The organism is Ruegeria aquimaris (assembly GCF_025751555.1).
GTDB lineage: Bacteria > Pseudomonadota > Alphaproteobacteria > Rhodobacterales > Rhodobacteraceae > Ruegeria_B > Ruegeria_B aquimaris.
In genome coordinates this window covers 167,911-223,035 of the sequence record NZ_JAOWLB010000002.1, presented here as the reverse complement: position 1 = coordinate 223,035, position 55,125 = coordinate 167,911, and the positions used below count along the sequence as shown (strand labels likewise).

General features: G+C 64.6%; 55 protein-coding genes (1 of these 55 only partly in view). 27 read left to right on the top strand and 28 right to left on the bottom strand.

From position 1 onward, the window contains the following. Together OE747_RS03940 and OE747_RS03935 are read right to left on the bottom strand one after the other, a co-directional pair. A protein-coding gene (locus OE747_RS03940) for a sensor histidine kinase (RefSeq protein ID WP_263827300.1) crosses the window boundary here: on the bottom strand, nt 1-940 show its 5' portion. It extends 443 nt beyond the left edge of the window; only the first 940 of its 1,383 coding nucleotides appear in the window; the start codon lies at nt 938-940; its stop codon lies beyond the left edge, outside the window. Further along, complete coding sequence (locus tag OE747_RS03935) at nt 937-1,602, bottom strand: response regulator transcription factor (RefSeq protein ID WP_263827299.1); 666 nt, start codon at nt 1,600-1,602, stop codon at nt 937-939. Before OE747_RS03935 ends, OE747_RS03940 begins: the two co-directional genes overlap by 4 nt. 107 nt (nt 1,603-1,709) lie before the next feature. Between OE747_RS03935 and OE747_RS03930 the strand changes: the two genes are divergently transcribed. The 3 genes from OE747_RS03930 to OE747_RS03920 all read left to right on the top strand — a co-directional run bounded on the left by OE747_RS03930 (nt 1,710) and on the right by OE747_RS03920 (nt 5,003). Beyond that, the gene (locus tag OE747_RS03930) at nt 1,710-2,690 is read left to right on the top strand and encodes a tripartite tricarboxylate transporter substrate binding protein (RefSeq protein ID WP_263827298.1); all 981 of its coding nucleotides are present in this window, start codon (nt 1,710-1,712) and stop codon (nt 2,688-2,690) included. 299 nt (nt 2,691-2,989) lie between these two features. After that, nucleotides 2,990-3,484 (top strand): tripartite tricarboxylate transporter TctB family protein, encoded by a 495-nt coding sequence (locus OE747_RS03925; RefSeq protein ID WP_263827297.1) that lies wholly within the window; start codon nt 2,990-2,992, stop codon nt 3,482-3,484. A gap of 1 nt (nt 3,485) precedes the next feature. After that, nucleotides 3,486-5,003: a tripartite tricarboxylate transporter permease gene (locus OE747_RS03920; RefSeq protein ID WP_263827296.1), complete on the top strand. Its 1,518-nt coding sequence runs from the start codon at nt 3,486-3,488 to the stop codon at nt 5,001-5,003. Nucleotides 5,004-5,033: 30 nt separating this feature from the next. Here the strand turns inward: OE747_RS03920 and OE747_RS03915 are convergent, their stop codons facing one another. Continuing rightward, nucleotides 5,034-6,371: a FliI/YscN family ATPase gene (locus tag OE747_RS03915; RefSeq protein WP_263827295.1), complete on the bottom strand. Its 1,338-nt coding sequence runs from the start codon at nt 6,369-6,371 to the stop codon at nt 5,034-5,036. Nucleotides 6,372-6,458: 87 nt separating this feature from the next. Here OE747_RS03915 and OE747_RS03910 point away from each other — a divergent pair, with 87 nt between their 5' ends. Genes OE747_RS03910 through OE747_RS03870 form a run of 9 tightly spaced genes read left to right on the top strand, consistent with a single transcriptional unit; the run spans nt 6,459 to nt 11,051 of the window. Next, nucleotides 6,459-6,848 (top strand): FlgB family protein, encoded by a 390-nt coding sequence (locus tag OE747_RS03910; RefSeq protein ID WP_263827294.1) that lies wholly within the window; start codon nt 6,459-6,461, stop codon nt 6,846-6,848. 12 nt (nt 6,849-6,860) lie between these two features. Then, nucleotides 6,861-7,253 (top strand): flagellar basal body rod protein FlgC, encoded by a 393-nt coding sequence (flgC, locus tag OE747_RS03905; protein ID WP_263827293.1) that lies wholly within the window; start codon nt 6,861-6,863, stop codon nt 7,251-7,253. Between the two features lie 26 nt (nt 7,254-7,279). Next, the gene (gene fliE / locus OE747_RS03900; protein ID WP_263386632.1) at nt 7,280-7,570 is read left to right on the top strand and encodes a flagellar hook-basal body complex protein FliE; all 291 of its coding nucleotides are present in this window, start codon (nt 7,280-7,282) and stop codon (nt 7,568-7,570) included. A 3-nt stretch (nt 7,571-7,573) separates the two neighbouring features. After that, nucleotides 7,574-7,846 carry a flagellar biosynthetic protein FliQ gene (locus OE747_RS03895; RefSeq protein ID WP_263827292.1) on the top strand — a complete coding sequence of 91 codons (273 nt, stop codon included), beginning with the start codon at nt 7,574-7,576 and terminating at the stop codon, nt 7,844-7,846. Next, nucleotides 7,846-8,559, top strand: a complete 714-nt coding sequence (locus tag OE747_RS03890) for a flagellar hook-basal body complex protein (protein ID WP_263827291.1) — start codon at nt 7,846-7,848, stop codon at nt 8,557-8,559. Before OE747_RS03895 ends, OE747_RS03890 begins: the two co-directional genes overlap by 1 nt. 21 nt (nt 8,560-8,580) lie before the next feature. Then, nucleotides 8,581-9,366, top strand: coding sequence for a flagellar basal-body rod protein FlgG (gene flgG / locus OE747_RS03885; RefSeq protein ID WP_263827290.1), 786 nt, complete (start codon nt 8,581-8,583; stop codon nt 9,364-9,366). Then, nucleotides 9,366-9,782, top strand: coding sequence for a flagellar basal body P-ring formation chaperone FlgA (gene flgA / locus OE747_RS03880; RefSeq protein ID WP_263827289.1), 417 nt, complete (start codon nt 9,366-9,368; stop codon nt 9,780-9,782). Before flgG ends, flgA begins: the two co-directional genes overlap by 1 nt. Then, nucleotides 9,782-10,519: a flagellar basal body L-ring protein FlgH gene (flgH, locus tag OE747_RS03875; RefSeq protein ID WP_263827288.1), complete on the top strand. Its 738-nt coding sequence runs from the start codon at nt 9,782-9,784 to the stop codon at nt 10,517-10,519. The genes flgA and flgH overlap by 1 nt, the downstream gene beginning before the upstream one ends. Before the next feature lie 10 nt (nt 10,520-10,529). After that, nucleotides 10,530-11,051, top strand: coding sequence for a flagellar basal body-associated FliL family protein (locus OE747_RS03870; protein WP_263827287.1), 522 nt, complete (start codon nt 10,530-10,532; stop codon nt 11,049-11,051). Nucleotides 11,052-11,080: 29 nt separating this feature from the next. Here OE747_RS03870 and OE747_RS03865 read toward each other — a convergent pair whose 3' ends face one another. From OE747_RS03865 to OE747_RS03840, 6 genes are read right to left on the bottom strand one after another with little or no spacing between them, the layout of a single operon-like run. Further along, nucleotides 11,081-11,479: a hypothetical protein gene (locus OE747_RS03865; RefSeq protein ID WP_263827286.1), complete on the bottom strand. Its 399-nt coding sequence runs from the start codon at nt 11,477-11,479 to the stop codon at nt 11,081-11,083. A 20-nt stretch (nt 11,480-11,499) separates the two neighbouring features. After that, nucleotides 11,500-12,588 carry a flagellar type III secretion system protein FlhB gene (flhB, locus tag OE747_RS03860; protein WP_263827285.1) on the bottom strand — a complete coding sequence of 363 codons (1,089 nt, stop codon included), beginning with the start codon at nt 12,586-12,588 and terminating at the stop codon, nt 11,500-11,502. Next, a complete protein-coding gene (locus OE747_RS03855; RefSeq protein ID WP_263827284.1) occupies nt 12,585-13,358 on the bottom strand; it encodes a flagellar biosynthetic protein FliR in 774 nt (257 codons plus the stop codon). Before OE747_RS03855 ends, flhB begins: the two co-directional genes overlap by 4 nt. After that, on the bottom strand, nt 13,355-15,427 hold the full coding sequence (gene flhA / locus OE747_RS03850) for a flagellar biosynthesis protein FlhA (protein ID WP_404818291.1): 2,073 nt from the start codon (nt 15,425-15,427) through the stop codon (nt 13,355-13,357). The genes OE747_RS03855 and flhA overlap by 4 nt, the downstream gene beginning before the upstream one ends. 25 nt (nt 15,428-15,452) lie before the next feature. Further along, a complete protein-coding gene (locus OE747_RS03845) occupies nt 15,453-16,169 on the bottom strand; it encodes a transglycosylase SLT domain-containing protein (RefSeq protein WP_318527292.1) in 717 nt (238 codons plus the stop codon). Between the two features lie 60 nt (nt 16,170-16,229). Further along, nucleotides 16,230-16,853, bottom strand: coding sequence for a TetR/AcrR family transcriptional regulator (locus tag OE747_RS03840; protein ID WP_263827282.1), 624 nt, complete (start codon nt 16,851-16,853; stop codon nt 16,230-16,232). 104 nt (nt 16,854-16,957) lie between these two features. Between OE747_RS03840 and OE747_RS03835 the strand changes: the two genes are divergently transcribed. The 4 genes from OE747_RS03835 to OE747_RS03820 are packed head-to-tail and all read left to right on the top strand — an operon-like array spanning nt 16,958 to nt 23,290. Continuing rightward, nucleotides 16,958-18,526, top strand: coding sequence for a trimethylamine methyltransferase family protein (locus OE747_RS03835; protein ID WP_263827281.1), 1,569 nt, complete (start codon nt 16,958-16,960; stop codon nt 18,524-18,526). A 9-nt stretch (nt 18,527-18,535) separates the two neighbouring features. Then, nucleotides 18,536-20,581, top strand: coding sequence for an NADH:flavin oxidoreductase (locus OE747_RS03830; RefSeq protein ID WP_263827280.1), 2,046 nt, complete (start codon nt 18,536-18,538; stop codon nt 20,579-20,581). 1 nt (nt 20,582) lies between these two features. Beyond that, nucleotides 20,583-21,314: an NAD(P)-binding domain-containing protein gene (locus OE747_RS03825; RefSeq protein ID WP_263827279.1), complete on the top strand. Its 732-nt coding sequence runs from the start codon at nt 20,583-20,585 to the stop codon at nt 21,312-21,314. Beyond that, nucleotides 21,311-23,290 carry an oxidoreductase gene (locus tag OE747_RS03820; protein ID WP_263827278.1) on the top strand — a complete coding sequence of 660 codons (1,980 nt, stop codon included), beginning with the start codon at nt 21,311-21,313 and terminating at the stop codon, nt 23,288-23,290. Before OE747_RS03825 ends, OE747_RS03820 begins: the two co-directional genes overlap by 4 nt. A 9-nt stretch (nt 23,291-23,299) precedes the next feature. Here OE747_RS03820 and OE747_RS03815 read toward each other — a convergent pair whose 3' ends face one another. From OE747_RS03815 to OE747_RS03785, 7 genes are all read right to left on the bottom strand, one after another. After that, nucleotides 23,300-24,424, bottom strand: a complete 1,125-nt coding sequence (locus OE747_RS03815; protein ID WP_263827277.1) for an LptF/LptG family permease — start codon at nt 24,422-24,424, stop codon at nt 23,300-23,302. An 86-nt stretch (nt 24,425-24,510) separates the two neighbouring features. After that, nucleotides 24,511-25,935 (bottom strand): amidase, encoded by a 1,425-nt coding sequence (locus OE747_RS03810; RefSeq protein WP_263827276.1) that lies wholly within the window; start codon nt 25,933-25,935, stop codon nt 24,511-24,513. 11 nt (nt 25,936-25,946) lie between these two features. Next, on the bottom strand, nt 25,947-27,158 hold the full coding sequence (locus OE747_RS03805) for a serine hydrolase domain-containing protein (protein ID WP_263827275.1): 1,212 nt from the start codon (nt 27,156-27,158) through the stop codon (nt 25,947-25,949). 68 nt (nt 27,159-27,226) lie between these two features. Next, on the bottom strand, nt 27,227-28,249 hold the full coding sequence (locus OE747_RS03800; protein ID WP_263827274.1) for an ABC transporter substrate-binding protein: 1,023 nt from the start codon (nt 28,247-28,249) through the stop codon (nt 27,227-27,229). Nucleotides 28,250-28,313: 64 nt separating this feature from the next. Next, entirely contained in the window at nt 28,314-29,138 is an 825-nt protein-coding gene (locus OE747_RS03795; RefSeq protein WP_263827273.1) for an ABC transporter permease, read from the bottom strand. Then, the gene (locus tag OE747_RS03790; protein ID WP_263827272.1) at nt 29,131-30,063 is read right to left on the bottom strand and encodes an ABC transporter permease; all 933 of its coding nucleotides are present in this window, start codon (nt 30,061-30,063) and stop codon (nt 29,131-29,133) included. The genes OE747_RS03795 and OE747_RS03790 overlap by 8 nt, the downstream gene beginning before the upstream one ends. Nucleotides 30,064-30,067: 4 nt before the next feature. Then, nucleotides 30,068-31,129 carry an ABC transporter ATP-binding protein gene (locus OE747_RS03785; RefSeq protein WP_263827271.1) on the bottom strand — a complete coding sequence of 354 codons (1,062 nt, stop codon included), beginning with the start codon at nt 31,127-31,129 and terminating at the stop codon, nt 30,068-30,070. A gap of 118 nt (nt 31,130-31,247) precedes the next feature. Between OE747_RS03785 and OE747_RS03780 the strand changes: the two genes are divergently transcribed. Both OE747_RS03780 and OE747_RS03775 read left to right on the top strand, forming a co-directional pair. Further along, a complete protein-coding gene (locus tag OE747_RS03780) occupies nt 31,248-31,961 on the top strand; it encodes a TetR/AcrR family transcriptional regulator (protein WP_263827270.1) in 714 nt (237 codons plus the stop codon). After that, nucleotides 31,958-33,622, top strand: coding sequence for an amidohydrolase (locus OE747_RS03775; RefSeq protein WP_263827269.1), 1,665 nt, complete (start codon nt 31,958-31,960; stop codon nt 33,620-33,622). Before OE747_RS03780 ends, OE747_RS03775 begins: the two co-directional genes overlap by 4 nt. Nucleotides 33,623-33,624: 2 nt before the next feature. On the opposite strand, the gene OE747_RS03770 is transcribed toward OE747_RS03775, so the two are convergent. Continuing rightward, nucleotides 33,625-34,341 (bottom strand): type 1 glutamine amidotransferase, encoded by a 717-nt coding sequence (locus OE747_RS03770; RefSeq protein ID WP_263827268.1) that lies wholly within the window; start codon nt 34,339-34,341, stop codon nt 33,625-33,627. Between the two features lie 119 nt (nt 34,342-34,460). Here OE747_RS03770 and smpB point away from each other — a divergent pair, with 119 nt between their 5' ends. Further along, nucleotides 34,461-34,937, top strand: coding sequence for an SsrA-binding protein SmpB (smpB, locus tag OE747_RS03765; protein WP_263827267.1), 477 nt, complete (start codon nt 34,461-34,463; stop codon nt 34,935-34,937). Nucleotides 34,938-35,086: 149 nt separating this feature from the next. On the opposite strand, the gene OE747_RS03760 is transcribed toward smpB, so the two are convergent. The 4 genes from OE747_RS03760 to OE747_RS03745 form a co-directional block, all read right to left on the bottom strand. Next, entirely contained in the window at nt 35,087-36,955 is a 1,869-nt protein-coding gene (locus OE747_RS03760) for an adenylate/guanylate cyclase domain-containing protein (RefSeq protein WP_263827266.1), read from the bottom strand. A gap of 71 nt (nt 36,956-37,026) precedes the next feature. Beyond that, on the bottom strand, nt 37,027-37,377 hold the full coding sequence (locus OE747_RS03755; RefSeq protein ID WP_164130813.1) for a DUF2794 domain-containing protein: 351 nt from the start codon (nt 37,375-37,377) through the stop codon (nt 37,027-37,029). A 30-nt stretch (nt 37,378-37,407) separates the two neighbouring features. Beyond that, the gene (locus OE747_RS03750; RefSeq protein ID WP_263827265.1) at nt 37,408-37,896 is read right to left on the bottom strand and encodes a hypothetical protein; all 489 of its coding nucleotides are present in this window, start codon (nt 37,894-37,896) and stop codon (nt 37,408-37,410) included. Continuing rightward, on the bottom strand, nt 37,881-38,576 hold the full coding sequence (locus tag OE747_RS03745; RefSeq protein WP_263827264.1) for an ArsR/SmtB family transcription factor: 696 nt from the start codon (nt 38,574-38,576) through the stop codon (nt 37,881-37,883). Before OE747_RS03745 ends, OE747_RS03750 begins: the two co-directional genes overlap by 16 nt. A 226-nt stretch (nt 38,577-38,802) precedes the next feature. On the opposite strand from OE747_RS03745, the gene OE747_RS03740 reads away from it, so the two are divergent. Next, nucleotides 38,803-39,255 carry a c-type cytochrome gene (locus OE747_RS03740; protein ID WP_263827263.1) on the top strand — a complete coding sequence of 151 codons (453 nt, stop codon included), beginning with the start codon at nt 38,803-38,805 and terminating at the stop codon, nt 39,253-39,255. 55 nt (nt 39,256-39,310) lie between these two features. Here the strand turns inward: OE747_RS03740 and OE747_RS03735 are convergent, their stop codons facing one another. Together OE747_RS03735 and OE747_RS03730 are read right to left on the bottom strand one after the other, a co-directional pair. Further along, nucleotides 39,311-40,174 (bottom strand): DMT family transporter, encoded by an 864-nt coding sequence (locus tag OE747_RS03735; protein ID WP_263827262.1) that lies wholly within the window; start codon nt 40,172-40,174, stop codon nt 39,311-39,313. A gap of 3 nt (nt 40,175-40,177) precedes the next feature. After that, nucleotides 40,178-40,963 carry a phosphodiesterase gene (locus OE747_RS03730; protein WP_263827261.1) on the bottom strand — a complete coding sequence of 262 codons (786 nt, stop codon included), beginning with the start codon at nt 40,961-40,963 and terminating at the stop codon, nt 40,178-40,180. A gap of 314 nt (nt 40,964-41,277) precedes the next feature. On the opposite strand from OE747_RS03730, the gene gpmI reads away from it, so the two are divergent. The 3 genes from gpmI to OE747_RS03715 are packed head-to-tail and all read left to right on the top strand — an operon-like array spanning nt 41,278 to nt 45,266. Further along, on the top strand, nt 41,278-42,795 hold the full coding sequence (gene gpmI, locus OE747_RS03725) for a 2,3-bisphosphoglycerate-independent phosphoglycerate mutase (RefSeq protein WP_263827260.1): 1,518 nt from the start codon (nt 41,278-41,280) through the stop codon (nt 42,793-42,795). Beyond that, nucleotides 42,792-43,928, top strand: a complete 1,137-nt coding sequence (locus OE747_RS03720; protein WP_263827259.1) for a murein hydrolase activator EnvC family protein — start codon at nt 42,792-42,794, stop codon at nt 43,926-43,928. Before gpmI ends, OE747_RS03720 begins: the two co-directional genes overlap by 4 nt. A gap of 6 nt (nt 43,929-43,934) precedes the next feature. Further along, on the top strand, nt 43,935-45,266 hold the full coding sequence (locus OE747_RS03715) for a S41 family peptidase (RefSeq protein ID WP_263827258.1): 1,332 nt from the start codon (nt 43,935-43,937) through the stop codon (nt 45,264-45,266). 75 nt (nt 45,267-45,341) lie between these two features. Here OE747_RS03715 and OE747_RS03710 read toward each other — a convergent pair whose 3' ends face one another. Then, complete coding sequence (locus tag OE747_RS03710) at nt 45,342-45,719, bottom strand: hypothetical protein (RefSeq protein WP_263827257.1); 378 nt, start codon at nt 45,717-45,719, stop codon at nt 45,342-45,344. A 16-nt stretch (nt 45,720-45,735) separates the two neighbouring features. Continuing rightward, nucleotides 45,736-46,497, bottom strand: a complete 762-nt coding sequence (locus OE747_RS03705; protein WP_263827256.1) for a DUF6478 family protein — start codon at nt 46,495-46,497, stop codon at nt 45,736-45,738. 272 nt (nt 46,498-46,769) lie between these two features. Between OE747_RS03705 and OE747_RS03700 the strand changes: the two genes are divergently transcribed. From OE747_RS03700 to OE747_RS03685, 4 genes are read left to right on the top strand one after another with little or no spacing between them, the layout of a single operon-like run. After that, entirely contained in the window at nt 46,770-49,886 is a 3,117-nt protein-coding gene (locus tag OE747_RS03700) for an ABC transporter transmembrane domain-containing protein (protein WP_263827255.1), read from the top strand. After that, nucleotides 49,879-50,769: a CPBP family intramembrane glutamic endopeptidase gene (locus OE747_RS03695; RefSeq protein WP_263827254.1), complete on the top strand. Its 891-nt coding sequence runs from the start codon at nt 49,879-49,881 to the stop codon at nt 50,767-50,769. Before OE747_RS03700 ends, OE747_RS03695 begins: the two co-directional genes overlap by 8 nt. A 58-nt stretch (nt 50,770-50,827) precedes the next feature. Next, a complete protein-coding gene (gene accD, locus OE747_RS03690) occupies nt 50,828-51,787 on the top strand; it encodes an acetyl-CoA carboxylase, carboxyltransferase subunit beta (protein WP_263827253.1) in 960 nt (319 codons plus the stop codon). Further along, entirely contained in the window at nt 51,784-53,058 is a 1,275-nt protein-coding gene (locus OE747_RS03685) for a bifunctional folylpolyglutamate synthase/dihydrofolate synthase (RefSeq protein WP_263827252.1), read from the top strand. The genes accD and OE747_RS03685 overlap by 4 nt, the downstream gene beginning before the upstream one ends. Before the next feature lie 91 nt (nt 53,059-53,149). Here the strand turns inward: OE747_RS03685 and OE747_RS03680 are convergent, their stop codons facing one another. The 3 genes from OE747_RS03680 to OE747_RS03670 all read right to left on the bottom strand — a co-directional run bounded on the left by OE747_RS03680 (nt 53,150) and on the right by OE747_RS03670 (nt 55,078). Continuing rightward, the gene (locus OE747_RS03680) at nt 53,150-53,341 is read right to left on the bottom strand and encodes a hypothetical protein (RefSeq protein ID WP_263827251.1); all 192 of its coding nucleotides are present in this window, start codon (nt 53,339-53,341) and stop codon (nt 53,150-53,152) included. A gap of 45 nt (nt 53,342-53,386) precedes the next feature. Further along, nucleotides 53,387-53,566 carry a hypothetical protein gene (locus OE747_RS03675; protein ID WP_263827250.1) on the bottom strand — a complete coding sequence of 60 codons (180 nt, stop codon included), beginning with the start codon at nt 53,564-53,566 and terminating at the stop codon, nt 53,387-53,389. Between the two features lie 489 nt (nt 53,567-54,055). Next, a complete protein-coding gene (locus tag OE747_RS03670; protein WP_263386676.1) occupies nt 54,056-55,078 on the bottom strand; it encodes an aspartate-semialdehyde dehydrogenase in 1,023 nt (340 codons plus the stop codon). Between the last annotated feature and the right edge of the window lie 47 nt (nt 55,079-55,125).

Here is a 55,125-nt window from a genome sequence, read left to right as displayed (position 1 = left end):
CCGGGCTGCGCTCCAGACTGTCGACCCGGAAGCTGACCATGGCATGGTCCAGCAATTGTCCGGCGGCGCGCGAGCTCTCGTCGATGGCGCGGATCATCTCGCGCAGGGCGGTACGGTTTTCCGGCCGCTCAACGCGGTGCAGCGTGTTCTCGGCCTGGCTGCGCACCGTGGCCAGCGGCGTACGCACGCGATGCGCGGCCTCGGCGATGAAATCCTCGGACCGGGACAGCGACAGGCGCAGCCGCTCGATGAAACTGTTGAGGGAAGAGACAAGCGGCGCCATTTCCGAGGGCACCGGGCGGGTCACCGGGCGCAGATCCTTGGGCCCGCGACGCGCCACCATTCCGGCAAGATCGCGCAGCGGCCGGATCGAGGATTGCGCCGCCCAGACCGCCAGCAGAACCGCGACCACGAAAAACCCTGCCCCCAGCAACAGCGCGGTGCGCGACAGGGCGTTCAGCCGCTCGACCTGGCCGGTGCGTGTCTGCGCCACCGAAATGGCAAGATGGGTTGGCACACCGTTCCGCGACAACCGCCGCACTGCTGTTGCCATGCGCACGCTTTCCCCCTTGAAATCCAGTGTCTGGAACAGCGGGTCATCATCGCCTGGCAGCGGCTCGGGCAACGGCAGATCGGCATAGCCGGTCAGGGTCTCTTGCCCCAGCACCACCCGATAGAACACCCGGTCGTCGCTGACATTGCTGAGCATCGACAGCGCGGCATAGGGCAGATCTACGGTCACCTCGCCCGAGCGGACCGAGACCGCGTCCATGATCGAGGTGGCCGAGGCCAGCAGGATACGGTCATGGGTTTCTTCGGCCAGGTCGCGGGTAAAGGTCTGGACGATGACAAAGAGCAGCGCGGCAAGGATTGCCGCACTGCCGACCAGTTGCAGGGTCAGCCGCCGCCGGATCGAGCCGCTGAGGTGGACGCCGCTCATGCCAGCTGTATCCGGTAGCCCAGGCCGCGGACGGTGACGATCTCGACCCCGGAACCGGCGATCTTCTTCCGCAGCCTGCCGACATAGACCTCGATGGCGTTTTCCGAGACATCCTCGTCATAGGAAAACAGCCGGTCGACCAATCGTGCCTTGGAGAAGATCTGGTCGGGGGCGGCAAGGAACGTTTCGAGCAGGCGCAGCTCCTTGTTGCGCAGCGCGACCGGCTGATCCGCCACTTCGAGCGTACCGGCCAGCGGGTCGAAGGTGAGCGCGCCCAGCCGCTTCTGATTCGACGACCTGCCGCCACGACGGCGCAGAATGGCCCGGCAGCGAGCTTCGAGTTCGGAAAAATCAAAGGGTTTTGTCAGATAGTCGTCGGCGCCCAGATCCAGCACGCCAACCCGGTCCGATACTTCGGACCGCGCGGTCAGCACGATCACAGGCGTTTCGTTCTGACCGTCGCGATGCGCCTTGAGAAAGCTGCGGCCGTCGCCGTCCGGTAACATAATATCCAGCAAAATCAGATCGTAATCCGTTGTGATCACAAATGATTCGGCAGTGTCGATATCGGCGGCATGATCGGCGACATGCCCGTCCAGACGCAGCCGGTCAAGGATGGCCGCCGCCAGGCTCTGATTGTCTTCGACCAGCAGAAATCGCATCCGTCCCCCTCCTCTGCGACCTTGCCCGCGACAGGTTGGTGTCAGCTTGGCATGGCTTTCCTTTCACATGGGCGACCGAAACTCGCTTTGTCAAACGGGAGGACAAGATGACGAAACTGAACCTGACCCGCCGGGTCATGATGGCCGCCGCGTCGGCGGCATTTGCCTTTTCCACGCCGGCTCTCGCCGAACCGGTGGTCGACAGCATCCATTTCCTCGTCCCCGGCGGCGCTGGTGGCGGCTGGGACGGCACAGCGCGCGGCACCGGAGAGGCCCTGACCGCAGCGGGTCTGGTCGGTACCGCCAGCTATGAAAACATGTCCGGCGGCGGCGGCGGCAAGGCAATCGGCTACCTGATCGAAAACGCCGCCTCGAACCACGGCACGCTGATGGTCAACTCGACCCCGATCATCATCCGCTCGCTGACCGGCGTCTTTCCGCAGAACTTCCGTGACCTGACGCTGGTCGCCGGAACCATCGGCGACTACGCCGCCATCGTGGTGGGCAAGGACAGCCCGGTGAACTCGATGAGCGACCTGCTCGCCGCCTATGACGCCGACCCGAGCGGCACCGCCATCGGTGGCGGTTCGGTACCCGGTGGCATGGATCACCTGGTGGCCGCGATGGTGATGGAGGCCGCGGGCAAGGACGCGCTGGCGGTGAAATACATCCCCTATGACGCGGGCGGCAAGGCGATGGCGGCGCTGCTCTCGGGCGAGATCGCGGCGCTCAGCACCGGTTTCTCCGAAGCGATCGACCTGGCCAATGCAGGCGAGGTCAAGATCATCGGCGTCACCTCGGATGACCGGGTCGCCGCCTATCCCGACGCGGCAACGATGAAGGAGCAGGGGATCGACACCACCTTTGTCAACTGGCGCGGTTTCTTTGGCGCCCCTGGCCTGCCAGAGGACCGGCTTGCCGCCTATCAGGACGTGATTGCCAAGATGTACAATACCCCCGAATGGGAAGCGGTGCGCGCCCGCAACGGTTGGGTCAACATCCACAACAGCGGCGACGATTTCCGCGCCTTCCTGGAAAAGCAGGAACAGCAGATCGGCGACCTGATGCGCAAGCTGGGGTTCCTGTAATCCAAAGGTGCGGCTGTGCCGCGCTCGTTTGTGATGTGCGAGGGTTCCACCCTCGCGCTCCCGGGATATTTGAAGCAAGAGGAAGGGGAGAGCGCCCGGCCCTCCCCTCCGCCGAAGAAGCATAACCTTCCCCTTGCACGGTCATCGGCTTCCCAGCCTGTACCGTGAACCAAGCCTGCGGGATCAAGGTTAATATCATCTTTCCTCTTGCTGAAAATATCCCGGGGGAGTCGCCCGGCACGGGCGGCGGGGGCAGCGCCCCCATCACGGCCTCAACCCAACACACCCCGGAGGATCTTATGGCACTCGACCGCTGGATCGCGCTGGTCATCCTGATGATCTGCCTTGCCTATGGCTATGCCGCCTTCTTCACCATGGACGCGGGCCTTGCCCCGTTCATGAAACGCAACCCGATCTGGCCCAGCACCTTTCCCAAGATCCTGTCGGTCCTGTCGGTTCTGACCGCCTTGTCGATCCTGCTGGGGCTGGAGAAGGGCGCGGCCGATCCCAAGCCGATGGACATCAACTATCGCCGTCTGACCGATTACAAGCTGGGGCAGGCCCTAGCGCTGCTGGGCCTGATGGTGGCCTATGCGCTGCTGCTCCGGCCGCTGGGTTTCCTGCTCTCGACGATTGGGTTCCTGAGCGTCGGCGCCGTGATCCTGGGCGAGCGGCGGTTCCATATCCTGCTGCCGGTGGCCGCGGCTGCTGCGGGCATCGTGTGGTACCTGGTGCAGGTCGTGCTGGGGATCTTCCTCAGCCCCTGGCCGGTTTTCCTGACCAACGGAGGCTGACATGCTCGAAGGTATCCTGATCGGTCTGGGCACCGCCTTTTCGATCACAAACATCCTCATGGTCATTGGCGGCTGCCTGATCGGCACGTTCATCGGCATGTTGCCGGGGCTGGGGCCGATGTCGATCATCGCCATCATGATCCCGGTCGCCATCTCCATCGGCGACCCGTCGGCGGCGCTGATCCTGCTGGCAGGCGTCTATTACGGTGCGATCTTTGGCGGATCGACCTCGTCGATCCTGATCAACGCGCCCGGCGTCGCCTCGACCGTGGCGACCAGTTTCGACGGTTATCCGCTGGCGCGGCAGGGCAAGGCCGGCAAGGCGCTGACCGTGGCCGCGATCTCCAGCTTTTGCGGTGGCACCATCGGGGCGATCCTGCTCATGGTGTTCGCGCCCGCGCTGGCCTCGGTCGCGCTGCTGTTTCATTCGGCCGAGTATTTCGCGCTGATGGTGGTGGGGCTCAGCGCCATTGCCGCCTTTGCCGGATCCGGTCAGGTGGGCAAGGCACTGTTGATGACGCTGTTGGGTCTGATCATGGCCACGGTGGGCGAGGGCGCGCTGTTCAACATGCCGCGTTTCACCATGGGCATTATGGACCTGCAATCGGGCTTTGGTTTCATCACCCTGGCCATGGCCATGTTCGCTTTGCCCGAGGCGATCTATCTCGTGCTCGATCCCTCCCGCTCGGCCCAGGGGGGCGAGGGCGGCGAGATCAAGGACCTGCGCATCACCCGGGACGAGGCGCGCACCATCGCGCCGGTGATCGGACGGCAGTCGATCCAGGGGTTCCTGATCGGCGTGCTGCCGGGCGCGGGCGCGACGATCGCCAGTTTCCTCGGCTATGCGGTCGAGCGCAACATCGCCACCAAGGAAGAGCAGGAGGAATTCGGCAAGGGCTCGCTCAAGGGGCTGGCAGCGCCGGAAACCGCCAATAACGCGGCCTGCACGGGCTCTTTCGTGCCGCTCTTGACGCTGGGTATTCCCGGTTCGGGCACCACGGCGATCCTGTTGGGCGCGCTGATTGCACTGAACGTCACGCCGGGGCCGCGGCTGATGCTGGACGATCCGCAGATCTTTTGGGCGGTGATCATCTCGATGTATCTGGGCAACCTGATCCTGTTGATCCTGAACCTGCCGCTGATCCCCTATATCGCCAAGGTTCTGGCGGTGCCGCGCACCTTCCTGATCCCGTTCATCCTGTTCTTTACCCTGATGGGGGCCTATATCGGCCAGAACAACGCGACCGAGTTGCTGATCCTTGTCGGTCTTGGCGTCTGTGCCACCGTGCTGCGCTTTGCCGATTATCCGCTGGCGCCTCTGCTGATCGGGTTCATCCTGGGCTCGATGCTGGAAAACAACTTTGCCCGCGCATTGCAGCTCTATGACGGGTTGGGGTTCATTCTGGAACGGCCGATGACGCTGGGCCTTCTGGCGCTTGCGGTCATCCTCGTGGTGCTGCCCAGCTATCGCGCCCGCCGCGCGCGGCTCAGGGCCGAGGGTGTGGCGGACGCCGATTGAGACAGACAGGCCCCGGCACGCCGGGGCCTGTCACTTTCTGGGTCCGGATTTGGCCCGGCGCAGGATCAGTTGCAGGCGCGAGAAACTGTGCTCGATCCCCTGCGGGTCGGCCCGGGCCAGAAAACTGTCCAGCTCCGGCCAGAGCCGGACCGCCTGATCCAGCAGCGGATCCGACCCTTCGGCATAAAGCCCGGCCTTGATCATCACCTCGGACTGTTCATAGGCGCCCAACAGGCGCCGCGCCTCGGTGATCAGCTCGTTCTGTTCGGGCGTCGCGGCGGCAGGCAGGCTGCGCGAGACCGAGCGTCCCACGTCGATGGCCGGAAAGCGGCCGCGCTCGGCGATCTCGCGGCTCAGCACGATATGCCCGTCCAGAACGCCGCGCAGGATGTCGGCCACGGGTTCATCCATGTCCGACCCGGCCACCAGCACGCTGAACACGCCGGTAATGTCGCCCTGTTTCGCGGTGCCCGGCCCGGCGCGTTCGCACAGGCCCGTGATCAGCGGTGTCACCGAGGGCGGATAGCCGCGCAGCGCCGGCGCCTCGCCCATGGCGGCCGAGATCTCGCGATGCGCCTCGGCGAAACGGGTGATCGAATCGGCGAGGAACAGCACGTTCAGCCCCTCGTCGCGCAGGGCCTCGGCAACGCTCATCGCGGCCCAGGCGCAGCGGCGGCGCACCAGTGCCGACTGGTCCGAGGTGGCGGCCACCACCACCGAGCGCGCCATGCCGTCGCGACCCAGCGCCTTGTCGACAAACTCGTTCACCTCGCGCCCGCGTTCGCCGATCAGGGCCACCACCACCGCATCCGCCTGCATCGACCGCGCCAGTGACGCCATCAGGCTGGATTTGCCCACGCCCGAGCCCGCGAATAGGCCGACCCGCTGGCCGCGCACGATGGGCAAGAGCGTGTTGAGCGCCGACAGCCCGGTCGCCATCCGGGCGCCCATCGGTTTGCGCTGCACCGCAGGCGGCGGCGCGGCCATCAGATCGCGCGTCTTGCCCCCGCGCAGCAGGGGCCGACCATCGAGCGGCCGACCGAACGGGTCGATGACCCGGCCCAGCCAGTGTCGGCCGGGCGAGAATGCGGGGATCTGGTGCAGCACCACCCGGTTGCCCATCGCCACGCCCTCGGGCGCGCCGTCGGGCAGCATGTTCACGATCCCATCCTCGACCTGCAACACCTCGCCCCACAAGGCGGCGCCAAAATTGCGCTTCAGCTCCAGCCGGTCGCCGATCTGCGCCCGGCTGGAGAGACCTTGGATGCGGATCGCCCCGCGCGCCACACCGGTGACCCGGCCCACATGCCGGACCAGGCTGAGATCGTCGAAAGCCGCCCTCAGGGCGCGCAGATCGGGTGCCGTCATCTGGGGTCTCCTTGCTGTTCCCTGACAACGGTTTCTAAACGAATCGGGGTTAAGCCTTGATTGAAATTGATCGAGGGAGAAGCCCCGATGTTCTCGGACTTGAACGTCTTTAAGATGGCGTACGCCATGGCAACACATGCGGGTCAGCGACAGGCGGTCGTGGCGCGCAACATGGCCAATGCCGACACGCCCGGATACCGCGAACGCGACATCGCGGGCTTTGCCGAAAGCTACGCCGGAACCGATGCAAGGCGCCCTATGACCGCGACGCGCGCCGGTCACCTGAACGGCGCCGGGCCGACGGGCCAGAGTTGGGAAAGCTTCGAAACCGACGCACCCGGCGATCCCAACGGCAACAATGTCAGCATCGAAGACCAGATGCTCAAGGCGGTCGAGGTCAAGCGCCAGCATGACCGCGCGCTGGCGATCTACAAATCCTCGCTGAACATCCTGCGCGTCGGCCTGGGCCGGGCCTAAGGAGATGTCGAGATGAGCGAATTTTCCAAATCCCTTTCCGTTACCGCCAGCGCGCTCACCGCCCAGGCCACCCGCCTGCGGCATGTGTCCGAGAATATCTCGAACGCCGACACGCCGGGGTACCGGCGCAAGACGGTCCCGTTCGAGACCGCCCACGATCGTGACCAGGGCACCGATCTGGTGCGCACCGGCCGGGTAAAGCTCGACCGGCGCGACCTGCCCGACATTTTCGACCCCTCGCATCCGATGGCCGATGACACCGGGCATTACAAAGGGTCGAATGTCGATCTGATGATCGAGATCGCCGACGCCCGCGAGGCCCAGCGCAGCTATGAGGCCAATCTGAAGCTATTCGATCAGGCACGGCAGATGTCATCGGGCCTGATGGATCTTCTCCGCAAGTAACGACTGAAACCAGAAGGACAGCCAGAATGGATATCCGCTCCCTTTCCGCCGCGCAGGCTTATGCCTCGGCGCGCCCCGCCACCCAGGCCGACCCCGCCACGGAAACTGCGTCACAAGGGCTGCGCAACACCTTCCGTGACTTTGCCGCCACCCTGCAACACAGCGAAGATACCGCCAAGGCGGCGATGATCGGCCAGGCCGATCCGCATGCGCTGGTACAGGCGCTGGCACAGTCGGAACTGGCGGTGGAAACCGCGGTCACCGTACGTAACAAGGTGGTCGAGGCCTATCAGGAAATCCTGAGGATGCCGGTCTGAGCCATGATGACCGAGGGTCTGTTCTTTGACACGGTGCGGCAGGGGCTGTGGATCGCGGTAATTACCTCGTTCCCAATCCTCGCGGTCGCGCTGGTCACCGGGGTCGCGGTGGGCCTGTTCCAGGCCCTGACCTCGATCCAGGAAATGACCCTGACCTTTGTGCCGAAACTGGCGGCCATCGTCGCCGTCTTCTGGATCTCGATGGGGTTCATGGCGCAGACGCTGGTCAACTACTTCACCACCACGCTGATACCGCTGATCGCAGGAGGGTTCTGATGGACGCCGCAAGCTATTCGATCCTGTCCCGGCAGACCGGTCTGATGAACGAGACCCGGGTCATCGCCAACAATATCGCCAACGCCGCCACCGCCGGATACCGGCAAGAGGGGCTGGTATTCTCCGAGTTCATTCGCGGCGGGCTGGGCGACACATCCCTGTCGATGGCGCGCGGCCAGGTTCGCAACACCTCGCAGCAGCAGGGGGTGTTGTCCCAGACCAACGGCGATTTCGACCTGGCGATCGAGGGGGATGGGTTTTTCCTGCTCGAGACACCCGGCGGTGACCGTCTGACGCGGGCGGGTACCTTTGTTCCCAATGCGCAGGGGGATCTGGTCAATCCCGATGGCTACCGGTTGATGGATGCCAATGGCGCGTCGATCTTCGTGCCACCGGATATCGACGGGATCAAGGTCGGTGCCGACGGCACCATCAGCGGCGGTGGCCGCCTGCTGGGTCAGATCGGGCTTTACCAGCCGGTGGAGGCCACCGGGCTGATCCGCGAGGGCGGGGTGATGTTCCGCTCCGAGGCGGGAGTGGAGCCGTCCGAGGGCGCGACCATCCTGCAAGGGTTTCTCGAAGGCTCGAACGTGGATGCCATCGACCAGATGACCCGGATGATCGAGATCCAGCGCGCCTATGAACTTGGCCAGAGCTTTCTTGAAACCGAAGACCAACGCATTCGCAACGCCGTCGACACGCTGTTGCGCTGATCCAGACAAGAGGAGCCTGACATGCGCGCCCTGAAAATCGCCGCCACCGGCATGACCGCCCAGCAGATGCGGGTCGAGACCATCTCGAACAACCTCGCGAACATGAACACCACCGGCTACAACGCGCGGCGGGCCGAGTTTGCCGACCTGCATTACCAGCAGGTGTCGCGCGCGGGCACGGTGAACGCCGCTGACGGCACCGTGCTGCCGACCGGCGTGCAACTGGGGCTGGGGGTGCGCCCGGCAGCGGTGACCGTGCACCTGCAACAGGGCGCGCTGTCGGCGACCGGCAACGATCTGGATCTGGCGATCGAAGGGCGCGGCTATCTCGAGGTGACGCTGCCCTCCGGGCAGTCGGCCTATACCCGCGATGGGGCGCTGAAACGCTCGGCCGAGGGGCTGGTGGTCACCTCCGAAGGTTACGCCGTGGCGCCCGAGATCACCATTCCGACCGATGCGCGTTCGCTGTCGATCAATGCCGGGGGCGAGGTCTATGCCTATTTCGACGATACCGCCGAAGGGCAGCTCCTGGGCCAGATCACGCTGGTGAGCTTTGCCAATGCCAAGGGGCTCGAGGCGGTTGGCGGCAACCTGTTCAAGGAAACCGAGGCTTCGGGCAATCCGATTGTCGGCAACCCCGGAGAGGATGGCATGGGCACCTTGCGGCAAGGCTATCTGGAGGACAGTTCCGTCGACGCCGTGCGCGAGGTGACCGAGCTGATCGAGGCGCAGCGCGGCTACGAGATGAATGCCAAGGTGATTTCGGCGGTGGACCAGATGATGAGCGTCACCACTCAGGTGCGCTGATGCGCGCGCTGGCCCTGGCCCTGGCGCTCTGCCTGCCACAGGCGGCGATGGCCGAGATCCTGGTGCCGTCGCGCACCATCCGTGCCAAAGCGATCATCGGTCCCGAGGATCTGGTGCTGAAATCGGTGGAGATGGCCGGGGTCTATGCCGATCCCTCCGAGGTGATCGGGCAAGAGGCACGGGTCGCCCTCTATCCCGGTCGGCCGATCCGGTACGACGATATCGGCCCGCCCGCCATCGTCGACCGCAACGACCTGGTCACGCTCTATTTCGATCGTGGTTCGCTGGTCATCTCGACCGAAGGCCGCGCCCTGGGGCGCGGGGCCGCGGGCGATGTGATCCGGGTCATGAACCTGAGTTCCCGAACCACCGTCAGCGGGCAGATCCGCCCGGACGGCTCCATCGAGGTGAAATGATGCTCCACTCCCGCCCTGTTCCGTGCCTGATCACCCTTGCCCTGATCCTGTCCGCCTGCGGGCGTGCCGACCATCTGGGCAAGGCGCCGAGTTTCACGCCCAATACCGAGTCGCCCGAACAGGTGGCAATGCTCTGGCCCGGTCTGCCGCTCTATACCCAGCCGCAGCGCACCGTCGACCGCGCCTCGCTGTGGAGCGGCGGGCAGAGCTCGCTCTTGGGTGACCAGCGGGCGATGAAAAAGGGCGATATCCTGACCGTGGTGATCGAGATCGACGAAAAGGCCGAGATCTCGAACGACACCAACCGCTCGCGCTCGGGCTCCGAGAGCCTGTCGGTGCCCGGCCTCTTCGGCCTGCCGCAGCGGATCGACGAACACCTGCCCGAAGGCGCCTCGCTGGACGAGGCGGTGGCGGTTGATTCCAGCAGCGCCTCGGGCGGCCGCGGCTCGGTCAAGCGCAAGGAAAAGCTGACCCTGCGGGTCGCGGCCACGGTGGTGGACGTGCTGCCCAACGGGGTCCTGTCGATCTCCGGCTCGCAAGAGCTGCGGGTGAATTTCGAACTGCGCGAACTTCTGGTGTCGGGTTATGTCCGGCCCGAGGACATCTCGCGCCAGAACGAGATCACCTATGACAAGATCGCCTCGGCCCGGGTGTCCTATGGCGGGCGCGGCCAGATAACCGATGTCCAACAACCGCGCTATGGCCAGCAGGTGCTGGACATGGTCCTGCCGTTCTGAGGGGGGCGCAATGCTGGGTAAACTGCTTCCGGTACTGATGCTGGTCTTCGGGGTCGGCGCGGGGGTTGGCGCGGGCATCGCGCTGGGTCCCAAGGGATCCAGTTCCGATGACCAAGCCGAAACCGCAGCCAAGGCGCCAGCCAAGGACGGCCATGACAAGCCGGCGGGCGATCACGCCAGCAACAAAGGCGAGATCGCCGAGGCGAGCGGCAACGAGTATGTCAAGATGAGCAAGCCGTTTGTGGTGCCGCTGGTCAGCAATGACCGGGTTGCCGGGCTGGCTACCGTAACGCTCAGTCTCGAAGTGAGGACCGGGTTTTCGGACAATTTCTTTGCCAAGGAGCCCAAGCTGCGCGACGGGTTCCTGCGGGTGCTGTTCGATCATGCCAATATCGGCGGGTTCGATGGCGCCTTTACCCGGCCCGGCACGCTTGACCCGCTGCGCGTTGCACTGCGGGAATCGGCACAAATGGCCTTTGGCGACCAGATCGTCGAGGTGCTGATCGTGGATATCGCGCGGCAGGATTCCTGACGCCCCCGCGCCGGTGGTTTCCGCCGCGCTCAGACCCCGTCCGGGCTTGTGGCATGATCCGCACACAGGCTGTCCTGGAATCGCTTGCCGCGCGCCTGAAGCGTGTTGTTCCGATGGTGAAGCGCCAGCTCGGCAATCGCCTGTTTGCGCCCAAAGGCCAGCCGCAGCCCGTCCATCATCGACAGCCGTTTCGCCCGCGCGCGTGCCAGGCTCTGGTTCAGAGCCCGGCGCGTACGGGTTTCCCAGGCCTGCCACAGGATATCGGCGCCGACCGACCGGTAGTCGTGATCCGCCGCATCCCTTTCGCGCAAACCGGCCAGTTGTGCGTCAAGCCGGGCAAGTTGTGCCGCAATCCGGGCCTCCTCGGCCATCACCACGCGAATACGCTCGTATTCTCGCAGATAGAGCGCGTCGGCAGCTTGGCTCATGCGGTCAAGCATCTGCCTTTTCATCTGAACTGCCCTCGCGCGCGGCGCCGCATCGCTTCGGCGAAGCGGATCGCCGCAGCAACCGGGCCATAGTGTTCCTCGCCGATCTCCTGGCCGATCTCGACCACCGCATGCAGGGCGCGGGCGGTGGGCGGATCCGAATGGATCGGCACCCCGGCCTCGATCGCGGCGCGCCGGATCGCGGCGGCGGTCTCGTCGACGCCTTTGGCCACGCAGACCGGTGCGGACCCCTTTTGTCGCGACCATTTCAGCGCAACCGCGTAATGCGTCGGGTTCACGATCACCACGTCCGAGCCGGGCACATCGGCGAGCATCTGGTTCATCGCGATCTCCTGTCCGCGCTGGCGGCGCTGGCTTTTGACATGCGGGTCTCCCTCGGCGTCCTTCATCTCGTCCATGATCTCCTTGCGGGACATCATGTTCTTGCGGATGTGCTCGGCGTGCTGCCACAAGAAGTCGACCGCGCCGATCACCAGCGCGACGGCGACCACCAGGAACATGAAGCCGGACAAGAGCCGAGCCATGGTCAGAACCGACTGGCGCGCGTCCATTCCGGCGGTGGCCACGATCTCGGTCAGGTTCATCCGGATATAGAGGCCGAGTGTCACCGAGTAGAGCAGCAGCTTGACGAAACTCTTGCCGAACTCGAACAGGCCTCCGCGTCCGAACTTGTTCTTGGCGTTCGATATTATCGAAATGCGTGACAGTTTCGGCTCCAGCTTGGAGGGTGCCAAGACAAAAGCCCGCTGCGCCACCACCGACAGGATCACCGCTGCTGCGGGGATGACGAAAACCGGTAGCAGCGCGACCGATACCGCCCCGAACAGGCCACCGACCGGTCCGGTCGCGGGACCGTTGAAGATCAGCCGCGACAGCCCGTCGGACTGGTCGATGAGAACCAGCAGCGGGTTGGCCAGCTGCGTCATCCCGGCCGCGCCCAGCCCGGTCAGCGCCAGGGTCATGCCGGCATAGCCCGCCACCATCGACAGGTCGGCCGACCGGGCGACCTCGCCGCGTTCGCGCGCCTTCTGCAACTTGTGCGGCGTCGGTTCGAACGACTTTTCGCTGTCGTCGTCCGGCCCGCTCATGGCCGCGCCCCGACCGGGTCCTGGAAGAACGCCATCAAGGCGTCAAGCCAGACCGACAGGATCACCGGCGTCGCCACCAGAAGCAGCGCCATGCCGCCAAAGGTGATCAGCGGCGCGCCGACAAAGGCGACCATCAGTTGTGGCATCGCCCGGTTGATCGCCCCAAGCGCCAGGTTGTAGATCAGCGACAGGATGACAAAAGGCGCGGCCAGGCCAAAGGCCAGGGCAAACATCCGGCCCACCTGCGCCACGCCCCATTGCGTCAGGCTCGCCGCAGCCGGCAATTCGCCCACCGGGAACAGGGTATAGGACCGGATCAGGAACTCGGCGGCGCGCACATGCAGCCCGGCCATGACCGCCAGGGTCAGGCCCGCCATCATCAGCAGGTGCCCCATCGCCGGTGTCGGCTCGCTGACCGCGCCGCCCAGCAGCTGTGATAGCGAGGTGGCCTGAGCCGCGATCATCCCCGCCACCTGAAGCGCCATGGCAAAGAGCCGGATGCCGAGGCCCATGGCCAGCCCGGCCAGCGCCTCGGTCCCTGCCAGGGCGGCGAACTGCATCGGGTCCGCGACGGCGGGCGCGGCAGGGGTCGCAGGGGCGATGATCAGGGAAAACGCCGCCGCCACTCCGAACCGGACCCGCATCGGGATCGACGATTCTCCAAACGCGGGCAGCACCGAAACCAGGGCCGATACCCGCAGGAATACCGCGAACACCTGCCAGAGCTCGGCAGAGATCAGGGTCAGGAGCTCGGGCGGCAGCGCGATCATGTCGGCACCTGCCCGACCAGCGAGGGCCGCGCCTCGAGCCCGATTTCCTCGAAGGACAGCACCGGGTTCGAGATGCCGCGCGCACGCAGGATGGTGCGCAGGAACCGCCGCCGCCGGGTCGAGGTGACAAGCGCCGCAAAAATCCCCTGGCTCGCGGTCTGGCCCAGGCGCCGCGCGATCCCGTCCGCCAGCTTGTTGAACAGGTCGGGCGGCAGCGCAATATCCATCCCGCCGCCCGCGCCGTCCAGCTGATAGGTGGCAAAGGTCTCTTCCCATTCGGGCGCCAGCTGCACCAGCGGGATCGAGCCGTCGGGTCGTTTCATCTCGGCCACCAGTTGGAAGCCCAGCCGCTGGCGGACATGCTCACAGATCGCCTCGGGCTGGGTGGTGGCGAGCCGCGCTTCGGCCACCGCTTCCAGGATCAGCGGCATGTTGCGGATCGACACCCGTTCGTCCAGCAAGAGCCGCAGCACCGCGTGCAGCGTGTCGATCGGCACCTTGTCGGGGATCAGCTCGTCCAGCAGCTTGCGGTTGGCCTCGGCGCGGCCGGGATCGGACAATTGCGTCATCTCGGACAGTAGCCGGCGCAGCGATTTGAGCGTCAGCAGCCGGGCAAAGTTCTGCTTGATCACCTCCAGCAGATGGGTCGCCAGGATCTCGGGCGGGGCCACGATCGTGGCCCCCGACAGCGCGGCGGTCTCCTGATCCTTGGGCAGGATCCAGCGGGCGGGGGCGCCATAGACCGGCTCGCTCACGTCCTTGCCATCGGGCAGGGCGTCGGGCTGGTCGGTCATCAGCGCCAGGATCAGATCGGGGTGCAGCAGGCCACGGGCCTGCTCGACCCCCTGCACCTTGATCACATAGGTGCCAGAGGGCAGCTCGGCCTGATCGGTCAGCCGGATATCGGGCAGGATCAGCCCGTAGACCGAGGCCACATGAGTGCGCATATTGGCGATCCGGGCGTCCAGCCCGGTGCCGGGGTCCAACGCCATGCCCACCAGGTCGGGGGCGAATTCCAGATGCACGTCGTCGAGATCGAGGATATCGCCAATGCCCTGACGTGCCACCGGCGCCACCTCGGCCCCTGCCCTGGCCGCGCTTTCCGCCGCCGCCCTTTGCTTGCGGTACATCGACCAGGCGGCATAGCCCAGCACTGCGCCGCCCGCGATGAAGGGCAGAAAGGGCAGGCCGGGCACCAGCGCGAACAGCACCATCAGCACCGCCACCGTGGCCAGCGCCGCCGGGTGCCGCCCCAGCTGCGAGAACAGTGCGCTGTCCGTCGCCCCCTGGGTGCCGCCGCGCGCCAGCAAGAGCGCCGAGGCGATCGAGATGATCACGGCTGGGATCTGCGACACCAGCCCGTCGCCGACCGTCAGGATGGCATAGGTCTCGAACGCGGCGCCCACCGGCATGCCATGCACGATGACCCCCATGATCAGCCCCATCACCAGGTTCAGAAGCGTGATCAGCAGCCCGGCGATGGCATCGCCCTTGACGAATTTCGACGCCCCGTCGAGCGAGCCGAAAAACGTGGTCTCCTGCTGTTCCAGTTCGCGCCGGGCCTTGGCCTGCTGGTGGTCGATGGCGCCCGCCGACATGTCGCTGTCGATGGCCAGCTGCTTGCCCGGCATCCCGTCCAGCGCAAAGCGCGCGCCGACTTCGGCCATGCGGGCGGCGCCCTTGGTGATCACCATGAAGTTGACGATCAAGAGCACGCCGAACACCACGAGGCCCAGGAAGATGCTGCCGCTCATCACGAACTGGGCAAACCCCTCGATCACGTCGCCGGCGGCATTGGGCCCGGTATGCCCCTGACCGATGATCAACTTGGTCGAGGAGACATTGAGCGACAGCCGCAGCATCAGCGAGGCGAGCAGGATCGTCGGAAAAGACGAGAAATCGAGCGGCCGCTCGATGAACAGGGTCAGGGTAAAGATCAGGATCGCCAGCGCGAAAGAGGCCGCCAGCCCGATATCCAGCACCCAGGCGGGCATCGGCAGGATCATCATCACGATGATCGCCATCAGCGCCAGCGACAGCAAAACGGTCGGGCTGAACAGCGTTCTCATGTCAATTCTCGGCAAGGCGGCGATCCTAGTTGAACGGGATAAAGGCACGGCCAGCCTGGCCGGTGGCAACCAGCGACCCCAGGCGCGTTGCGCCGGGTGACGCCGGGCCGCCAAGGGCGATCAGCGGCTGCGCCCGCGCTGCCGTCAGCGGCCCGGGCTGCGGTTCGGGGCTGGCATCGTCCATCCGGATCCGTGTTTTCTCGAACCGGGCGGCATAGGCATCGGCCAGCGACGGGGTGCGCGAATGAAACGCGCCCGCCGCCGCGTTCCATGACCCCAGCTCGCCATACAGATCCTTGAGGAAGCGGGCGGCGTAATCGGCGTTGATCTCGGGGTCGAACATCTCGTCGATCGAGCGGAAGGCCTGGCTGTGCCAGCGGTAGTTGATCTGGAAACAGCCCACGTCGAAACTGCGCGCGCCCGATTTGAACCGCTCAAATACATATGTCTGCGCGGCGGTCTGCGAGGGGAACCAGTGACCGACACCCTCCATGTTGACGGTCCAGGGCCAGGGTTCCAGCGCGCCGCCGCTGTTGCGCCCGGTTTCGACCCGGGTGATCGCGCGCATCACGTCGAGCGGCACGTCATGGGCGCGCGCCGCGCGCCGGGCGGCCATGTCGCACAGGCCCGAAATGCCGGGATCGACCGTTGCCGCCGCAGGGGCGGGCAGGGCAAGCAGGCACAAGGCCGCCTGCCGCAGCACGGGCGCAAGAAGGGCATTCAAGGTACGGTCTCTGGGCATTCTGCCTGTCCGGGATTCTTCCTCTCCCCGGACGTTATCGGCAGGTCCGTTTACAACCGGTTAGCGCGGACCGGATTCCGGGTGCCGCGACATGAACCGGTCGATATCCGTCTCTGACGGGGTGACCCCGGTGAACACCTCGACATAGTCGGGCATATTGGCCAGCCGGGTCTCGGGGTTTTCCTCGATCCGCATCGAGATATAGCCGACCTGGGTGTACATCACCGTCATCGCCCGCACATTGGCCTGCTGCGTGGAATAGCCGAACCGCAGGAACATCGCGGCGACCGCGTTCTGCCGCGCCAGATCGGCCCGGTCGAGCCGCGCCTGAAGCCCAGCATCGTTGCGCGCCCAGTTGCGAATCGCCAGGTCCAGCCGGGCATCGAACAATGCGTCGTCCAGCCAGCAATCGAACAGGTTGAACATCGCCTCGACGATGCTCTCGGCAAAGGCCTCGGTCCGGGCCACCAGATTGCCGGTGTTCTTTTCCTCCCAACGGCGCACCATCGCCTCCAGCAGGGCCTCGCGATCCTTGAAATGCCAATAGAATCCGGTGCGCGCGACGCCCAGTTTCTGCGCCAGCGGCATGATCTTGACCGCCTCGACCCCGCTTTCGGTCAACAGGTCATAGGCGGCGGCCAGCCAGGCGGCTTCGGTGCTGGAGGGTTTGGGCGCGATCGTCATGGTGAAAGACCTAACAGTATCGACACCACTGCACAAGTTACTTGACACAAGTGTCGAGTCTCGCACAGATAGATCAGTTTCGCCGTTTATCGCAGGTTCCACCCATGACCGATCAGACTCCCGCCAGGTCGCGGCGCGCGCGCCGCAGCTCCGACAAATCCACCCGTTCGGCCGAGCCGGGACAGAACCTGCACCTGCGGGTGCCCTATATCACCCGCAAGATCCCTGCCTACGATCTGTTGGGCGAGGAGGCGCTGGAGAAGATTGAGGCCACCGCCGACCGTATCCTGGCCGAAATCGGGATCGAGCTGCGCGACGACGAAGAGAGCATGAAGCTCTACAAGAAGGCGGGCGCGCAGGTCTCCGATGTCCGGGCCAACACCTGGAACGTCCGGTTCGAGCCGGGCATGTTGCGCGAGATCCTGAAAACCGCGCCCGCGCGCTTTACCCAGCATGCGCGCAACCCGGCCAACAATGTCGATATCGGTGGCGATGCGATGGTGTTCGCGCCTGCCTATGGCTCGCCCTTCGTGATGGACATGGACAATGGCCGCCGCTACGGCACCATCCAGGACTTCCAGAACCTGATCAAGCTGGGCCAGTCCTCGCCCTGGCTGCACCATTCCGGCGGCACCATCTGCGAGCCGACGGATATCCCGGTGAACAAGCGGCATCTCGACATGGTCTATTCCCACATGCGCTATTCCGACCGCGCCTTTCTGGGTTCGATCACCGCGCCCGAACGCGCCGCCGACAGTATCGAGATGTGCCGGATCCTGTTCGGCGCGGATTTCGTCGACCAAAACTGCGTGATCATGGGCAATTTCAACACCACCTCGCCGCTGGTGATCGACGGCGTCACCGCCTCGGGCATCCGGACCTATGCGGCGGCGGGGCAGGGCTCGATCCACCTGCCGTTTCTCTTGGGGGGCGCCGTGTCGCCGCTGACCATGGCGGGGGCTGTGGCGCAGTGTCTGGCCGAATCCATGGCCTCCTGCGCCATCGCCCAGCTGACCCGCCCCGGCGCGCCGACCATTCTGGCCGGGTTCCTGTCGTCGATGAGCCTGCGCTCAGGCAGCCCCACCTTTGGCACGCCGGAACCGGCGCTGGGTTCGCTGGTTATGGGCCAACTGGCGCGCCGTCTGAACATGCCGCTGCGCTGCGCCGGCAATTTTTCGACCTCCAAGGCGCCCGACGGGCAGGCCATGCAGCAGGCGATGATGTCGATGATGTCGGCGGTGCAGGGCGGCGCGAACTACATCCTGCATTCGGCCGGTTTTGTCGATGGTCTGCTCAGCATGTCCTACGAGAAATTCGTGATGGATACCGACATGTGCGGCGCGCTGCATTCCTATCTGGCCGGGATCGAGGTGAACGAGGATACTCTCGGTTTCGATGCGCTGGCGCAGAACGGCCCGGGCGAGCATATGTTCGGCACCGACCACACCCTGCGCCATTATGAAACCGCCTATTGGGACAGCGGGCTGAACGACGATCAGACCCACGAGACCTGGTTCGAACAGGGCAGCGCCGATTATGCCACCCGTGCCAACAAGCGGTGGAAGGACATCCTGAACACCTACGAGGCACCGGCGATGGACGACGCGACCGACGAGGCGCTGCGCGAGTTCATCGACCGCAAGAAAGCCTCCATGCCCGATGCCTGGTACTGAGGAAAGCCCATGTCCCGCGACCCGCTGCTGCAACCCTATCAGCTGAAACACCTGACCCTGAAAAACCGGATCATGACCACCAGTCATGAACCGGCCTATCCCGAGGACGGCCTGCCAAAGGACCGCTATCGCGCCTATCACGTTGAACGCGCCAAGGCGGGCGTGGCAATGACCATGACCGCCGGGTCCGCCTCGGTCAGTCGTGACAGCCCGCCGGTGTTCAACAACATCCTGGTCTGGCGTGACGAGGTGGTGGGCTGGATGAAGAAACTGGCCGACGAATGCCACGACCACGGCTGCGCGGTGATGATCCAGCTCACGCATCTGGGCCGCCGCACCGGCTGGGACAAGGGCGCCTGGCTGCCTTCGGTCAGCTCGACATCCGACCGGGAACCGGCGCACCGCCGGTTTCCGAAACTGGCCGAGGAGTGGGACATTTCCCGCATCATCGGCGACTTCGCCGATGCTGCCGAAAAGATGAAACTGGCGGGGTTGGACGGGGTCGAGATCATGACCCACGGCCACCTGCTGGATCAGTTCATGTCGCCGCTCAGCAACGAGCTCGATGGCCCTTATGGCAAGGCGACGTTGCAAACCCGGATGCAACTGACGCTCGATATCATCGACGCGGTGCGCAAGCGGGTCGGCGAGGATTTCATCGTCGGCACCCGCTTTGCCCCCGACGAGGCGCAGACGGGCGGCATCACCGAAGAGATGGGCATGCAGATCGCCCATATGTTCAAGGCGACCGGGCAGCTCGACTATCTCAACATCAACCGGGGCCGGATCCACACCGACCCCGCGATGACCGACATGATCCCGGTGCAGGGGATGAAGGCCGCGCCGCATCTCGATTTCGCCGGGCGGGTCCGGGCCGAGGTCGGCATGCCCACCTTCCATGCCTCTAAAATCCCCGATGTCGCCACCGCGCGCCATGCCATTGTCACCGGGCAGCTCGACATGGTGGGCATGACCCGTGCCCATATGGCCGACCCTTATCTGGTGCAAAAGATCGTCGAGGGTCGCGAACACGATATCCGCCCCTGTGTCGGCGCCACTTATTGCCTGGACCGGATCTATCAGGCGGGCGAGGCGCTGTGCATTCACAACCCCGCCACCGGGCGCGAACTGACCATGCCGCATCAGATCCCGGCGGCGGAGACCCGCAAGCGGGTCGTGATCGTGGGCGCCGGTCCGGCAGGGCTGGAAGCCGCGCGTGTCGCCGCCGAGCGCGGCCACCATGTGACCGTGTTCGAGGCCCAGCCCGACCCCGGCGGCCAGATCCGCCTGACCGTGCAGAACCCGCGCCGCCGCGAGATGATCGGCATCGTTGACTGGCGCATGGCGCAATGCGCCGCCCGCGATGTCGAGTTTCACTTCAACACCTGGGCCGAGGCGGCGGATGTGACCGCGCTGAACCCCGATGTGGTGATCGTCGCCACCGGTGGCCTGCCCAACACCAAGCTCTTTGAATCCGGGCGCGAGAACGACCTGCTGGTCAGCACCTGGGACGTGATCTCGGGCGATGTGAAACCGGGGCGCGAGGTGCTGATCTATGACGAAAGCGGCGACCACCCGGGCGTGATGGCGGCCGAGATTGCCGCCAATGCGGGCGCAAAGGTCGAGGTGATGACCCCCGATCGCAGCTTTGCCCCCGATATCATGGGCATGAATCTGGTCCCCTATATGCGCGCGCTTCAGGACAAGGATGTGACCTTTACCGTCACCCGCCGCCTGCTGGACGTGACCCGCGACGGGAACCGGCTGAAGGCGAAAATCGGTACCGATTACAGCAGCTTCAGCAAGGACCAGACCTATGACCAGGTGGTGGTGAACTATGGCACCATGCCGATAGCCGACCTCTATTTCGAATTGCGCCCGCTGTCGCGCAATGGCGGCGAGGTCGACTATCAGTCGCTGATCGACGGGCATCCGCAGAGGATCGAAACCAATCCCGACGGTGCGTTCCAGCTCTTTCGCATCGGTGACGCGGTCAGCGCCCGCAACACCCATGCCGCGATCTATGACGCGCTAAGGCTGATGAAGGATATCTGACATGCGCATCGGGGTGATCGGAACCGGAACCATCGCAACCGCCGTCGTGCACGGCATCGCGGGCGACGGGCATGCGATCACCGTATCCGACCGCAGCGCGGCCAATGCGCAGGCCTTGGCCGCCGCTTACCCCAATGTCCGGGTCGCCTCCAATCAGGCGGTTGTCGAGGAAAGCGATATCGTCATCCTCGGGCTGATGGCGGAGAAAAGCGCCGCGATCCTTGATGCGCTGACCTTTCGCACCGATCAGCAGGTGATCACACTGATGGCGGGCGCCACGCTGGAGGAGGTGGCGCAGATGGTCGCCCCCGCCCGCGCCGCCGCGATCATGATGCCTTTTCCGGGTATCGCACAGGGCGGCTCGCCCATCATGATGCATGGCGATACCGATCTGGTCCGCGCATTGTTTGGGGCGCGCAACCAGGTCTTTGCGCTGAAGGACGCCGCCGAGATGGCGGCCTATCTCTGCGCCCAGGCGGTGCTGTCGCCGGTGGCCCGGATGGTCAGCGATGCGGCGGGCTGGCTGTCCTCCCGCGTCTCGGACCCCGCGCAGGGAGAGGCGTTTCTGCGCGCGCTCGTGGCCTCCAGCGTTGCGGGTACCGACTGCGCCAGCCTGATCGAGGCGCTCAATACGCCGGGCGGCTATAACCAACGCCTGCGCCTGCATATGGAGGGCTCGGGCATGGGCGGCAGCCTGCGTGCGGGGCTTGATAGGCTGGAGAAAGACGCATGAGTTTCAAGCACATCTTCACCCCGGTCCAGCTGCGGCACAAACAGCTGAAAAACCGCATCGTGTTCGGCGCCCATACCACCAACATGGCCCATGACGGCCTGCCGGGCGACCAGCATCTGGCCTATTACGAGGAACGCGCCATGGGGGGCGCCGCGATGATCGTGGTCGAGCCGATGCCGGTCCATGCCGCCGCCGTGCTGACGCGCGGCAATTTCCGTCATTCCAGCGATGACGTGATCCCGCATTTCGCCCGCATCACCCAGGCCTGCAAGGCGCATGGCACGGTGATGATCCAGCAGCTCTATCATGTCGGCGCGCATGGCGACTGGGACAATTCCTGGCACGCCAACTGGTCGCCCTCGGGCGGGCCCAGCTATCACGACAACGATGGCAGCCACGCCATGACCAAAGACGAGATCGAGGAAACCATTCAGGGTTTTGTCGATGCCGCGATCCGCTGCCAGAAGGCGGGGTTCGATGGGGTCGAGGTCTGGGCCGCCTATCACTGCCTTCTCGATCAGTTCTGGACGCCGTTTTCCAACCAGCGCAGCGACCAATGGGGCGGCTCCCTGGAAAACCGCACCCGGCTTTCGCGCGAAATCATGGCGCGCATCCGCGCCGCCTGCGGCCCCGAATTCATCATCGGCCTGTCGGTCAACGACGATTCCGACAAGCCCGTCTGCCTCAGCCATGACGAGATGGTCGAGATCGTGGTGCTGCACGACGCCCAAGGGCTGATGGATTATGTCACCGTCGGTTCGGGCAGCTATTTCGACTTCTACAAGCTCCTGCCCAGCTTCCAGTATGCCGAAAACCTCGGCGCCGATCTGGCCGAGCGGCTGAAACAGGCCAACCTGACCGCGCTGGTCACCGCCGAGGCCAATATCCGTACCCCCGACAACGCCAACACCGTGTTGGGCGCCGGGCGGGCCGATCTGGTGTCGATCGTGCGTGGTCAGATCGCCGACCCGCATCTCGTGGCCAAGGCCGAACGCGGCGCGCCCGACGATATTCGAGGCTGCCTCAGTTGCAACCAGCAATGCTGGGGACGGCGCGGGCGCGATTACTATATCTCCTGCCTGGTGAACCCCTCGGCCGGGCACGAATACCTCTGGGGCGGTGACCGGTTCACGCCCGCGCAGACCCCCCAAACGGTGCTGGTGGTAGGCGGCGGCCCTGCCGGGCTGGAATGCGCCCGGGTGGCTGCCGAACGCGGGCACCGGGTGATCCTGGCCGAGGCCGGACCGGAACTGGGCGGGCAATTCCGGCTCGCCGGGTTGCAACCGCGCCGGGCCCAGATCACCGATCTGATCGGCTGGTACGAACGCCAGCTGCGCCAGCTTCAGGTCGAGATCCGCTACAACACCTATCTGGATGCCCAGGACGTCGCCGCCATCGGTGCCGACCATGTTATACTGGCCACGGGCTCCGCCCCGCCGGAAACGGGGTTCCAGAAGGCGCTGCCGCATGTGGCCCGCCTGCCGGGGATCGAACGCGGACAGGTCTGGTCCATCCAGGACGTGATGACCCGCGCCGCCCGGCTGGGGAACGACATCGTGCTGCTGGACGAGGCAGGCAACTGGCGCGGTATCGGCACCGCCTGGCATCTGGCGGAAAAGGGCCACAAGGTCACCATCGTCACCCCCGACCCGATGATCGGGCGGGAACTGGCGCGCTCGGCTACCGATTTCCCGGCCCGTGCCACGCTGGCGGGGCTGGGCGTGCGCTTTGTCACCGAAAGCGCCCTGACAGGGTGGAGCGACGCAGGCGCCGCGATCCTGTCGCTGCTGACCGGCGAGAGCCAAACCATCGCCGCCGACAGCCTGGTTCTGGCCACCGCCAACACCCCCGAGACCGGTCTGGCGCAGGATCTGCGGGAGAGGGGGATAAAGGCCACCAGCATCGGCGATGCCGCCGCCCCGCGGCTGGCCGCCGCCGCCATTCACGAGGGCCGCAAGACCGGGCTGACCCTCTGACCCGGCGCCTCAGGCCAGCTCGGGCGCCCTGCGCCTCGGCCGGATCGGTCGCCCCGCGATCCTGAGAAACAGCACCGACACCGCGATACCGCTAAGCGCCGGCATATGTTGCAGCCACCACAGGTCCGGGTTCTCGGTCACCGTGGCCGATGCGACACCGCGCAGCCCTTCGATAGCAACCAGCAGCGCAAAGGCACCCAGCAATTGCGGCCACAGGCCAAAGCGCGAGAACGTGCCCAGCATCAGCGTCGAAAACCCGACCATCGCCACCGCCACGCTGATGGCCAGCCAGGACAGCCGCTCGTGCAACTCCTCCACGATATCGCCATGGGAATAGGTATCGGCCCCGGACCCGCCCAGCCGCGCCCGGTTCAGTTCCAGCGTCGGAATACCGCGAATGTCCCGCGCCCGGACCTCGTCGCGCCGGGCCAGCGCCGAGATGTCATAGGTGAAATCGCTGAACACCGTGGTCGACAGCAGCTTGGTCTTGGTGTCCATCCGCAAGGCCGTGCCTTCGACCATCACCAGCGCCACCTGTTCGCCGCTGCGTGCCAGAAAGGCCTTGGAACTGGTATAGGTCACCACCTGTTCCGGCCGCCGCCGGTCCGACAGGTAGACATCGCTCAGTGTGCCGTCGCGGCCGATATTGCCGATATAGACGGTGACACCCTTGACCGGATGCATGAACTGCCCGTCATTCAGCAGTTGCGCTGTCATGTCGCCCGCCACCTCGGCCTGCCGCGCCTCCAGCCGTTGCAGCGAGGCGGGGCGCAGGTAAAGCGTGATCGTGCCCAGCATCACCGCGCAGACCAGCCCGAACAGAACCACCGGACGTGCCAGCCGCATCGGGCTGGTTCCGGTGGCCAGCATCACCGTCAGCTCGCTTTCCCGGTTCAGGCGGTTGGTGACATAGACGGTGGCGGCAAAGGCCGCCATCGGCATCACCGTGCGGATGAGCGAGGGCAGCGACAGCGCGGTGAACTCCAGCGCCACCATGGCAGTCTGGCCGCTGCTGATCAGCTTGTCGAACAGGCTGACCGCCTTGCTGATCCAGAACACGCCGACCAGGACAAAGGCGAAAAACCCGCAGAGCACCAGCAACTGGCGCAGGAAATATCCATCGAATTTCGACATGCGGTCTTTCGCCTTGGCTGTCCGGATGCGGCACCATAAGCCATGGCCGGGGAATACGAAACTCACATTTCCGGGGCAGTTCCCGCTTAGGTCAGTTTCGGCCTGCCCGCCGTATCCGCGAACCAGCCGCCCTGTGCCGCCTCGAATGCCATCGCCGCCTGAAACACCACCTCGTCGCTATAGGTCGGCCCGACGATCTGGATTCCGGTCGGCACCCCGTTTCCGGCAAATCCCGACGGCACCGAGATCACCGGGCAGCGGCTCATCATGTTGAAGGGCGTCGTCATCACCCAGCCCAGCTCGGGCCGCACCGATACCCCTTCGATCTCCAGCCCCTCGGCCGAGGGGTCGAAATCGGCGCGCACGGCGGGCAAAGCGTTGGTCGGACAGATCAGGCAATTGTATCGCTCCAGCAGCGGCCCCAGCTTCTTGTAGCTTTCGCCCGCCACTTGCAGTGATCGCACGAAATCGCGGGCGGTGGAACTCAGCGAGCTTTCCGCGAAGGCCCGGCAATAGGTCGTCATCAGGTCGCCATGGCTCTCCAGCTCTTCGGACAGGGCGCCGCCAAAGATATGGGTCAGATAGGCCCAGCAGGCTTCGGGCACTTCCGCGCCCCAGCCGATCTCGACCTCCTCCACCGTCGCGCCCAGGTCGCGGAACACCTGCGCCGCCGCTTGCGTGTTGCGCCGCACGTCCTCGGACACGGTGAAACTGCCCAGATCCATCGACAGCGCGATCTTCCAGCCGCGAATGTCGGGATAGCTGTCGGGTAGCACCAGCTTGGGCTTGAGGGTCGAGATATCCAGCGGGTTCGGCCCGCTCATCAGGTTCTGAAGCAGGATCGCATCCGACACCGAGCGCGCCAGCGGCCCGGTATGGCAATAGAAATCCAGGTTGAAGGGGATGTCGTCGGGGTTGCGCCCATAGGGCGGCTTGTACCCCACCAGCCCGCAGCAAGAGGCCGGGATGCGGATCGACCCACCGATATCCGACCCGGTGGCCAGCGTCGTCGTGCCCGCCGCCAGCGCTGCCGCCGATCCGCCCGACGACCCGCCGGGGGTGAACTCGGGGTTCCACGGATTGCGCGTCACCCCCCACAGCCGCGACCAGGTGAACCCGGCGCAGGAAAATTCGGGCGTCGCCGTGCGCGCATGCACGATGGCGCCCGAGGCCAGAATCGGCTGGTTCATGGGCGAGGTATGGTCGGCCACAAAATCCTGCATGATCAGCGAGCCGCTCGATGTGGGCTTGCCCGCGATCATGCTCTCGTCCTTGATCGCCACCGCCAGCCCGTCCAGCGGGCCATTCGGCGCGCCCTTGGTCCAGCGCGCCTCGGCGGCACGGGCGAGGTCCATCGCCTCGTCGAAATGGGTATGGGTAAAGGCGTTGACGGTCTCTGCCGTGGCCTCGGCCCGGGCGATCTGCGCCGACAGCAATTCGACCGGCGACAGGCTCTTGTCGGCGAACCGGGCCAGGGCCTCGGTCGCGGTGAGATAGATCAGGTCCGACATGTCTTTCCCTTTCAGCTGAGTGCGGCGGCAATCGCGTCGATGGCCCGGATGGTGTTGGAATGACGCATGTCCGAGATCGACTCGGGCCAGCTTGACAGGCAGGCGACCACCAGCTCGCGCTCGGGATCGACATAGATGAACTGCCCATAGATCCCCAGACTGATATGAACGGGCCGGGCCACGTCGCGAATCCAGAACATGTTGCGATAGCGTCCGTTGGGCATGAACTCGCGGCTCTGGTCGTCGAACCTTCCATGGTCGCCGCCGCGCACATCCTCGACCCAGGCGCCTGGGATCACCTGCCGCCCACCGGCGCGGCCGCCGTCCAGCATGGTCTGGCCGAACCGGGCGCAATCGCGCAGGCTGGCGCAGATGCCGCCATCGGCGAGCGGGGTGCCTTCGCGGTCGACGGTGACATAGGCCTCCGCCTCGGCCCCCATCGGCGCCCACAGCACCTCGGACACCGTCCGGGCAAAGGATTGCCCGCTCACCCGTGCGATCAGCACGCCCAAGAGATCGGTCTCGATCGAGCGATAGCTGAACCGCGCCCCATGCGGGGCCTCGCAATCGGTCAGCGACAGGATCTGTGCCCAGGTGGTCTCGGGGCATTGGGCAGGGTCCGCGCCCGGCGGCATCGGCTTCCACCCCGAGGCATATTCCAGCCGCGCGACATCGCAATCGGGGTCCTCGTAATCCTCGACGAACCGGACGCCGGTGGTCATGTCCAGCACCTGTTGCAGCGTCGCGCCCTTCCAGCCCGTCGCCGCCAGTTCGGGCAGGTATTCCGTCATCGGCGCAGCGGGATCCAGCAGGCCCCGGTCGATCAGGATGCCCGCTGTTGTCGACGCGATGGATTTCGACACCGACATCAGCAGGTGGCGCGTGCCGCGCGTCATCCCGTTGTGATAGCTCTCGTGCAGGATGCGGCCCCGATGCGCCACCAGGAACCCGTCGGCATAATCCGCCAGCAGATCCGCCAGCGTCATCGGCTTGCCGTCGCAGCCGGTGAAGGCGATGCGCGACAGGTCCTGCGGCGCCTCTTCCCAGGTCAGCGCCGCAGGCCCGCGCGGGATCTCTTCGGTCGGCACGCACATGCGGATGTTCTGGAAGCTCCAGCGGTTCCAGGGTGTCCGGTCCCAGTCATGGGGCGGCAGTCGCCAGCCAAGCGGCGCCTTGCCCCGCAGGATCGGTGCCCGCAGGTCGGCGTTGCGATAGGATGTCATTGGTCTCTCCAAAGGCCCGAGCCTTTTGCGAAAGGGCCCGCAACCGGGCCCTTTCCTGTCTCACAACCTTACTTCTGAAGGTCGGTCCAGATCCGGGTATAAAGCGCCTGTGTCTCCGGCGCGCAGGTGCCGTTGAACTTGCCTGCGGATTTCAGCTCTTCGGGGATCACGATCTCGGGGGCGGTTTTCATGTCCTCGGGCATGAACGCCTCGGACCCCGCGATGCCGTTGGCATAGCGCGCGAATTCCGAGATCAGCGCGGCGTTTTCCGGCGCCATGACAAAGTTCTGGAAGGCCTTGGCCTCGTCCATGTTCTTGGCATCTTTCAGCACCGCGACCGAATCCATCCACAGCGGATAGCCTTCCTTGGGATAGCCATAGGCGATCGCCTCGTTCTGCAACCGCATCCGGAAGGTCGAGCCGTTCCAGTTCACGCCCGCCCACAGGTCTTCCTTGGCGAATTTCTCAAGGTTGCCGTAATCCATGCCCAGCCAGTGCTGCTTGGCGTTGAGCAATGTCTCGTGAACCTTCTTCAACACTTCCTTGTCGTCGGTGCAGGGCTCGCCGCCGGCATACATGATCGCCATGACCATCACGTCGCCCATCTCGGGCACCACGTTGATCTTGCCGCGCAGTTCCTCAGGCGGATCCAGGAAGATGGCAGAGGTGTTGATGTCGCCGCTGTAGTACTTGGTGTTCACCACCACGCCGGTGGTGCCCCACTGCCACGGCACAGTGTAATGCCGGCCGGGGTCCCAATCCACATCGACCCACTTGGCGTCCATGTTCTTGAAGTTTTCCATCTGGTCGGGGCGGGTTTCGGCCAACAGCCCCTCGGAAATCCAGATCGGCACATAGGTATGGGTCGGCACCACGACGTCGAACCCGTGGCCGCCCGCCTTGACCTTGGCCAGCGCGGTGTCGTTGCTGTCGTAATCGGTGATCGTCACCTTGATGCCGGTCTCGGCCTCGAATTTCTCGATCAGCTTGGGGTTGGTGTAGTTGCCCCAGTTGTAGATGTTCAGTTCCTTGGCATAGGCGCCCCCGGCCATCAGGGCCAGCGCGGATGCCGCGGCAAGTACGTGTCTCATGGATGTTCTCTCCTTGTTGGTCCGTTGAGTTTGGTTCCGGCTCTGGCGGCCGGTTGAGAGGCGCCTAACCCCGTTTCGAGGTCAGGCGGAAGAACAGCGATACCAGGATCGCGCCCGCCAGCAGGATCACGGTCGAGATCGCGTTGACCTCGGGCGTAACCACCCGGCGTAGCTGTCCCAGCATGAAGGTGGGCAAGGTTTCCTGTCCAGCGGATTTCACGAACTCTGTGATCACCACGTCATCCAGAGAGATGACAAAGGCCAGCATCAGCCCGGCCACGATCCCAGGCCACATCAACGGCAGGGTCACCCGGCGAAAGGTCAGCCAGCGCGAGGCATAGAGATCCTGCGCGGCGGTCTCCAGCGAGGTGTCCATGGTCTCCAGCCGGGCGCGGATCGGCAGATAGGCAAAGGGCACGCAGAACGCGGTATGGGCGACGATCAGGTAGATCATGCTGGTATGCCCGGTCCAGACCTTGATCGCCGCGAACACGATCAACAGCGCCACGGCGGTGACGATCTCGGGCACCATCAGCGGCTGGTTGATCAGCGCATAGATCATCGTCTTGCCCGGGAAATGGCGCGTCCGGGTGGTGGCCAGCGCCGCCATGGTGGCGGCCACCGTCGCCACCGAAGCCGCGACCAGCGCCAGGAACAGCGACCGCACGGCGGCATCCTGTACCGCCTCGTTGGCGGCGGCCTGCTGGTACCAGCGCAGGCTGAACCCCTCCCAGATCGCCATCGAGGTGCCCGCGTTGAACGAAAACGTGACCAGGATGGCGATCGGCGCGTAAAGCGTGATCAGGGTAAAGATCGCCACGACAGCGAAGCCGGGCAGGGTGCGGACCGAATAGCCCTTTTGCGGTTTTTGCGGGCGCGCGTCAGCCATCGGATTGCTCCCTTGAAGTCACCCGGACATACCACATCAGCGCAATCATCACCGCCGCCATCAGCATCAGCGACAGCGCAGCCCCCAGCGGCCAGTTGCGGCCCTGGCCGAACTGCAACTCGATCAGGTTGCCGAACATCAGGTTCTTGCCGCCGCCCAGCACCCGGGGTGTCACATAGGCGCCCAGAGAGGGGATGAAGACCAGGATCGAGCCCGCGATGATCCCCGGCTTGATCAGCGGCAGGATCACCCGGCGGAACGCGGTCCAGCGCCCGGCATAGAGATCATGCGCCGCCTCGACGAGGCGGAAATCCAGCTTGTCCACCGCCGCATAGACCGGCAGCACCATCAGCGGCAGATAGACATAGGTCATGCCGAAACCGATGGCGAAATTGGTGAACATCATCTGGATCGGCGCGTCGATGATCCCCAGCTTCAGCAGGATCAGGTTGATCACCCCTTCCGACCGCAACAGCTCCTGAATGGCGATGGTCCGCACCAACAGGTTGGTCCAGAATGGCACGGTGATCAGGAACAGCCAGAATTCGCGCTTGCCGGGCGGCCTTGTGGCGATGAACCAGGCCGTCGGCACACCAAAGATCAGCGTCAGCACCGTGGTGATCAGCGACAGCGAGAACGACCGCCAGAAGATCGACAGATGCGCATCGGCCCAGATCAGCGTGTCGTCAAAGATATCCCGCTGCACCAGCGTGTTCATCCAGCCTTCCAGCGAGAATTTCCACACGACATTGCCGTAATCGCCCGGCGTCAGAAAGGAATAGACCACCATCACCAATAGCGGCCCCGCCGCCGCCAGCGTGATGATGACGACAGCCGGCAGCGCCAGTATCCAGCGGTTGCGGTTGTCGGCGGCCTGGGCTTCGGCCTCCAGCTCTCCGGGACGATATGTGGCCTGTTCGCTCATGCGCCTAGTCCACCAGCACCGTGACCGCGCCCGGCGCCACCGACAGGCCCACCTGCGCGCCGATCTCCAGCGCGCCGCCCGCGCCGGGTTGGTTCGAGGCCCGCGCCTTGATCGCCTCGCCGGTCGTCAGCTTCAGATGCGCCACCGTCGCCTCGCCCGAGTACACCACGTTCTCCACCGTGGCGGTCAGCGCGGCACCTTTGGTGCCGGTTCCTGCCAGGGTCACATGTTCGGGCCGGATCAGCACGCTGACCTTGCCATCGGCCACGCCCTGCGGCGGCTCGACTGTGAATGTCCCGCCCGCCTCCAGCGTCACCGACCCGGCCGACAACTGCCCGTTCAAAAAGTTCGATTCGCCGATGAAGTTCGCCACGAACCGTTCCGAGGGCCGCTCGTAGATCTCGCGCGGGTTCCCGATTTGCAGGATCCGCCCGCCGCTCATTACCGCGATCCGGTCCGACATGGTTAGCGCCTCTTCCTGGTCATGGGTGACAAAGACAAAGGTGATCCCGGTCTCGCTCTGCAACCGTTTCAGCTCGATCTGCATCTCCTTGCGCAGCTTCAGGTCCAGCGCGCTCAGCGGCTCGTCCAGCAACAGCACCTCGGGGTGCGGCGCCAGCGCCCGTGCCAGCGCTACCCGCTGCTGCTGCCCGCCCGAGATTTCCGAGGTCTTGCGATGCTTCAGCTCTTCCATCCGCACCAGCCGCAACATCTCGTCGACCGTCTTTGCGATCTCGTCCTTGGGCTTGCCCAGCATCTCCAGCCCAAAGGCGATGTTGCCCGCCACGCTCATATGCGGGAACAGGGCATAGTTCTGGAACACCGTGTTCACTGGCCGCTGGTTCGGCGGCAGCCGGGTGATGTCGCGCCCGCTCAGCCGGATGGCGCCGATGGTCGGCGGCTCGAACCCCGCAATCAGGCGCAGCAATGTGGTCTTGCCGCAGCCCGACGGCCCCAGCAGCGTAAAGAACTCGTTTTCCCGGATCGTGACACTGACATCGCGCAACGCGGTAAACGCGGCATCGCCCGCGCCAAAAGTCTTCGTCACCTTGTCGATTTCGATCATGAATGGCCTTTGGGTTGCTGCGGGCGGAACACGTTCTTGCAGTAAAGTGCTATTGACAAAAATATTTTAGTCAATAAAAAAATTTTACTGGAAAAACTTTTTTGCGTGGAAAATCGGCTTGGCATTCGAGCGCCCAAATAGTGATCAGGTCGACCCGGGCGAAAGCTCTGAAACCGGTCTGCGCGGCCGGAAAAAGGCCCGCCGCAGGCAGGAGATTCTGGATGCCGCCGGGCACCTGTTCGCAATCAACGGGTTCGATGCCACCACCCTGGCCGACATCGCGCAGGAGACCGGGGTGTCGCCGCCAACGGTGTCTAATTACTTCGGCTCCAAGGAAAACATCCTCAGCGCGCTGATCTTCGAAGGGGCCGAGCGCGAGCGGACCAACCACATGAACCTGCCACGCGAAACCGGCCGGCCCTTTGCCGAGGTTCTGGGCGCCTTTCTCGTCGACCTGACGGCCAAGACCATGCAGATCGCCGGAAAACGGGTCTGGCGCTATGCCGAGGCGGCCAATATCCGGCGCCCGCAGTCCGAATTCGAACGCGAGTTCACCAATTCCGATCAGGAACTCCGCAAGCTGATCGGCACGTTCATGTGCGATTACGACATGGTGCTGCGCAATGGCACAGCGCCTGACCCGGATGTGCTGTCGCGGCTGTTCTACGACACCTGGACCATGCGCTATTTCTCTTACATCAAGAATGACGCGATGACATTCGACGCCCATCGGGCCGAGGTCATGCAGGCCATAACCGCGCTGGTCGCGCTCGTGTTCGACGACGGCTTCGCCGCCACCTCTCCTCTCAAACGCACAAAGGAAGCTCGATGAGCAACGCCGATCTGGTGATCCTGAACGGCCGGGTCCTGACGATGGATCCGGCCAATCCCCGCGCCGAGGCGCTTGCCGTCTCGGGTGGGCGCATTCTGGCGGTCGGCGCGAACGCCGATATCGCCGCACTGGCCGCCCCCGGCGCGCGCCGGATCGACGCGCAGGGCGGCACGGTGCTGCCCGGCCTGGTCGAGGCGCATCTGCACCTCTTTGCCGGGGCCTTTGGCCAGCGTTTCTTGCAACTCGACGGCGTACGCGGCCTGGCCGCGCTGCGCGACAAGGTGCAGCCGTATGCCAGGGCAAACCCGCAAGAGGCGCTGCTGATCTGCAAGGCCGCCGATTACAACCTGTTCGGCGAGGGTGTCACCACCACCCGCCAACTGCTTGACCAGGCGCTGGCCGACCGGCCGCTGATCCTGTTTGCGGGCGATCACCACACCGCCTGGGCCAATACCGCCGCGCTGACCGCCGCCGGTCTGATGCATGGCCGCGACACTCCGCCTGGCAACGAGGTGGTGATGGCCCCCGACGGCACCGCCTCGGGCGAGCTGCGCGAACACGCGGCTTTTGACCCGGTGATGGCGCTGCGCTCCTCGGGCGGGCGCGAAAGCCTGGGCCTGCTGGGCGTCGAACCCGAAACGCCGCCCACCCCCGCACAGCGCGCCGCCGACCTGGCGGTGATGCGCGACGGGCTGAAACTCTGCGCCTCCTACGGCTTCACCAGCCTGCACAACATGGACGGCAACCGTTACCAGCTCGATCTGCTGCGCGAGATCGAACAGGCGGGCGACCTGATCTGCCGCACCGAGATCCCGTTCCACCTGACGCCATCGAAACCGATCTCGTCGCTGGCTGATGCATCGGAACTGGCCGCCGAATTCGCCACCGACCGGCTCAGCGCGCGGCGGGTCAAGATGTTCATGGACGGGGTGGTCGACAGCTCCACCGCCGTCATGATCGAGGATTACGCCGACCGCCCCGGCTGGCGCGGCGAGCCGCTGCATTCGGCCGAACGCTTCACCGAGGCTGCCATCGACGCAGACCGGCGCGGCCTGCAAATCTCGGTCCATGCCATCGGCGATGGCGCCGTGCGCCGGGTGCTCGACGGCTACGAGGCCGCGCGCCGCGCCAACGGCCCGCGCGATTCGCGCCACCGGATCGAACATATCGAGGTGCTGCACCCCGACGACCTGCCGCGCTTCCGCGAACTGGGCGTGGTCGCCTCGATGCAGCCGCCGCACCCGCCCGGCGCGATGGATTTCCCGCTCGACCCCTGGACCACCAAGGTGGGCGAAGCGCGCTGGCCCTGGGCCTTCCCGGTCTCCTACCTGCGGGCCGAGGGCGTGCCCATCGCCTTTGCCTCGGACTGGCCGGTGTCGGACCTGAACCCGATGCGCGGGGTCAAGGCGGCGGTACTGCGCCAGCCCTGGCGGGAGGGCGACCCCGCCCATGCCAGCACCCTGCATGAAGCGCTGCACGGCTACACCTGGGGCGGCGCCTATGCGGGGTTCGCCGAGGATCGCACCGGCAAGCTGACCACCGGATACCTCGCCGATATCGTGATCATGGACCGCGATCTGGAAGCGATCCCGCCAGAGGAGCTGGACCAGGCCCGCGCCGCCATAACCCTCAGCGAGGGCGTCCCGGTCTGGGAGGTGTAACCTCAGCCAAGGCTGGCGCGCGCGCGCGCCAGCCAATTGGCAAACAGCGTCTCGGCCAGAAGTGACAGCTCGGCCTCGTGCCGCTCCAGCATCTCGATCATCACCCGCTCCGGGTCGGGGCCCAGCTTCGGCTTCAGGTCTTCGATCACGCCGGGGCTGGCGAACCAGTCGCGCATCGTCGCGGTGTCGATCTCGGGATGGAACTGCACCGAGCCCACCGCGCCCGCGCCGGTCATGTGCTGGTTGCCGCAATCGCCGGTCTCGGCCAGCGGCGCATAGCCCGGCGGCAGCGCCTTGACCTCTGCTGAATGCCAGCTGAACACGGGAAATGCCTCGGGCAGCCCCTCCAGCAACCCTGCCTGCGGCCCCGACCGGCGCACCGGGATCACCCCGAACTCCGCCACCTCCGATAGCCCAACCTCACCACCCAGAGCGGCGGCCAGCAACTGGTGGCCGAAACAGATCCCGAAATAGGGCTTGCCCGCTTCAACCGCACGGCGGATCAGGTCCAGCTCGTCCAGCAGCCAGGGATATTTGTCGGTCTCCCAGACCTGCATCACCCCGCCCAGCACCCAGAGCGCGTCGAATGTATCGAGCGGCGGCAGGTGCTCCGCCTCGGGCATCAGCACGGCTCGCGTATCGATCCCCTCGCGCGCAAACAGCGCCCGGAACCGTCCGGCATGTTCAAACTCCGCATGTTGCAGGATCAATACGCGCATCCGCCTTGCCTCATCCCGGTCCGTTTGCCCCGTTTGTGCAGCGGCGCTGGGCGGCTGGCAACTCGAAACCGCGCCACCCCGCTTGCAAGGGCGCCTGAACGCGCCTAAATCTGCCCCCCATGGCCAAGCAGAAGATAGACCCGAACTACAAGGTGATTGCCGAGAACCGGCGCGCGCGCTTCGATTACGCGATCGAGGACGACGTCGAATGCGGCATCGTGCTTGAAGGGTCAGAGGTCAAGGCGCTGCGCGGCAGCGGCACCAATATTGCCGACAGCTACGCCGCCGTGGAAAACGGCGAGCTTTGGCTGGTCAACTCCTATATCCCACCCTATGAGCAGGCCAAGATGTTCCGGCACGAGGAACGCCGCCGCCGCAAGCTGCTGGTCTCGCGCAAGCAACTGGCCGATTTCTGGAACGCGACCCAGCGCAAGGGCATGACGCTGGTGCCGCTGGTGCTCTATTTCAATCACAAGGGCATCGCCAAGATGAAGCTCGGCATCGCCAAGGGCAAGAAGATCCACGACAAGCGCGAAACCGAGGCCAAACGCGACTGGAACCGCCAGAAACAGCGCCTGCTGAAGGAAAATTCCTGAGGTCGCACCCGGTGGCAAGGTCGTGCAGGAGTATTTTTGACCAGAAAGAAGCAGCAGCAATTCGGGCTTCTTTCTGGTCGCAAATACTCCCGCCGGAGGCGACCGACGTTTGCCGCAGGCGGAACGTCAATCAGCTTTGATCCCGTCGGTCAGCTCTCAGGTATCCCGGCCTGAACCAGCGCATCAAGGTATTTTTCGAGGAACGCCTTGTTTCGGTGGGTCGAGCGCATTTGCCGCCCATAGGCCGCACTGGCCTTAGGAAAGATCTCGAGCAGCTTTCGGGCCTCCTTGCGCGCCTCTTCCATCTTGCCCTCGAAAACAGCGGCAACCACCAGAACGGATTGTGCCTGGGGCTTGGCCCGCACATCCTTGATGTCGGATGCCAGAACCTCACGCGCCAGCTTCCGGGCCTCGTCGTAGAGGCCCAGCTCCAGACGGGCATAGGTGACGGATGCAGGCAGCCACTCGGCGTAGTCGGGTTCCAGCCGCATGCCCCGTTCCATCAATTCCAGCCCCGCGTGCGCCTGACCCGAAGTCGCCTTGACCAACCCGCCCAAGGCGTTCGCATCCGCGCTGCCCGGCGCCAGGGCGATGGCCTTGTCGGCGAGCGCGATGGCCTCGTCATGCTGGCCTGACCCCTGCGTGAGGACTGCCGCCAACGTGTAGAACTCGCCGTTTTCCTCAATCTCCAAAGCGCGCGTAGCGAAGTCCATCGCCTTTTGCCAGTCCGCCGCCGGGTCGCCGGACAGGCCGAGCGTGACCTTGTGCCAGAATAGCCAGCCCATCAGGTAGTTGGTCGACGCGTTGTTCGGCTCCTTGCGATAGAGCGCGCCCCAAAGGCGTTCGGCATTGGCATGGCCTTCGGGACTGAACTTCTGAAACTCGGCGCGTCCCTGGACCAGGGCCACATAATTCTCGAAACTGCCCGACCTTTCGAGCCATGTTCGGGTGCCTTCTCCCACCGTCAACGATACCGAAAGCTCCTCGAACACGCGCCGGGATATCCCGTCCTGCAAGGCGAGCAGGTCGTCCATGCTGCTGTCTTCGCGGATCGACCAGATCTGCTGGCCCTTGATCGCGTCGGCCAGTTCGGTGGTCACCCGCAGCGTCTCGCCAGAGCGCAGCACGCTGCCACTCAGGATATAGCGCACCCCCAGCTCGCGGGCGACGTCAGTCGCGCTCACCTGCCGGTTCTTGTACCCTTTCATCGTCGAATGCGCGATCACCAGCATGTCGGGGGAAAACGACAGGGTTGAAATCACGCTTTCGGTGATCGCTTCGGCCACCCAGTCCTGCGATCCCGCTGCGCCGTGCGTTTCAAAGGGCAACACCGCGATGGACGGTTTTTTCGGCAGTTCCAGCGCCATCTCCGCCGGATCGACCGGAGTGAAATCCGGCCGCGTCCAGAGCCAGCCCAGGGCGGCAAGCGCGAGCGTCGCGATCAATGCGATCAGTATCAGGCGCGCGGGTCGGCCGCGCGCGGCCGGGTTCCTCGACCCCGGAGCGCCGTCGGTGACCTGAAACACCCGCACCGGGGTCGAGATATTCTTCAGCCGTTTCTCGCCCAGCGGCCGGTACCCGACCTCGACCTGCGATTTCAGCATGTCATGTGCGGTGCCCGAGACCACGATGCCGCCCGGTTCGGCCAGCGCCTCCAGTCGCGCGGCGATGTTCACCCCGTCGCCATAGATATCGCCCTCGTCGAAAACCACGTCGCCGAGATTGATCGCGATGCGATAGCGGATACGCCGGTCTTCGGGCACCTCCACCTCGCGCGCGGGCATGGCGCGCTGCACCAGCACCGCGGCCTGCATCGCCTCGACGACCGAGTTGAACTCGGCAATCAGCCCGTCGCCGGTCAGCTTGATGATGCGCCCGTGGTGGTCGCGGATGGTGGGGTCGATCAGCTCCAGCCGATGCCGTTTCTGCCGCGCCAGCGTGCCCGCCTCGTCCATCTCGATCAGGCGGCTGAAGCCGACCATGTCGGCGGCCAGGATTGCAGCGATGCGCCGTTCCATCTTGCCCCCTCGAACACCCGGCCGCCGTTAACCGTTGGCGGTCCTCTGGCCGGGCAGGATTTGCTCCGGCGTCAGTCCGGGTTCACCACCCGGATCAGCTTGCGTTCCAGCACGCGCAGCACTGATTTCAGATCGTGACCGCGCTTCAGGATGCGCCCGTCCATGCCCACAACCGCATACATACCCTGTCGCCCCCGCAGGCGCGGGCGTTTCTCGATGCGGTAAAGCGGGTGTTCGGCGGTGCGCCGGAACACCGAGAAAACCGCCACGTCGGTCAGGTTGGAAATGCCGTAGTCGCGCCACTCGCCGGCAGCCACCATGCGGCCATAGACGCCAAGGATGACGGATAGTTCGCGCCTGTCAAAGGCGACCTGAGTCTGGGCCGGGCCCGCAGGATACGGGCTGGGAGGCTGCATGTTCATGTTTACAGCTTGCCGCAATTTGCGGGCAAATCAAGCCTCCCGCGTATCCTCTGTGCCGGGCTGAGGCGTGCCGGGCACGCCGCGCCGGTGCGCATCGGGCAGCCAATCGGCATCGGCGCGGTTCCAGAACCGGTTGGGATTGTCCTCATCCAGCCCCCGGATATGGCGGGTGCGCAGGGCCGCCACCACCTGGATCACCGGCTCCTCATAGGGATGCGCGCGATAGATCGCGCGGATCACCCGTTCCAGCCGCGCGGCCCCGTCGGGCAGGAAGAAGCTCAGCTCGAGACAGGGTACCTCGACCGCCGCCTCGGTGGCCGCGTTCACCCCGCCGGGCAAGGAGCGAAAGCGCTGCACGCCACCGGTCTCATGGCTGACCTGATCGTAATCGCCCCATTGCAACGGGTCCTCCGACAGGATCGCCGCCCGCAGGGCGGCCGCCTCGGGTGCGGGCACCTGCACCATCACCCGGTACCCCGCCTCGGCGGTGAACCGGTCCGAACTCAGGCGGGGCAGCATTGTCCGCCCTCCCAGCGCAGCCCGAGGATCTGGCGCAGCGCCGCCGCCCCGGCAGGGGTCACATCCAGACCCCGCTCGCCCCGGATCCGCCGCAGCCATCCGGCGGTCAGACCGTGGGTCAGGATCTCGCGCCCGATCGGGCCCGCCACATGCGGCAGCCGCTCGGTCCAGTCCAGGCAGGGCCGCGCCAGCGGTGCCCGGCCGCTCAGGCTGACGCCCAGTTTCGCCCAGCGTTCCGAAGCCACCGCGCGGTATTGCGCCCCGTCCGGCAGCAGATCGCCCGAGGCCAGCAGCGCCTGCGCGATCCCCACCCCCAGCCGCCCGGCCAGGTGGTCGTAACAGCTGCGCGCCTCCAGCATCTTCAGCCGCGCGCCCTTGCGCTGCTGCGCGCGGTAGAGGTGATCGCTGGGCGCCAGCACCAACAGGGTTTCCAGCGCCTCGGCCACCTCCGGCCCGGCGATCCGGTGATACAGGCAACGGCCGCTGCGGGCGGCATGGATCAGCCCGGCCTCCTCCAGCCGCCGCAGATGCGCGGTGGCGGTCTGCGGCGTGATACCGGCGGCGCTGGCCAGCTCCTTGTTGGTATAGGCGCGGCCATCCATCAGCTCGCACAGCATCCGCGCGCGGCTGGTATCGGCAAGGGCGGCGCCCAGGATATCGAGACGTGGGGTCAGGGTCATGCCCGGAGATTACCCCGCCCGCCCTGCGCGCCCCAGCAAAAACGCTTCGCCCGCCATCTGATCGTCAGGCGGTGGCGTTCCGGCGGTACCGGCCCGCCGCGCTTAACGCCGTGATAACCCGCATGGTGGACTGTTGCCTGACCCATGGCAAAAGAACCAGGACTGTGAACATGCGGCGGACCCTATCCCGGCCCATCGACGGCCCGCAAGCGCCGGAACCCTCGGGATGAGGCGCCACCCGACCGGATTGGCGCTTTGCGCGCTGCTGGCCGTCTGGCTTCTGTCCGGCGTCCGCGCCGATGAACCCGTGGTCCGGGACGAGGCGGTCCTGGCCCGCCAGGCCACGATGAAATCGGCCAAGGCGGCGCTGGCGGTCCTGGCTGAGATGAGCGCGCTGCGCCGCAATTTTGACCGCGCCGCCGCCCGCGCCGCCCGGGCGCGGCTCCAGGAGGCGCTCGCGGATCTGCCCGACCGGTTCGAACAGCCCTATTCCGACAGACATACCCGCGCCCGCCCCGAGATATGGGAGAACTGGCCCGCCTTCCTGCGCAGCGCCGAGACCGCGCAGGAGGCGGCCCGGGGCCTGCGCACCAGCAGCCTGCCCGCGTTGCGTCGCAGCCTGCCGGCGATGATGTCGGCCTGCCTGGCCTGCCACAGCCGCTATCGAACCGAGCGGTAAGGGGGGCGGGGCTTTGCCCCGCGATCCTGCCCTGTCAGGCCGGGGCCCCCGCGCCTCAGGACAGCGAGATCGACAAAACCCCCAGACCGATCAGGCTGGCCCAGCCGATCCGGTGCAGAAACCGCGGCTCCTTCAGCACCACCGCCGCCAGGATCACAGAAACCGGGATCGACGCCTGCCGCACCGCGCTGACCGTGGCGGCCTCGGCCCCCAGTCCAAAGGCGCTGAGGATCAGCAGATACGACAGATAAGACGCGACCCCGGCAAAGACGATCCGCCCGGGCGCCATCGCCCAGCCGCGCACCACGCCCAGAAACGGCGCCTCGGTTGCGCGATCCTCCCAGGCGCGGATGCCCGACAGCATCAGCACCACCAGGATATAGGTAAAGAATAGAAAGGGCGCAGGCGAAACCTGCTGCATGGCCGCCGCATCGCTCAGCGAATAGGCGGCCGACCCCAGTATCGCCAACACCGCCAGGCCAAAGGCCCGGCGATCCTGCAACAGCCCGCCCGGCGATTTCTGGATCATCAGGCTGCCCAGCAGCACCAGCGCGATCCCCAGCAGCGCCAGCGGGGCATAGTCCCGCTCCAGCACCAGCCAGCTGAACGCGGCGATGGCCACCGGCGAGGACCGGACGATCGGGTAATAGACCGACAGATTGCCCCGCCGCAGCGCCGACAATGTGCCGTAGTAATACAAGGCCAGCCCCAGCGCCGAGACGATCACAAACGGCCAGGTCTCCCGCGGCAGGCTCAGCGCGGTCCCGGTGACCGCCGCATGGCCCGCTGCAAGAAGCACCCAGATCACCGACACCCCGACATAGCACGACACCGGATGCGCCGCGCCCTTGAGCGTCAGGTCGCGCAACGGGTGGGTCGCGGCCGAGACCAGAACCAGGGCGATCCAGTACGCCTCCATGCCTCAGGTCTGGTGCAGCGGGTTGCGCTGAAGGAAAGTGTTGAAATGCACCGTCATCTGATCGTCCGCGATCTGCACGATACCATAGGCGGGCGGCTCGTCGCAGAACTCGCCCGCCACGCTGGCCGGGATCAGCGGCACCTGGTGGTTCAGGCTGGGCAGGCTGGTGAACGGGATGCCGCGCCAGTTCACATAGGTCATGCGATGCACATGCCCGTAGAACACGTGCCGGATATTGCGCCCATGCCCCAGTACCTCGGCAAAGGCATCCGCGTCGGCCAGGCGGATATCATCGACATAAGAAATGCCGATGCCAAAGGGCGGGTGATGCAGGAACAGGTAAGTGGGTCTGTCCCCGGCCTCCTCCAGCCGCGTGCGAAGCCAACTCAGCCGCGCCGGGCACAACTGCCCGTCGTGATTGTCGCGCCCGTCGCGGGTGGTGTCGAGGAACAGGAAAACGCCTTCGCCGGTCTCGAACCGGTGCTGGATGAACCCGTGCTCGTCTTTCGGATGGTCTGGAAACACCGACAGGAACACGTCGCGGTCGTCGTGGTTGCCGATCATCAGGAAACAGGGCAGGGCGAAACGGTCGAGCCGAGCCTTGAACACCCGGTAGGCCTCGGCCTCGGCAAACTCGGCCAGATCCCCCGAGATCACGCAGAACGCGGCGTCGCCATGCCAGCGCGCGATGTCATCCAGACAGGCATCCAGCCGCGCCGACGGCACCCCGCCATTCAACGGCTGACCGTCGCCGACAAGATGGGTGTCTGTAATGTGAATGAACTTCATCCGAACCTTCCCTGAATGCCATCGGCGACCCTGACTGACGGCAGCCGCCACTTGCCGCCACTTGACCCGCGATTGCAAGCGGCGGCTTGCCGGAACACGACCGTTGGCGGTCGGAAACCTGCGCCGGGGCCGCGACCGTCCGGTCGCTTTCGCGCCGGAAAAACCTGCTGGAAAACCTGTACAAAACGGTCAATCGGGTCCCGGAATGCTGTACAAAACGGTCAATATCCAAAAATGTGCGGGACAAAAAAGCAGGTTCACCCCCGCGCGGCCACAGGGTAGAAGTCGCCCAGAGCAGTTTCCGGAGACCTGAAATGACCGCCCCCAAACCCGTTGTCCTGTGCATTCTCGATGGCTGGGGCCTCTCCGACGACACCCGTGCCAACGCGCCCCACCTTGCGCATACCCCGACCTTTGACGCGATCATGAGCAAGGGGCCCCATGCAAAACTGATCACCCACGGCCCCGACGTTGGCTTGCCCAGCGGGCAGATGGGCAACTCCGAGGTCGGCCACACCAATATCGGTGCCGGCCGGGTGGTGGCGATGGACCTTGGCCAGATCGACCTCGCGATCGAGGACGGGTCGTTTTTCGACAATGCGGCACTTCAAGATTTCATTGCAAAAACAAAAGTTTCCGGCGGAACGGCGCATCTGATGGGGCTGGTCTCGGATGGTGGGGTGCATGGGCATATCAACCATATCGTCGCCGCCGCGCAGGCGATCACCCGCGCCGGAGTACCGGTGGCGCTGCATGCCGTGACCGACGGGCGCGACGTGGCGCCGAAATCGGCCTATGGCTATATGGCTGAGCTTGCAGACCGCCTGCCCGAGGGTGCGCGCGTCGTCACCGTCACCGGGCGCTATTTCGCGATGGACCGCGACAACCGCTGGGAACGGGTGCAAGAAGCCTATGACGCGATGATCAAAGGGCAGGGCCGTCAGGTCATGACCGCCCATTCCGCCATCGACCATGCCTATAATCAGTCGGAAAGCGACGAGTTTATCTCGGCCACGGTTTTGAAGGGATATCAAGGCGTTAAGGATGGGGATGGGTTCTTTTGCCTGAACTTCCGCGCCGACCGCGCCCGCGAGATCCTGCGCGCCATCGGCGAGCCGGGCTTTGCCGATTTCGACACCGGGCAGCGGCCATCGCTGGCCGCGCTGCTTGGGATGGTCGAATACTCCGAGGGCCACAACGCCTATATGACCACGGTCTTTCCCAAGCGCGATATCGTCAACACGCTGGGTGAATGGGTGGCCAAACACGGGCGGCGCCAGTTCCGGCTGGCCGAGACCGAGAAGTATCCCCATGTCACCTTCTTTCTGAACGGTGGCAAGGAGGACCCCGAACCAGGCGAAGACCGGTTCATGCCGAAATCACCCAAGGTGGCAACCTATGACCTGCAACCCGAGATGAGCGCGCCCGAAGTCACCGACAAGTTCGTCGAGGCGATCGGAGCGGGCTATGACCTGATCGTCACCAATTACGCCAACCCCGACATGGTCGGCCATACCGGCGATCTGAAAGCCGCGATCAAGGCCTGCGAGGCGGTAGATCAAGGGCTTACGCGCGTCATCGCCGCGTTGGAGCAGGCGGGTGGTGCCATGATCGTCACCGCCGATCACGGCAATTGCGAGATGATGGTCGACCCGGTCACCGGTGGTCCGCACACCGCGCACACGCTGAACCCGGTTCCGGTTGCGCTGGTCGGCGGCCCGGCCGGGGCCACGTTGCGCGACGGCCGCCTGAGTGACCTCGCCCCAACGGTTCTGGCGCTGATGGGCCTGCCGAAACCGCCCGAAATGACGGGCGAAAGCCTGCTGTCATGATCCGGCGCGCCGCCTTTGTGTTCAGCCTTGGCCTGTGGGCGGGAACGGCGGTTGCCGAGACCGACCCGGCCGAAGCAGCGCGCGCGGCGGCGCAGATGCTCGAGGATGCGTCAATTGCCCTGTCCGAGGCCGAAAGCGCCCGCGACAGGGTGCGCGCCCTGACCGATACAGTGCAGGCCTTCGAGGCAGGGCTGGCTGCCATGCGCGACGGATTGCGCCGCGCCAGCGTCCGCGAGGGTCAGATCGCGGCGCAACTGAAGGCCAGAGAAAGTGAGGTTTCTCAACTGCTTGGGGTCTTGCAGACCATCGAGACCTCGCCGCCGCCCGTCCTGCTGTTGCATCCCTCCGGCCCCCTGGGTGCGGCGCGTTCGGCGATGATGGTGGCCGAGGTGACCCCCGCGCTGAAAGCGCAGGTCGACCGACTGTCCCACGATCTGGAAGAGGTGCGCACCCTGCGCGAGTTGCAGCAGAGCGCCGCCGAAACCCTGCAAGAGGGTCTGGCCGGGATCCAGCAGGCGCGCGCCGATCTGAGCCAGGCGATTGCCGACCGGACCGACCTGCCACGCCGCTTTACCGAAGACCCGGTGCGCACCGCGATCCTGGTCTCGTCGACCGAGACGCTCGATGGGTTCGCCAGCGGTCTGGCCGAGATTGCCGAGGGAGAGATTGCCGAGACCTCGGCCGATATCAGCGCGCTCAAGGGGGAATTGCCGCTGCCGGTGCAGGGTGTCCTGTTGCGCAAGGCCGGGCAGGCCGATGCCGCTGGCGTCACCCGCAGCGGCATATTGATTGCCACGCGGCCCCGCGCGCTGGTCTCTGCGCCGACGGCGTCCACTATTCGGTACCGTGGCCCGCTCTTGGATCTTGGCAATGTGGTGATCTTGGAGCCGCAACCCGACCTGTTGATCGTTTTGTCGGGGCTGCAAGAGGTCTACGGAAACGCGGGTGAGGTCATTCCGGCGGGTTCACCTGTCGGATTGATGGGCGGCGCAAACCAGGAAATCGGCGCGATTCTGTCAACAAGCGGTGATGGCTCTGGTACAGAGCGGTCAGAAACGCTCTATATAGAGGTCAGAGAGGGCGACAGCCCGGTGGACCCCGAAACGTGGTTCCAAACCGACAAGGATGGATAGACGAGCATGAGAAGATTCGTTGTGGCCGGTCTGGCCGGGACCCTCGCGGGTATCATTGCAACGACACAGGTGGCCGGTCCGCTGGTGGCGCAAGAGGCAAAGAGCAATTCCAAGGTCTATGAACAGCTGGACCTGTTTGGAGACATATTCGAACGCATCCGCGCCCAGTACGTCGAAGAGGTCGACGCGGGCGAATTGATCGAAGCGGCGATTGACGGGATGCTGACCTCGCTCGATCCGCACTCCTCGTACCTGTCGCCCGAGGATGCGGCGCAGATGCGGGTTCAGACGCGGGGTGAGTTCGGGGGCCTTGGCATCGAGGTCACCCAGGAAGAGGGCTTCGTCAAGGTCGTGTCCCCGATTGATGGCACTCCGGCCGATGAGGCGGGGATCGAGGCGGGCGATTTCATTACCCATGTGGATGGTGAAAGCGTGCTGGGCCTGACGCTGGACAAGGCGGTGGAATTGATGCGCGGCCCGGTGGGCAGCGAGATCGTGATCACCGTGGTGCGCGAGGGCGAGGACGAGCCGTTCGACGTTTCGATCATCCGCGACACCATCAAGCTGACCGCCGTACGGGCCCGCACCCAGGGGACTTCGGTCGTTTTGCGGGTGACCACGTTCAACGACCAGACCTATCCGAACCTGGAAGAGGGCCTGAAAAAGCAGGTCGAAGCGGCCGGCGGTATCGACAAGATCAACGGTATCGTTCTGGACCTTCGCAACAATCCCGGCGGCCTGCTGACCCAGGCGATCAAGGTGTCGGACGCCTTCCTGAACAGCGGAGAGATCGTGTCGACCCGGGGCCGCAACCCGGAAGATGGCGAGCGCTTCAACGCGACGGATGGGGATCTGGCGCAGGGTAAGCCCGTGGTGGTGCTGATCAACGGCGGATCGGCTTCTGCCTCGGAGATCGTGGCCGGTGCCTTGCAGGATCATCGCCGGGCGATTGTTGTCGGGACCAAGAGTTTCGGCAAGGGATCGGTACAGACGGTGATGCCGCTGCGGGGCGATGGCGCCATGCGTCTGACCACAGCACGCTATTACACGCCGTCGGGCCGTTCGATCCAGGCGCTGGGCGTCAGCCCGGACATCGTGGTTGAACAGCCGCGCCGCCGCCCCGAGGCCGAGGAAGAGGCGGCCTCGCCCCGCGCCCGGTCCGAGGCCGATCTGCGTGGCCGTCTGAACAATGACAGCCTGAGCGAGGATGAAATCCGCCAGATCGAGGAAGATCGGGCCAAGGCCGAGGCCACCGCCGAACTGCGGCAGGAGGATTATCAACTGGCCTATGCGATCGACATCCTCAAGGGCCTGTCGGCTTTCACACCGGCAAAGTAAGCCGTGCAGCGTGAACATGACAGGAGCCGCGCCCGACGGGCGCGGCTCCTGCTTTTCCGGGCCGGTTTATCGGGGCTACATGGTCTCCAGGCAATGCCGTCGAAAAGCGCGTTTCAACATATCCAGCTCCGCCCGTAACAGTTCGACCTCGGCGCGCAGATCGTCAGGCACGCTTTCTCCGGCGATGATGGTGAAGCTGCCTAGCTTCGCATCTGCGTCGACGTCCCGGATCAGGAATGTCTGCACGCCGTCAGCGATGGCGTATTCCGGAACAGGAACGGTCAGGGTCCAGAAGGAACTATCGGTGCCTTCGACCAGTTCCACGCCGCCCACTGTCTGGTCCAGATGCGTGACCTCGATCCGGGGCCGCTTGCCGGTGGTCGGTGCGCCTGTGATGCGCCCTTCCCATACCGAATTGCGGAACCGGATCTTGGTGAGAGTAAGCTCGCTCATGTCATATCCCCGTTCATCACAAGGCTGCGCGGCGGTGCCGACAGAAGGTCAGATCGCGGATCACCACCTGGTTCATCTCGGGTGCTTCAAAGATCAGGTCCAGCCAGATCTTCTCGATCCGCTTCTCGTTGAGCCGTGAATAGGCCAGATCGAATTCAACCATCACATCCTGTTCGTGCAGCGGAAGTTCCCGAACGATCTGTTCGGTGTTGGGCCCGTGCCGGATGTTGAGGCGGGCGAAAATCTCCAGCGGTTTCTCTGTTTCGATAATCGTATCCATCCGCAAGAGATGGGTGCGGGTCAATCCGTCCACCGCCTCCTCGGGCAGGTCGATCACCAGCGACAGGAAGGATCCGTCAAACTTGAAGACATCCATCCGCAACCCGTAGGGCGCCAGATCCGCCTCGCGCAGGTTGCGCAACTGTCGCAGCGTCAGTTCAGAGAACTCGCAGTCGTGAAACAAGGTCACCTCATTGCCAAGCATCGACCGGGTCGGGACCGAGGACAGGCCGGGCGTCGGCAGCGGGCCGCGCCAGAGTTCGGGCCGCCAGGACCAGTCGGTTCCATGCGGTTTTGGAAAGTAGGACGATCCGATCAGGGGCAGGGCAAGGCGGCCGTCGGCTACATTGATCAGGCGGTCCAGATGCAACCGAAGGTCACGGGCGCGATTGCGCTGGCGACGTAACTCGGACAGCGGCGCGGCCAGCGAATTGCGCGCGGCCGCACGCCAGCGCCGCATCTCGCGCAAGTGAAACAATCTGTCCAGTAGCCTGCCCATTCCCGACCCGTCAAAAGTGGTGACTTGGTGTTTTCTCTGTTTAGCGAAAGGATGTTAACTAATTAAGCCCAAGAACCAAGTTTGGCTGCATTTTTTGATCCGGTTGGAAACAATCGCTGTATCGTCCGGTTTATGGCGTAGGGCTGCGAGGTCCCCATACCAGCCGGAGCGCTTGAATTTGCGGCTTGCAGTGCTTACCGTCCTTATCCCGGGAATAGCCGCGTTTCAGGCGCTGGACCGTGGGTTTACAGTGCGGTGACGAAAGGTGGGGCATGGAGCCCAGTCTGTTTTCCTTTATCTGGAAACACTCCAGGAAACAGCAACTGGTCCTGCTGGCCCTGACGCTGCTTTCCTTTCCCTTTCTCTATGCCTCGCTGGAACTGCCCAAACGGATCATCAACGACGCCATCGGCGCCGAGTTGAACCGCGTCACTGTCTGGGGGGTCGAACTGACCCAGATCCAGTACCTGTTTGCCTTGTGCCTGGCGTTTTTGGCAATGGTGCTGATCAGCGGGCTGATGAAGATGAAACTCAACACCATGAAAGGGGTGTTGAGCGAACGGATGCTCCGGCGGCTGCGGTATATGCTGATCGGTCGAATGATGCGGTTCCCGCGCAGCTACTACCAGACCACCAGTCAGGGGGAGCTGGTCTCGATGATCACCTCCGAGGCCGAGCCGATGGGCGGGCTGATGGGCGATGCCATCGCCCAACCTGTTTTCCAGGCGGGGCAGATGCTGACCATCGTGACGTTCCTGTTCATACAGAACGTCTGGTTCGGGCTTGCCTCGGTGGCGCTGATCCCGTTGCAGGCCTGGATCATTCCCAAGCTTCAGCGCCAGATCAACCTGCTGAACAAGGCCCGCATTCAGGAAGTCCGGCGGCTGAGTTCCGAAATCGGTGAAACCGCCGCCGGAATCTCGGACCTGCGCGCTAACGGCGGCTGGCGCTACCGGCTGGCGCAGGTGACCGATCGGCTCGGGCGGCTCTACGATATCCGCTTCAGGATCTATCAGAAGAAATTCTTCATGAAGTTCCTGAACAACCTGATCTCCCAGATGACGCCGTTCCTGTTCTATTCGGTGGGTGGCTATCTGGCGATCAAGGGGCAGATCACGGTGGGGGCGCTAGTGGCGGCGCTGGCGGCCTACAAGGATCTGTCCAGCCCGTGGAAGGAGCTTCTCGACTACTACAACCAGGTGCAGGACATGTCGCTGCGCTGGCAGGTGGTGACGGAACGGTTTGCGCCGCTGGGCATGATCCCGGCCGAACTGTTTGAAGGCGAGCCGGAGACCATTCCGCGGCTGGATGGGCCGATCGAGCTGCGCGATGTCACGGTGCGGGATCAGGATGGCAACACGATCCTGGAGGATATCAACCTGATCATTCCGCCCGGTGCGCGGGTTGCGGTTCAGTCCGATCGCCCGGCGGAACGTGCTGCTCTTGCGCAATTGCTGACGCGCGAGGTCGTGCCCTCGCGGGGGCAGGTGCTGGTGTCCGGATACCCGATCAACGAATTGCATCAATCCGTCATTGCCGCACGGATCGGGCACGCGCATTCCCGGCCTTATCTGTTCGACGGAACGCTGGGGGACAACCTGATGATGCCGCTGCGCGTCCGTCCGCAGCAAGGTGATGCATCGAAGACACGACCGACGACCAAGCAGATCGAGGCGCTTCAGGCCGGGAACAGCGGCGACGGACTGGACGCCGACTGGATCGACCCCGCTCTGGCCGGGCTGGAGGATGGCGATCAGGTCCGGGACTGGTGGTTTCAGCTGGTCGAGGCAATGGGTACCGACGAGTTCATGTTTCGCCGCACCCTGCGGTCGATGATTGACGTTCGCGCCCATGCCGCACTGGCCGACGAGATCGTGGGGCTTCGCGAGACCGTTGCGCATCGGTTGGCCGAGCGCGGCCTGGCCGATCTGGTCCATCGGTTCGATCCGGAGCGTTTCAACCCCGCGGTGCCGTTGGGCGGCAACCTGTTATATGCCGCTCCCGCCCGCAAGATTTCGCAGGATCAACTGGTCTCGGATGGTCGCTTTATCACGATGCTGTACGAGGAAGGCCTGGCGGAGGAGGCGATGGCGATGGCGCTGGGCGTTGTCGCGACATTGCGGCAGACCTTTGGCCGGGACGGGACCCAGCACCCGCTGTTCCGTAAGCTCGGGCTCGAAGACGAGACCTATCTGCACCTGCTCGACATTGCGGACAGGCACTCGGCGCGCGGGGCAGAGGCGCTGAGCACGGATGACCGGGCGCTGTTGATGACGGTTCCCTTCCTGCTCACCGCCGAACAGATAGGTCCCGCGTTCCCCGAGGAATACAAGGAGAAGATCCTTGCCATACGCCGCACCCGTGCGGACCGGTTGCGGGGGCTGGTTGGCAGCGACTTTGTTGCGGTTGACCCGTCCACTTACATCCCGCGCCTGACAGTGCTGGAAAACGCGTTGTTCGGGCGCGTTTCGATCATGGCGGGGGCGCGCGCCGAAGAGGTCGAAGACACCGTTGCCGAGATCATGAACGAAGCCGGGCTGAGGCGGAAACTGGCCGCCATCATCTATGACCTGCCTGCGGGTCTGGGTGGTGCAAACCTGCCGACGGTGTTTCAGGAACGCGCGGCGTTTTCCCGTGCCGCGATCAAGCGGCCGGACATTCTGATTCTGGATAAGGTGTTGGCCAGCCATGATTCGGAAAGCCGTTTGCGCACGCGCCAGAAGCTGCGCGACCTGCTGCCGAACGCGATTATCCTTTTTATGGAAGACCGTTTTGCTCACCCCGAAGCCTATGATCTGTTTGTTGAGATAAGACATGGCCGGATCGATGGCATTTCCGATGCGCATTTGAATCTGGGTGAAATGGCGGGGGTCGATCTGGATCGCAAGCTCAAGATCATCGCCGCGACCCCGCTATTTGCGCGGCTCGACACCCGTAACCAGCGGCTGCTGGCGTTTTCGGCGCAATGGTACGATGTCCCGGCCGGACAGGTGATCTTTTCGCACGGGCAGACGGCGGATGCGGCCTATCTCTGCCTCGAAGGCCGCGCCGCGCTGCGCTGGCCGGACGATGCCCCGGGTGAGCGGCCGATCACTCTGGTTGAGCCGGGACGGCTGATCGGTGATCTGTCGATCATCACCCGACAGCCAAGACCGATGGACCTGATTGCCGAAACTGACAGCAAGTTCCTGCGGATCGGAGCCGAAGAGTTCAGGGCGGTGATCGAGCATGATGCCAGCGTGTCACTACAGCTTCTTCAGACCGTTTCCGGGCACCTGGTCGAGGCGGGCGACATCCTGCGTGCCGCGCGCCTCAACATTACTGATTTTACCGACCCGGGGATGAGCACCAAGTTCCCCGATGCAGGAGGCAAATCTGCCGATGCCTGAGCCAGACCCTTATGCCGCGCATGAAGCGCTGGTTACACCGGGCAGATTGAGGCCGGAGATATGGCGGCTGTTTCTGGGGCTGGTGCTGATCTCGGTGTTTGTGCTGGCCTGCAACACAGCGGTCCTGGCTCTGGTTTCCAGGTTTGCCTCGCCGGAATGGACCGAGAGCTTTCTGGCGGGAACGACGCCAGCGGGTCTGCTCCTGCTGTTGAGCAGTTTCCTGTTTGTTACGCTGGGCGTTGCCTTGGCCGCACGGATTGTCAACAAGCGACGCTTCTGGGGCATCCTGGGCCAACCGCATCTTGCGGTTTCGCAGTTCTGGCGGGTTTTCCGGACTCTGGTTGGCCTTGGTGTCGTCCTGCTGATCCTGCCGCCCTATGACATGGGCGAACCGCTGGAGGACAATCTGTCGCTCGGGCTCTGGCTGCCGCTGCTTCCATTGTCGCTTGTCGCCATCGGCATCCAGACCAGCGCCGAGGAAATCCTGTTCCGAGGGTATGTTCAGCAAACCGTCGCGGCGCGGTTCCAGAGCCGTGTCTCCTGGATGGCGCTGCCATCCTTGCTGTTTGCCCTGGGTCATTACCTACCTGCCGAGGCGGGCGAAAACGCATTGTTGATCGCGCTCTGGGCGTTTGTCTTCGGGATGCTCACCGCCGATATCACGGCCCGGGCGGGGACGCTTGGCCCGGCCATCGCCATGCACCTGTTCAACAACATGGTGGCATTGCTGATTGTCGCCATGCCCGGCAGCCTCAGCGGGCTGTCGCTCTATCTGCTGCCGTACGATATGGCCGATACAGAAAACCTGCGTGCCTGGCTGGCGGTCGACTTCGCGGTGATGTTTGTGGCATGGCTTGCCGCGCGGGTTGCATTGCGTCGCTGATTGCATTTCCGGGCGCATCGCCTTATCTGACCCGAGTGCAGCTTCACAGGGTTTCCAAATGAACTGGATCACGAACTACGTCCGACCGCGGATCAACTCGATCTTCTCTCGTCGCGAAGTGCCCGAGAACCTCTGGCAGAAATGCGATGACTGCGGGACGATGCTGTTCCACCGCGAACTGGCGGAAAACCTGAACGTCTGCACGCATTGTGGTCACCACATGAACATTTCGCCGCGCGCCCGGTTCACCGGGCTGTTCGATGGCGGCGTGTTCGTCGAGGTGGACGTGCCAGAGCCGGTGGCCGACCCGCTGCATTTCCGCGACCAGAAGAAGTATCCTGATCGGATGAAGGCGGCCCAGAAGGGGTCCGGCGAAAAAGAGGCCATGTTGGTCGCCACCGGCGAGATTGGCCGCACGCCGATCGTGGCGGCCGCGCAGGACTTTTCCTTCATGGGCGGGTCGATGGGCATGTATGTGGGCAATGCCATCATCGCGGCCGCGCAAGAGGCGGTGAAGCTAAAGCGCCCGCTGATCCTGTTCTCGGCCGCTGGCGGCGCCCGCATGCAAGAGGGCATCCTGAGTCTGATGCAGATGCCGCGTTCCACGGTGGCCGTTCAGATGCTGAAAGAGGCGGGTCTGCCCTATATCGTTGTGCTGACCCATCCCACGACCGGTGGTGTGACCGCATCCTATGCCATGCTGGGGGATGTGCATATCGCTGAACCCAATGCGCTGATCTGCTTTGCCGGGCCGCGCGTAATCGAACAGACCATCCGGGAAACCCTGCCCGAAGGGTTCCAGCGCGCCGAATACCTGCTGGATCACGGCATGCTGGACCGGGTCGTCAAGCGTACGGATCTGCGGGATGAACTGATCACCATCACCCGGATGCTGATGAAACTGCCGCCCGCCGTGCGCGGGGAATTGCCCGCACCGGCGGTGAAGGCCGACGAACCCGCGGCAGAAAAAACCGCCGCGCCCAAACCCACCGAGTCCAAGGCCGCTGCCAAATCATGACCACACCCGGTTCTGACGTCATCCTTGAGCGGATGATGGCGCTCCACCCCAAGATCATCGACCTTACGCTGGACCGGGTCTGGCGCCTGCTGGCCGCGCTGGATAATCCGCAGGACCGCCTGCCGCCGGTGATCCATATCGCGGGCACCAATGGCAAGGGATCGACCCAGGCAATGATCCGCGCCGGGATCGAGGGCGCGGGCAAGTCGGCCCATGCCTATACCTCGCCGCACCTGGCGCGGTTCCATGAACGTATCCGGGTGGCGGGAGAGCTGATCTCCGAACCCGATCTGGTGGCGGTTCTGGACGAATGTTATGCCGCAAATGGCGGCGAGACGATCACCTATTTCGAGATCACCACCTGCGCGGCGCTTCTGGCCTTTGCCCGGATGCGCGCCGATTACACCCTGCTCGAAGTCGGCTTGGGAGGCAGGCTCGATGCCACCAACGTGATCGCCCGGCCTGCCTTGTCGATCATCACCCCGATCTCGATGGATCACGAACAATATCTTGGCGACACGCTGGCCAAGATCGCAGGCGAAAAAGCCGGGATCATCAAGCGCGGCATTCCGGTAGTGGTCGGTCCCCAGCCCGACGAGGTGATGGAGGTGATCGAAGCCACCGCCGCCGGTCTTGGCGCGCCTCTGATCGCCCATGGTCAGCACTGGCATGTGCGGGAAGAACACGGGCGGCTGGTGTTCGAGGATGAAACCGGCCTGTGTGACCTGCCCCTGCCCAACTTGCTTGGGGGGCACCAGATCCAGAACGCAGGCGCGGCGCTGGCGGCGTTGCGGCATCTGAACCTGGGTGAGGCTGCGTATGAGGCGGCTGTGACCAACGCCTATTGGCCCGCCCGGATGCAGCGGCTGAAGACCGGTCCCCTGACAGAAATGGCACCCGAGGTCGAGCTGTGGCTTGACGGGGGGCACAACCCGGCAGCGGGCGAGGCGCTGGCGGACCTTCTGGCGCGTCTGCCCGCACGACCAACGCATCTGATCTGCGGCATGCTCAACACCAAGGATGTCTCGGGCTATCTGCGGCCACTCGCCGGTCAGGCGGAGAGCCTTGCTGCCGTTTCGATCCCGGGGGAGGCGAACACGCTGACCGCTGATCAGACAGCCGCTGCCGCGAACGCCTTAGGGCTGACCGCCTCTACGGCGCCGGGCGTGGCCGCCGCGCTGGCCGGGATCGTGTCCAGGGACCCGTCCGCGCGCGTGCTGATCTGCGGTTCGCTTTATCTGGCGGGCAATATCCTGCGCGAGAACGGCTGATCTGTCAGGCCGCATACCCAATAGGCTGGACCATGATGCAAGAAAGGCGCCCCGCAGGGCGCCTTTTCTGTGTTCCGGCAGGGGTGGGGTGTCAGGCCGCGATCCGCTCGTCGTCCATCCGGCCGCGCACCGAGAAGAACACCGGTTTCGCCTTTTGCCGTGCGCGGTGGGCGAAGAAATTCAGGACTTCACCTTCTGCCTCGGCGCCTTGCTTGGTGCGGCGCAGGTACTCCAGCGCGGCGATGCGGTTCTGGCGGGCTTTCTGTGCGAGAGAGATATTCATCTGGGTGCTCCTGGTGTTCTGAATGGCTGAATTCTGTGGTTGGGCTCAGGCGGCGTCGCCGGATGTGCCCCAAGGGTTGGTGACGAAGAAAACGCCGGACGCGGTGCGCAGGGGATGGGCCTGTGCCCGCCAGTCGGCCATTGACAGAACATTGTCCGACCGACCATGGCTTTCGCAGGCCAGGTTTTGCGCTTCGGGGCGACGGAAGGTGATGATGGTTGCCATTTTCGTTTTCCTCTTTTGTCAGAGGCGATACCGCCTTGCGTTTCTGTTTTTGGGGCCCAGGCTTGGGAAACTTCCTCTCGTCGCCATGAACCGGACTTGTTACTCTTGTCGTGCCTTCGGCTGCGGCGCGTCGGTAGATACAACTTTACCGGTACCTCTTTTGAGGTCTATTCCGGCTGCCGCTGCCGTTTGGGCCGAAGGGTTAATTTCCTGATGCTTTGATGTTTGGCTGAGATTCGGTCGGGAATCGCGCAATTTTGTGGCGAAAAAGTGGAAAATCACAAATAAAACAAAAGTTTGTCCACGTCTCGGCCCAAGTTTGTCTTGTTCCGGACAGATTTTCGCTCGGCTGGAAACACACGGTTTCCGGAGGGGATTCAGTGATTCCCTCTCGGAGTCGCACAATCATTGATTGCGCTACCTTTCGGGCAAAAGAAAACCGCCCCCATCCATCCGGACGGGGGCGGCGCATGTCGTGCCAGGGTGCTGTCAGCCCTTCTTCAGGACCTCACGGCCCAGCAACTCGGCGATCTGAACCGCGTTCAGTGCCGCGCCCTTGCGCAGGTTGTCGGACACACACCACAGGTTCAGACCGTTTTCGACGGTGGAATCCTGCCGGATGCGGCTGATGAACGTTGCGAAATCGCCGACGCATTCCTTGGGCGTGACGTAGCCGCCGGGCTCGCGTTTGTCGATCACCATGATGCCTGGTGCTTCGCGCAGGATGTCGCGGGCCTCGTCCTCGTCCAGGAATTCCTCGAACTCGATATTCACCGCCTCGGAATGGCCGACGAACACCGGAACCCGCACACAGGTCGCGGTGACTTTGATCGAGGGGTCGACGATCTTCTTGGTCTCGGCGACCATCTTCCACTCTTCTTTGGTCGAGCCGTCTTCCATGAAGACGTCGATATGGGGAATGACGTTGAAGGCGATTTCCTTCTGGAACTTCTTCGGGGGCACGTCCGAGGTCGGGTTATAGACCGCCTTGGTCTGCTCCCACAGCTCGTCCATACCTTCCTTGCCCGCGCCCGACACCGATTGATAGGTCGAGACGACGACGCGCTTGATCGTGGCGCGGTCATGCAGCGGCTTCAGTGCCACCACCATCTGCGCGGTCGAGCAGTTGGGGTTGGCGATGATGTTTTTCTTGGCATAGCCGTGGATGGTATGCGGGTTCACCTCGGGCACGATCAGCGGAATGTCGGGGTCGTAGCGGTAGAGCGAACTGTTGTCGATCACCACGCAACCGGCCGCGGCCGCCTTGGGCGCATAGACCTTGGTCGCGTCCGAGCCGATGGCGAACAGCGCCATGTCCCAGCCGGTGAAATCAAAGGTATCCAGATCCTGGGTCTTGATCGTCTTGTCGCCAAAGCTGACTTCGGTGCCCAGGGATTTACGGCTTGCCAACGCGGCAATTTCATCCACGGGGAACTGGCGCTCGGCCAGGATGTTCAGCATTTCGCGGCCCACATTGCCCGTGGCGCCAGCGACGACGACGCGATAACCCATTTTCTTGTTTCTCCAGATATACCCGGTCGCCTTGACCGGCGGCGGTT

Bases quoted from the DNA above. Each gene is read 5' to 3' on its own strand.
- OE747_RS03935 (WP_263827299.1), bottom strand. From the start codon at position 1,602: ATGCGATTTCTGCTGGTCGAAGACAATCAGAGCCTGGCGGCGGCCATC.
- OE747_RS03930 (WP_263827298.1), top strand. From the start codon at position 1,710: ATGACGAAACTGAACCTGACCCGCCGGGTCATGATGGCCGCCGCGTCG.
- OE747_RS03925 (WP_263827297.1), top strand. From the start codon at position 2,990: ATGGCACTCGACCGCTGGATCGCGCTGGTCATCCTGATGATCTGCCTT.
- OE747_RS03920 (WP_263827296.1), top strand. From the start codon at position 3,486: ATGCTCGAAGGTATCCTGATCGGTCTGGGCACCGCCTTTTCGATCACA.
- OE747_RS03915 (WP_263827295.1), bottom strand. From the start codon at position 6,371: ATGACGGCACCCGATCTGCGCGCCCTGAGGGCGGCTTTCGACGATCTC.
- OE747_RS03910 (WP_263827294.1), top strand. From the start codon at position 6,459: ATGTTCTCGGACTTGAACGTCTTTAAGATGGCGTACGCCATGGCAACA.
- flgC (WP_263827293.1), top strand. From the start codon at position 6,861: ATGAGCGAATTTTCCAAATCCCTTTCCGTTACCGCCAGCGCGCTCACC.
- fliE (WP_263386632.1), top strand. From the start codon at position 7,280: ATGGATATCCGCTCCCTTTCCGCCGCGCAGGCTTATGCCTCGGCGCGC.
- OE747_RS03895 (WP_263827292.1), top strand. From the start codon at position 7,574: ATGATGACCGAGGGTCTGTTCTTTGACACGGTGCGGCAGGGGCTGTGG.
- OE747_RS03890 (WP_263827291.1), top strand. From the start codon at position 7,846: ATGGACGCCGCAAGCTATTCGATCCTGTCCCGGCAGACCGGTCTGATG.
- flgG (WP_263827290.1), top strand. From the start codon at position 8,581: ATGCGCGCCCTGAAAATCGCCGCCACCGGCATGACCGCCCAGCAGATG.
- flgA (WP_263827289.1), top strand. From the start codon at position 9,366: ATGCGCGCGCTGGCCCTGGCCCTGGCGCTCTGCCTGCCACAGGCGGCG.
- flgH (WP_263827288.1), top strand. From the start codon at position 9,782: ATGCTCCACTCCCGCCCTGTTCCGTGCCTGATCACCCTTGCCCTGATC.
- OE747_RS03870 (WP_263827287.1), top strand. From the start codon at position 10,530: ATGCTGGGTAAACTGCTTCCGGTACTGATGCTGGTCTTCGGGGTCGGC.
- OE747_RS03865 (WP_263827286.1), bottom strand. From the start codon at position 11,479: ATGAGCCAAGCTGCCGACGCGCTCTATCTGCGAGAATACGAGCGTATT.
- flhB (WP_263827285.1), bottom strand. From the start codon at position 12,588: ATGAGCGGGCCGGACGACGACAGCGAAAAGTCGTTCGAACCGACGCCG.
- OE747_RS03855 (WP_263827284.1), bottom strand. From the start codon at position 13,358: ATGATCGCGCTGCCGCCCGAGCTCCTGACCCTGATCTCTGCCGAGCTC.
- flhA (WP_404818291.1), bottom strand. From the start codon at position 15,427: ATGAGAACGCTGTTCAGCCCGACCGTTTTGCTGTCGCTGGCGCTGATG.
- OE747_RS03845 (WP_318527292.1), bottom strand. From the start codon at position 16,169: ATGCCCAGAGACCGTACCTTGAATGCCCTTCTTGCGCCCGTGCTGCGG.
- OE747_RS03840 (WP_263827282.1), bottom strand. From the start codon at position 16,853: ATGACGATCGCGCCCAAACCCTCCAGCACCGAAGCCGCCTGGCTGGCC.
- OE747_RS03835 (WP_263827281.1), top strand. From the start codon at position 16,958: ATGACCGATCAGACTCCCGCCAGGTCGCGGCGCGCGCGCCGCAGCTCC.
- OE747_RS03830 (WP_263827280.1), top strand. From the start codon at position 18,536: ATGTCCCGCGACCCGCTGCTGCAACCCTATCAGCTGAAACACCTGACC.
- OE747_RS03825 (WP_263827279.1), top strand. From the start codon at position 20,583: ATGCGCATCGGGGTGATCGGAACCGGAACCATCGCAACCGCCGTCGTG.
- OE747_RS03820 (WP_263827278.1), top strand. From the start codon at position 21,311: ATGAGTTTCAAGCACATCTTCACCCCGGTCCAGCTGCGGCACAAACAG.
- OE747_RS03815 (WP_263827277.1), bottom strand. From the start codon at position 24,424: ATGTCGAAATTCGATGGATATTTCCTGCGCCAGTTGCTGGTGCTCTGC.
- OE747_RS03810 (WP_263827276.1), bottom strand. From the start codon at position 25,935: ATGTCGGACCTGATCTATCTCACCGCGACCGAGGCCCTGGCCCGGTTC.
- OE747_RS03805 (WP_263827275.1), bottom strand. From the start codon at position 27,158: ATGACATCCTATCGCAACGCCGACCTGCGGGCACCGATCCTGCGGGGC.
- OE747_RS03800 (WP_263827274.1), bottom strand. From the start codon at position 28,249: ATGAGACACGTACTTGCCGCGGCATCCGCGCTGGCCCTGATGGCCGGG.
- OE747_RS03795 (WP_263827273.1), bottom strand. From the start codon at position 29,138: ATGGCTGACGCGCGCCCGCAAAAACCGCAAAAGGGCTATTCGGTCCGC.
- OE747_RS03790 (WP_263827272.1), bottom strand. From the start codon at position 30,063: ATGAGCGAACAGGCCACATATCGTCCCGGAGAGCTGGAGGCCGAAGCC.
- OE747_RS03785 (WP_263827271.1), bottom strand. From the start codon at position 31,129: ATGATCGAAATCGACAAGGTGACGAAGACTTTTGGCGCGGGCGATGCC.
- OE747_RS03775 (WP_263827269.1), top strand. From the start codon at position 31,958: ATGAGCAACGCCGATCTGGTGATCCTGAACGGCCGGGTCCTGACGATG.
- OE747_RS03770 (WP_263827268.1), bottom strand. From the start codon at position 34,341: ATGCGCGTATTGATCCTGCAACATGCGGAGTTTGAACATGCCGGACGG.
- smpB (WP_263827267.1), top strand. From the start codon at position 34,461: ATGGCCAAGCAGAAGATAGACCCGAACTACAAGGTGATTGCCGAGAAC.
- OE747_RS03760 (WP_263827266.1), bottom strand. From the start codon at position 36,955: ATGGAACGGCGCATCGCTGCAATCCTGGCCGCCGACATGGTCGGCTTC.
- OE747_RS03755 (WP_164130813.1), bottom strand. From the start codon at position 37,377: ATGAACATGCAGCCTCCCAGCCCGTATCCTGCGGGCCCGGCCCAGACT.
- OE747_RS03750 (WP_263827265.1), bottom strand. From the start codon at position 37,896: ATGCTGCCCCGCCTGAGTTCGGACCGGTTCACCGCCGAGGCGGGGTAC.
- OE747_RS03745 (WP_263827264.1), bottom strand. From the start codon at position 38,576: ATGACCCTGACCCCACGTCTCGATATCCTGGGCGCCGCCCTTGCCGAT.
- OE747_RS03740 (WP_263827263.1), top strand. From the start codon at position 38,803: ATGAGGCGCCACCCGACCGGATTGGCGCTTTGCGCGCTGCTGGCCGTC.
- OE747_RS03735 (WP_263827262.1), bottom strand. From the start codon at position 40,174: ATGGAGGCGTACTGGATCGCCCTGGTTCTGGTCTCGGCCGCGACCCAC.
- OE747_RS03730 (WP_263827261.1), bottom strand. From the start codon at position 40,963: ATGAAGTTCATTCACATTACAGACACCCATCTTGTCGGCGACGGTCAG.
- gpmI (WP_263827260.1), top strand. From the start codon at position 41,278: ATGACCGCCCCCAAACCCGTTGTCCTGTGCATTCTCGATGGCTGGGGC.
- OE747_RS03720 (WP_263827259.1), top strand. From the start codon at position 42,792: ATGATCCGGCGCGCCGCCTTTGTGTTCAGCCTTGGCCTGTGGGCGGGA.
- OE747_RS03715 (WP_263827258.1), top strand. From the start codon at position 43,935: ATGAGAAGATTCGTTGTGGCCGGTCTGGCCGGGACCCTCGCGGGTATC.
- OE747_RS03710 (WP_263827257.1), bottom strand. From the start codon at position 45,719: ATGAGCGAGCTTACTCTCACCAAGATCCGGTTCCGCAATTCGGTATGG.
- OE747_RS03705 (WP_263827256.1), bottom strand. From the start codon at position 46,497: ATGGGCAGGCTACTGGACAGATTGTTTCACTTGCGCGAGATGCGGCGC.
- OE747_RS03700 (WP_263827255.1), top strand. From the start codon at position 46,770: ATGGAGCCCAGTCTGTTTTCCTTTATCTGGAAACACTCCAGGAAACAG.
- OE747_RS03695 (WP_263827254.1), top strand. From the start codon at position 49,879: ATGCCTGAGCCAGACCCTTATGCCGCGCATGAAGCGCTGGTTACACCG.
- accD (WP_263827253.1), top strand. From the start codon at position 50,828: ATGAACTGGATCACGAACTACGTCCGACCGCGGATCAACTCGATCTTC.
- OE747_RS03685 (WP_263827252.1), top strand. From the start codon at position 51,784: ATGACCACACCCGGTTCTGACGTCATCCTTGAGCGGATGATGGCGCTC.
- OE747_RS03680 (WP_263827251.1), bottom strand. From the start codon at position 53,341: ATGAATATCTCTCTCGCACAGAAAGCCCGCCAGAACCGCATCGCCGCG.
- OE747_RS03675 (WP_263827250.1), bottom strand. From the start codon at position 53,566: ATGGCAACCATCATCACCTTCCGTCGCCCCGAAGCGCAAAACCTGGCC.
- OE747_RS03670 (WP_263386676.1), bottom strand. From the start codon at position 55,078: ATGGGTTATCGCGTCGTCGTCGCTGGCGCCACGGGCAATGTGGGCCGC.